The 57671-nt window shown below is 59.0% G+C and carries 51 protein-coding genes, 1 tRNA gene and 1 pseudogene (2 of these 53 cut by a window edge); 32 read left to right on the plus strand and 21 right to left on the minus strand.

The window, feature by feature from the left end; translation table 11 throughout:
• The 3 genes from CLU91_RS11750 to CLU91_RS11760 form a co-directional block, all read right to left on the minus strand.
• Positions 1-309, minus strand: partial view of a methylglyoxal synthase gene (locus CLU91_RS11750; RefSeq protein WP_035821766.1) — the 5' portion only. It extends 81 nt beyond the left edge of the window; only the first 309 of its 390 coding nucleotides appear in the window; its start codon is at positions 307-309; the stop codon falls past the left edge of the window.
• A gap of 28 nt (positions 310-337) precedes the next feature.
• Positions 338-1258: a DMT family transporter gene (locus tag CLU91_RS11755; protein ID WP_100874302.1), complete on the minus strand. Its 921-nt coding sequence runs from the start codon at positions 1256-1258 to the stop codon at positions 338-340.
• A 73-nt stretch (positions 1259-1331) separates the two neighbouring features.
• A complete protein-coding gene (locus CLU91_RS11760) occupies positions 1332-3815 on the minus strand; it encodes an alkaline phosphatase D family protein (RefSeq protein ID WP_232730714.1) in 2484 nt (827 codons plus the stop codon).
• A 143-nt stretch (positions 3816-3958) separates the two neighbouring features.
• Between CLU91_RS11760 and CLU91_RS11765 the strand changes: the two genes are divergently transcribed.
• The 11 genes from CLU91_RS11765 (at position 3959) to CLU91_RS11815 (ending at position 13405) form a co-directional block, all read left to right on the plus strand.
• Positions 3959-4684, plus strand: a complete 726-nt coding sequence (locus CLU91_RS11765; RefSeq protein ID WP_034747129.1) for a YebC/PmpR family DNA-binding transcriptional regulator — start codon at positions 3959-3961, stop codon at positions 4682-4684.
• A gap of 60 nt (positions 4685-4744) precedes the next feature.
• Positions 4745-6013, plus strand: a complete 1269-nt coding sequence (gene purD / locus CLU91_RS11770) for a phosphoribosylamine--glycine ligase (RefSeq protein ID WP_100874304.1) — start codon at positions 4745-4747, stop codon at positions 6011-6013.
• Positions 6014-6146: 133 nt separating this feature from the next.
• Complete coding sequence (locus tag CLU91_RS11775; RefSeq protein WP_100874305.1) at positions 6147-6941, plus strand: hypothetical protein; 795 nt, start codon at positions 6147-6149, stop codon at positions 6939-6941.
• Between the two features lie 103 nt (positions 6942-7044).
• Complete coding sequence (hemF, locus tag CLU91_RS11780) at positions 7045-7959, plus strand: oxygen-dependent coproporphyrinogen oxidase (protein WP_100874306.1); 915 nt, start codon at positions 7045-7047, stop codon at positions 7957-7959.
• Positions 7956-8627: a nicotinate-nucleotide adenylyltransferase gene (locus CLU91_RS11785; protein ID WP_269800634.1), complete on the plus strand. Its 672-nt coding sequence runs from the start codon at positions 7956-7958 to the stop codon at positions 8625-8627. Before hemF ends, CLU91_RS11785 begins: the two co-directional genes overlap by 4 nt.
• On the plus strand, positions 8628-9314 hold the full coding sequence (rsfS, locus tag CLU91_RS11790; RefSeq protein WP_100874308.1) for a ribosome silencing factor: 687 nt from the start codon (positions 8628-8630) through the stop codon (positions 9312-9314).
• 6 nt (positions 9315-9320) lie between these two features.
• The gene (gene rlmH / locus CLU91_RS11795; RefSeq protein ID WP_034747108.1) at positions 9321-9791 is read left to right on the plus strand and encodes a 23S rRNA (pseudouridine(1915)-N(3))-methyltransferase RlmH; all 471 of its coding nucleotides are present in this window, start codon (positions 9321-9323) and stop codon (positions 9789-9791) included.
• Positions 9792-9799: 8 nt separating this feature from the next.
• Entirely contained in the window at positions 9800-10420 is a 621-nt protein-coding gene (locus tag CLU91_RS11800; RefSeq protein ID WP_100874309.1) for a Maf family protein, read from the plus strand.
• A gap of 41 nt (positions 10421-10461) precedes the next feature.
• Positions 10462-11925: a ribonuclease G gene (rng, locus tag CLU91_RS11805; RefSeq protein WP_034747098.1), complete on the plus strand. Its 1464-nt coding sequence runs from the start codon at positions 10462-10464 to the stop codon at positions 11923-11925.
• Between the two features lie 2 nt (positions 11926-11927).
• The gene (locus tag CLU91_RS11810; RefSeq protein ID WP_100874310.1) at positions 11928-12704 is read left to right on the plus strand and encodes an AraC family transcriptional regulator; all 777 of its coding nucleotides are present in this window, start codon (positions 11928-11930) and stop codon (positions 12702-12704) included.
• Between the two features lie 74 nt (positions 12705-12778).
• A complete protein-coding gene (locus CLU91_RS11815; protein ID WP_100874311.1) occupies positions 12779-13405 on the plus strand; it encodes a LysE family translocator in 627 nt (208 codons plus the stop codon).
• On the opposite strand, the gene CLU91_RS11820 is transcribed toward CLU91_RS11815, so the two are convergent.
• A complete protein-coding gene (locus CLU91_RS11820; RefSeq protein WP_232730715.1) occupies positions 13381-13944 on the minus strand; it encodes a hypothetical protein in 564 nt (187 codons plus the stop codon). The genes CLU91_RS11815 and CLU91_RS11820 overlap by 25 nt on opposite strands.
• 405 nt (positions 13945-14349) lie before the next feature.
• The gene (locus tag CLU91_RS11825; RefSeq protein ID WP_100874312.1) at positions 14350-15375 is read right to left on the minus strand and encodes a LacI family DNA-binding transcriptional regulator; all 1026 of its coding nucleotides are present in this window, start codon (positions 15373-15375) and stop codon (positions 14350-14352) included.
• 206 nt (positions 15376-15581) lie between these two features.
• Between CLU91_RS11825 and CLU91_RS11830 the strand changes: the two are divergent.
• Positions 15582-16820, plus strand: a pseudogene (locus tag CLU91_RS11830) (malic enzyme-like NAD(P)-binding protein); the annotation flags it as partial.
• 95 nt (positions 16821-16915) lie between these two features.
• Here the strand turns inward: CLU91_RS11830 and CLU91_RS11835 are convergent.
• The 3 genes from CLU91_RS11835 to CLU91_RS11845 all read right to left on the minus strand — a co-directional run bounded on the left by CLU91_RS11835 (position 16916) and on the right by CLU91_RS11845 (position 20317).
• Complete coding sequence (locus tag CLU91_RS11835) at positions 16916-18130, minus strand: O-antigen ligase family protein (protein WP_100874314.1); 1215 nt, start codon at positions 18128-18130, stop codon at positions 16916-16918.
• A 103-nt stretch (positions 18131-18233) separates the two neighbouring features.
• Entirely contained in the window at positions 18234-19634 is a 1401-nt protein-coding gene (locus CLU91_RS11840) for a sensor histidine kinase (protein WP_100874315.1), read from the minus strand.
• Entirely contained in the window at positions 19631-20317 is a 687-nt protein-coding gene (locus CLU91_RS11845; RefSeq protein WP_100874316.1) for a response regulator, read from the minus strand. Before CLU91_RS11845 ends, CLU91_RS11840 begins: the two co-directional genes overlap by 4 nt.
• A 158-nt stretch (positions 20318-20475) precedes the next feature.
• Between CLU91_RS11845 and CLU91_RS11850 the strand changes: the two genes are divergently transcribed.
• Together CLU91_RS11850 and CLU91_RS11855 are read left to right on the plus strand one after the other, a co-directional pair.
• On the plus strand, positions 20476-21294 hold the full coding sequence (locus CLU91_RS11850) for a MipA/OmpV family protein (protein WP_100874317.1): 819 nt from the start codon (positions 20476-20478) through the stop codon (positions 21292-21294).
• 148 nt (positions 21295-21442) lie between these two features.
• On the plus strand, positions 21443-21673 hold the full coding sequence (locus CLU91_RS11855; RefSeq protein WP_100874318.1) for a DUF6139 family protein: 231 nt from the start codon (positions 21443-21445) through the stop codon (positions 21671-21673).
• A gap of 64 nt (positions 21674-21737) precedes the next feature.
• On the opposite strand, the gene dnaE is transcribed toward CLU91_RS11855, so the two are convergent.
• Positions 21738-25277: a DNA polymerase III subunit alpha gene (gene dnaE, locus CLU91_RS11860; RefSeq protein WP_232730716.1), complete on the minus strand. Its 3540-nt coding sequence runs from the start codon at positions 25275-25277 to the stop codon at positions 21738-21740.
• 137 nt (positions 25278-25414) lie between these two features.
• Between dnaE and CLU91_RS11865 the strand changes: the two genes are divergently transcribed.
• Positions 25415-26311, plus strand: a complete 897-nt coding sequence (locus CLU91_RS11865) for a sulfurtransferase (RefSeq protein ID WP_232730717.1) — start codon at positions 25415-25417, stop codon at positions 26309-26311.
• Between the two features lie 121 nt (positions 26312-26432).
• Here the strand turns inward: CLU91_RS11865 and CLU91_RS11870 are convergent, their stop codons facing one another.
• Positions 26433-27428: an acyltransferase gene (locus tag CLU91_RS11870; RefSeq protein ID WP_157814682.1), complete on the minus strand. Its 996-nt coding sequence runs from the start codon at positions 27426-27428 to the stop codon at positions 26433-26435.
• Between the two features lie 351 nt (positions 27429-27779).
• Here CLU91_RS11870 and CLU91_RS11875 point away from each other — a divergent pair, with 351 nt between their 5' ends.
• The 12 genes from CLU91_RS11875 to CLU91_RS11930 all read left to right on the plus strand — a co-directional run bounded on the left by CLU91_RS11875 (position 27780) and on the right by CLU91_RS11930 (position 42010).
• Entirely contained in the window at positions 27780-29291 is a 1512-nt protein-coding gene (locus tag CLU91_RS11875) for a flippase (protein ID WP_100874321.1), read from the plus strand.
• A complete protein-coding gene (locus CLU91_RS11880; protein WP_100874322.1) occupies positions 29281-30225 on the plus strand; it encodes a glycosyltransferase family 2 protein in 945 nt (314 codons plus the stop codon). Before CLU91_RS11875 ends, CLU91_RS11880 begins: the two co-directional genes overlap by 11 nt.
• 2 nt (positions 30226-30227) lie before the next feature.
• Complete coding sequence (locus CLU91_RS11885) at positions 30228-31601, plus strand: hypothetical protein (RefSeq protein ID WP_100874323.1); 1374 nt, start codon at positions 30228-30230, stop codon at positions 31599-31601.
• A 15-nt stretch (positions 31602-31616) separates the two neighbouring features.
• Positions 31617-32777: a glycosyltransferase family 4 protein gene (locus CLU91_RS11890; protein ID WP_100874324.1), complete on the plus strand. Its 1161-nt coding sequence runs from the start codon at positions 31617-31619 to the stop codon at positions 32775-32777.
• Between the two features lie 28 nt (positions 32778-32805).
• On the plus strand, positions 32806-34041 hold the full coding sequence (locus CLU91_RS11895; RefSeq protein ID WP_100874325.1) for a glycosyltransferase family 4 protein: 1236 nt from the start codon (positions 32806-32808) through the stop codon (positions 34039-34041).
• Positions 34042-34093: 52 nt separating this feature from the next.
• Complete coding sequence (locus tag CLU91_RS11900; protein ID WP_100874326.1) at positions 34094-34948, plus strand: dTDP-4-dehydrorhamnose reductase family protein; 855 nt, start codon at positions 34094-34096, stop codon at positions 34946-34948.
• A gap of 13 nt (positions 34949-34961) precedes the next feature.
• Positions 34962-35972, plus strand: a complete 1011-nt coding sequence (locus CLU91_RS11905) for a polysaccharide biosynthesis protein (protein WP_100874327.1) — start codon at positions 34962-34964, stop codon at positions 35970-35972.
• Positions 35965-37089, plus strand: coding sequence for a non-hydrolyzing UDP-N-acetylglucosamine 2-epimerase (gene wecB / locus CLU91_RS11910; RefSeq protein WP_100874328.1), 1125 nt, complete (start codon positions 35965-35967; stop codon positions 37087-37089). Before CLU91_RS11905 ends, wecB begins: the two co-directional genes overlap by 8 nt.
• Before the next feature lie 49 nt (positions 37090-37138).
• Positions 37139-38074, plus strand: a complete 936-nt coding sequence (locus CLU91_RS11915; RefSeq protein ID WP_100874329.1) for a UDP-glucose 4-epimerase family protein — start codon at positions 37139-37141, stop codon at positions 38072-38074.
• Positions 38075-38103: 29 nt separating this feature from the next.
• The gene (locus CLU91_RS11920) at positions 38104-38664 is read left to right on the plus strand and encodes a sugar transferase (protein WP_100874330.1); all 561 of its coding nucleotides are present in this window, start codon (positions 38104-38106) and stop codon (positions 38662-38664) included.
• 94 nt (positions 38665-38758) lie between these two features.
• Positions 38759-40666 (plus strand): polysaccharide biosynthesis protein, encoded by a 1908-nt coding sequence (locus CLU91_RS11925; RefSeq protein WP_100874331.1) that lies wholly within the window; start codon positions 38759-38761, stop codon positions 40664-40666.
• Between the two features lie 102 nt (positions 40667-40768).
• On the plus strand, positions 40769-42010 hold the full coding sequence (locus tag CLU91_RS11930) for a lipopolysaccharide biosynthesis protein (RefSeq protein WP_100874332.1): 1242 nt from the start codon (positions 40769-40771) through the stop codon (positions 42008-42010).
• 238 nt (positions 42011-42248) lie between these two features.
• Here the strand turns inward: CLU91_RS11930 and CLU91_RS11935 are convergent, their stop codons facing one another.
• On the minus strand, positions 42249-43802 hold the full coding sequence (locus CLU91_RS11935; protein WP_100874333.1) for a DEAD/DEAH box helicase: 1554 nt from the start codon (positions 43800-43802) through the stop codon (positions 42249-42251).
• Positions 43803-44154: 352 nt separating this feature from the next.
• Between CLU91_RS11935 and CLU91_RS11940 the strand changes: the two genes are divergently transcribed.
• Entirely contained in the window at positions 44155-44373 is a 219-nt protein-coding gene (locus CLU91_RS11940; RefSeq protein WP_100874334.1) for an oxidoreductase-like domain-containing protein, read from the plus strand.
• A gap of 8 nt (positions 44374-44381) precedes the next feature.
• Here CLU91_RS11940 and CLU91_RS11945 read toward each other — a convergent pair whose 3' ends face one another.
• Positions 44382-46061 (minus strand): methyl-accepting chemotaxis protein, encoded by a 1680-nt coding sequence (locus tag CLU91_RS11945; protein WP_100874335.1) that lies wholly within the window; start codon positions 46059-46061, stop codon positions 44382-44384.
• A gap of 544 nt (positions 46062-46605) precedes the next feature.
• Here CLU91_RS11945 and CLU91_RS11950 point away from each other — a divergent pair.
• Complete coding sequence (locus tag CLU91_RS11950) at positions 46606-47325, plus strand: Crp/Fnr family transcriptional regulator (protein ID WP_100876700.1); 720 nt, start codon at positions 46606-46608, stop codon at positions 47323-47325.
• A 260-nt stretch (positions 47326-47585) separates the two neighbouring features.
• Positions 47586-48089 (plus strand): DUF4265 domain-containing protein, encoded by a 504-nt coding sequence (locus CLU91_RS11955; protein WP_232730718.1) that lies wholly within the window; start codon positions 47586-47588, stop codon positions 48087-48089.
• Between the two features lie 235 nt (positions 48090-48324).
• On the opposite strand, the gene CLU91_RS11960 is transcribed toward CLU91_RS11955, so the two are convergent.
• On the minus strand, positions 48325-49050 hold the full coding sequence (locus tag CLU91_RS11960; RefSeq protein ID WP_100874337.1) for a pyridoxine 5'-phosphate synthase: 726 nt from the start codon (positions 49048-49050) through the stop codon (positions 48325-48327).
• Positions 49051-49175: 125 nt separating this feature from the next.
• Between CLU91_RS11960 and CLU91_RS11965 the strand changes: the two genes are divergently transcribed.
• On the plus strand, positions 49176-49889 hold the full coding sequence (locus CLU91_RS11965) for a YjjG family noncanonical pyrimidine nucleotidase (RefSeq protein ID WP_100874338.1): 714 nt from the start codon (positions 49176-49178) through the stop codon (positions 49887-49889).
• Positions 49890-49985: 96 nt separating this feature from the next.
• Positions 49986-50462 (plus strand): DUF2726 domain-containing protein, encoded by a 477-nt coding sequence (locus CLU91_RS11970; protein ID WP_100874339.1) that lies wholly within the window; start codon positions 49986-49988, stop codon positions 50460-50462.
• A gap of 16 nt (positions 50463-50478) precedes the next feature.
• Here CLU91_RS11970 and CLU91_RS11975 read toward each other — a convergent pair whose 3' ends face one another.
• The 8 genes from CLU91_RS11975 to CLU91_RS12010 form a co-directional block, all read right to left on the minus strand.
• The gene (locus CLU91_RS11975) at positions 50479-50814 is read right to left on the minus strand and encodes an FKBP-type peptidyl-prolyl cis-trans isomerase (protein ID WP_100874340.1); all 336 of its coding nucleotides are present in this window, start codon (positions 50812-50814) and stop codon (positions 50479-50481) included.
• 101 nt (positions 50815-50915) lie between these two features.
• Positions 50916-50994, minus strand: a tRNA-Ile gene (locus CLU91_RS11980).
• 109 nt (positions 50995-51103) lie between these two features.
• Positions 51104-53344: an RNA polymerase sigma factor RpoD gene (gene rpoD / locus CLU91_RS11985; protein WP_099666644.1), complete on the minus strand. Its 2241-nt coding sequence runs from the start codon at positions 53342-53344 to the stop codon at positions 51104-51106.
• A gap of 464 nt (positions 53345-53808) precedes the next feature.
• On the minus strand, positions 53809-55605 hold the full coding sequence (gene dnaG / locus CLU91_RS11990) for a DNA primase (protein WP_100874341.1): 1797 nt from the start codon (positions 55603-55605) through the stop codon (positions 53809-53811).
• 129 nt (positions 55606-55734) lie between these two features.
• Positions 55735-56187: a GatB/YqeY domain-containing protein gene (locus tag CLU91_RS11995; protein ID WP_058049818.1), complete on the minus strand. Its 453-nt coding sequence runs from the start codon at positions 56185-56187 to the stop codon at positions 55735-55737.
• 201 nt (positions 56188-56388) lie between these two features.
• Positions 56389-56601 (minus strand): 30S ribosomal protein S21, encoded by a 213-nt coding sequence (rpsU, locus tag CLU91_RS12000; RefSeq protein WP_008451879.1) that lies wholly within the window; start codon positions 56599-56601, stop codon positions 56389-56391.
• A 155-nt stretch (positions 56602-56756) separates the two neighbouring features.
• Complete coding sequence (locus CLU91_RS12005; protein WP_100874342.1) at positions 56757-57362, minus strand: FxDxF family PEP-CTERM protein; 606 nt, start codon at positions 57360-57362, stop codon at positions 56757-56759.
• Positions 57363-57512: 150 nt separating this feature from the next.
• Positions 57513-57671, minus strand: the 3' end of a protein-coding gene (locus CLU91_RS12010; protein WP_100874343.1) for an NAD(P)/FAD-dependent oxidoreductase. It continues 1056 nt past the right edge of the window; 159 of the gene's 1215 nt are visible here — the last part of the coding sequence; its start codon lies beyond the right edge, outside the window; the stop codon is at positions 57513-57515.

Here is a 57671-nt window from a genome sequence, read left to right on the forward strand (position 1 = left end):
GTGCACGTCGCAGGCGCGCACCAGGGCATTGATGTCCGGCTCATGCGGCTGCGGCGTCATCGGGTCGCGCAGGAAGATCACGCAATCGATCAAGCCTTCCACCAGCAGCGAACCGATCTGCAAGTCGCCGCCGAACGGACCGGAATGCTTGCGTTCCACCTGCAAGCCCAGCTCATTGATCAGGCGGCCGCCCGTGGTGCCCGTAGCCGACAGTTCGCAACCCTTCAAAAAGTCCAGGTATTCGCCCGCCAGGGTAATCATGTCATCTTTTTTCTTGTCGTGGGCAATCAGGGCGATGCGTGTTTTCATGGTGAGGACTTTTCAGTGGGTGGAGGAATTATTTCTTTTTCGACAGCAAGTAAATCCCGGCGAGCACAAGGCTGGTGCCAGCCAGTTGCCAGTTGGTGATCGGTTCATCGAGGATCATGGCACCCAGGAACAGGGTCGATACGGGGCCGATCATACCCGCCTGCGAGGCGACGGGCGCGCCGATGCGCTCGACGGCGATCATCGTCATGAAGACGGGCATGACCGTGCAAAAGATGCCATTCAGCAATGACAAGCCATACACGGGCATGGGCTGGATCAGCAGCTCGACGGGGCGCAGGATGAAGAATTGGGCGATGCAGGCAAAGCTGGCCACGCACATCGCGTAGCTGACCAGGCGCATGGAGCCGATGCGTTTTACCAATTCACCCGAGCCCAGCAGATACACGGCATACGCGCAGGCCGAACCCAGCACCAGGGTCGACCCCAGCGCCACATTGCTGGCGCCGCCCTGCAAGTCGTGCACGAACACCAGCACGATGCCGCAATACGAGGTAAATAGGGCCAGCCACTGCAGGCGGCTGATGGTCTGCTTGAAGTACACGGTGGTAATCAAGAGCACAAACGTGGGCGTGAGGAACAGGATCAGCCGCTCCAGCCCCACGGAAATATATTGCAGGCCCAGGAAATCCAGATAGCTGGACAGGTAGTAGCCGACGAGGCCCAGCCCGACCAGGCGCAGGCGGTCGCGGTTCGACAGCGGCGGCTCCGTGCGCATCTTCCACCAGGCGATGACGGCGAACACGGGCAGCGAAAAAATCATCCTGAAAGCGATCAGGGTGACGGCGTCGATCTGGTAGCGGTACAGCAGCTTGGCGACGATGGCCTTGGTGGAAAACAGCACCGCCCCGCCCACGGCGATGGCCAGGCCACCGAGGTAGACGGAACGGGGAATGGATGGAGGGCTTGCTTGCGGGGAACTGGAGCTCATGCCCAGATTGTAAGGCAAAAGTTGGGGTCAGACCCGGCGTCCCCGTCTGACCCCACATAAAACCGACGGCGGATTACGAGACCACCACCGCCGCCGCCCACGCCGTGACCGTCGCCGTCGTCACGCGTGCAATCACGTTCGCGGGTGCCGCCGTGCCGATCAGTTTATTCACCTGCTTGAACTGCGCCACCAGCTTGCCTGGGGTCAAGGTGACCACCGTGTAGCCCTGCGCATCCGTATTCAAATGTTTGATCCACGGATTGTTGCCCAGGCCGGACAATTGCTGCGCCAGGCCCAGCAGGGTCACGCTGAAGTCAGTGCTCGCTTTCAAGCCCGCCTGCACGGCTGCGACCGTCGCATCGAGTTGCGCTTCCGGCACGCCCTTGGCGGCCAGCGCGCCGCGCAGCTGCACGCGCAATTGCTCCAGCAGGCTGTCGACGGTGGGTGCCGCCTTGCCCATGGTGTAGTCGAGCAGATTGACGTCGAGATTGACCGTGCCCAGGCCCGTGACGGGGATGGCCAGCGGATAGCTGACGAGGGTGCCGATATTGCCCAAGCTGCCGGCCGCCGACTTCAGGTAGCTGAAGAAGGAGTCCGAGCTGACGCCGGCCGACACCAGGTCCACCATGACGGGCGTGCCGCCGCCAGCGGCGTCGAAATCATCGCTGACGGTACCGGCAAAGAACGAGTGGATATCGCCGGTCAGCGCCACCACGTTGCCGATGGCATTGTTTTTCAGGTGCGCCATCAGATGCTTGCGCTCGCTGTTGTAGCCATCCCACTGGTCGCAATTGAGCAGGAAGCGCGTGAAGAATGGCGCCAGCGCCGCTTGCTGGCCCGATGCGGCCACAAAGCTCGATGCCGCGCCCTTGGCTTGCACGTCGGGCTTGATCCAGCCGAAGGCGATCACTTGCGCGGCGGCGGCCGGCGAGCCGCTGTTGTAGGCCGCTACAGTGATGCCGGCCTGGGCCGCGCTCAAGCCGGCGCCCACGGCGGCGGCACCCTGCGCGCCGGCATTGGCTGCCGCGCCGGCGATCGCCATGGCCGCCGCTTGCGCCACGGTCGTCGAGGCGCCCGCCGTCGAAGCGGCCACGATGGCGGACGCCAGCGGCACGCTGCCGCCCACCAGTGGCAGGGTGCTGGCGATGGCCTGCCCCACGTTGGTCATGGCGCTCAGGGCCAGCAAGGTGGCAATCGCATCCGTGCCATTCAGGCCCATGCGCAGCAAGGACACTTCATTGCCCCACAGCTTCCAGGTCGAGGTCGCTGCCTTCATCTTGCCTTTCCACCAGTCGCGCTGGGTCGTGCCCAGCATGCCGACGGCGGCCAGCGGGTCCGTGCCGGCTTTCGTGGCGGCCGCCATCTTCTGCCCTTCCACGCTGTCGAACAGCGCTTGCGGCACCAGGTAGCGGCTGCCGACGCTGCCCAGCGGCTTGCCCGTGGCCGGGTTGATCGTCGACTCGGCAATCGCATGGTCGGCGCGGTACAGGCGCTCATCCGTCATCACCAGCTGCATCAGTTTGCCGAACTGGAAATCGCGGTAAATCTGGATGTTCTGGAACGTTGTCGCGGCGCTATCGAACGTGACGTCGGCCGGCATGTATTCGAACCACGCCTGGTTGGCGCTGCGGCGGCGCGCCGGCTGGTGCAGATCGCTGCCGTCCGTCGCCACGATGCCTTCATAGGTGGAGGCATCCTGCCAGGCATCGTCCGTGAACTCGTGGTCATCCCAGACGGCGATGAAGGCGAAGCGCTCGTGCACGGCCTGCAGACGCGTATCGGTGCGGTATTTCTTGTACAGGTAGCGGTAATCGGCCACGGTGGTCGCGTACTTGGCGCCCGCGCTGCCGCTCTTGAACGTGCCATCGGGCAATTTCAGCTGGTCGTGACGGCTTTCCACGGCGCCGCTCTGGAAGGCCTCGCCCACCGTTTCATAGATGTAATCGCCCAGGTGGACGATGAAGTCCAGGCTTTCATTGGCGGCAATGTGCGACAGCGCGCCCCAGTGGTTGATGCTCCAATCCTGGCACGTCAGGTAGGCGAACTGCAGCTGCGATACATCGGCCGTGGCGGCGGGCGCCGTCTTGAAGCGGCCCACGTTCGAGCGCACGTCGCCGGCGATGAACTGGTAAAAATACACCTGGCCCGGCTGCAAGCCCGTCACCTTGTGGCGCAGGGTGTTGTCGAAATCGGCTTTCAGGGGCAATTTCGCATCGACGATGGGCGTGCCGGCCAGGGCCGTATTGCCGCCCAGGGCGGCCGTATTATCGGTGGCGCTGACGATCAGGCGCACGGCCACGTCCGACTTGCCGGCCACGGCGGGCGCGACGGCGTCGAAACTGGCGGGCACGACGCGCGTCCACAGCATGGCGCTGTCGGCGCGCGGATCGCCCGAGGCCACGCTTTGCGGGAATTTCCAGTCACTGCCCGAGGCCAGCGGCACGCCGGGATCGCTGTAATCGGTGCTGCCGCAGGCGGCGAGGCCAACGGTGGCCACGGAGACCGTGATAAAGCCGCCCAATTTCAGAAATTGCCGCCTGTCCATTTGACTTGCCATGATGTCGCGCCCTCGATATGGTGAAAGCGCGTCACTTTAGCAACAGATTGTGTCATCCTGATGACGGGGCCATGCCGCTTCGCAGGGGGCCGATATGCTAAAATGTCGGCCACAATTGAACACCCGTCTAAGGAAGATTCGACATGGCAGGACATAGCAAATGGGCCAATATCAAGCATAAAAAGGCTGCCACCGATGCCAAGCGCGGCAAAATCTGGACGCGCCTGATCAAGGAAATCACGGTCGCGGCCCGCATGGGCGGCGCCGACGCCATTACCAATCCACGCCTGCGCCTGGCGGTCGACAAGGCGGCTGACGCCAATATGCCAAAAGACAACGTCCAGCGCGCGATCAACCGCGGCAGCGGCGGCGTCGATGGCGCGAACTACGAAGAAGTGCGCTACGAAGGCTACGGCGTGGGCGGCGCGGCCGTCATCGTCGAATGCATGACGGACAACAAGGTGCGCACGGTGGCCGAAGTGCGCAACGCCTTCAACAAGAATGGCGGCAACATGGGCAACGAAGGCTCCGTCGCCTTCATGTTCCAGCATTGCGGCCAGTTGCTGTTCGCGCCGGGCACCGACGAAGACAAGCTGATGGAAGCGGCCCTGGAAGCGGGCGCCGACGACGTCATCGCCGATGAAGAAGGCGGCTTCGAAGTCGTCACTCCCGTGCACGATTTCGCCACCGTCAAGGAAGCGCTGGAAGCGGCCGGCTTCAAGGCCGAAGTAGCCGAAGTCATCATGAAGCCGGCGACGGAAACCGTGTACTCGGGCGACGACGCCATCAAGATGCAAAAGCTGATCGATGCGCTGGAACTGCTGGACGACGTGCAGGAAGTGTTTACCAACGCGCTGATAGAGAATTAATCACTCTGTACTCAAGGGCGGCACCGCCGCCCTGCAACCCACATTGAACGAACGGTCCCTATGAAAATTCTGGTAGTCGGCTCTGGCGGCCGCGAACACGCCCTGGCCTGGAAACTGGCCCAGTCCGAACGCATACAGATGGTGTATGTCGCGCCGGGCAACGGCGGCACCGGGCGCGATGCGCGCCTGGTCAATCTCGACATCAGCGACCCGCAATTGCTGGCCGACTTCGTTCAGCAGGAACACATCGGCCTGACCGTCGTCGGTCCGGAAGTGCCGCTGGCGGCGGGCATCGTCAACCTGTTCCGCTCGCGCGGCCTGAAAATCTTCGGCCCGACGAAAGAAGCGGCGCAGCTGGAATCGTCGAAAGACTTCGCCAAGGCCTTCATGCAGCGCCACGGCATCCCGACGGCCGCCTACCAGACGTTTTCCGACGTCGCGCCCGCGCATGCCTACATCGACGCCATGGGCGCGCCCATCGTCATCAAGGCTGACGGCCTGGCCGCCGGCAAGGGCGTGGTCGTTGCCATGACCCTGGAAGAAGCGCATCAGGCGGTCGACATGATGCTGTCCGATAACCAGTTCGGCGACGCCGGCGCGCGCATCGTCATCGAGGAATTCCTCGCCGGCGAAGAAGCGAGCTTCATCGTCATGTGCGACGGCAAGAACATCCTGCCGCTGGCCACCAGTCAGGACCATAAACGCCTGAAGGACCACGACCAGGGCCCGAACACGGGCGGCATGGGCGCGTATTCGCCGGCACCGATCGTCACGCCGGCCATGCATGCGCGCGTCATGCGCGAGATCATCGTGCCGACCATCCAGGGCATGGCCAAGGATGGCATCACGTTCACAGGCTTCCTGTACGCGGGCCTGATGATCGACGACAAGGGCACGCCGAAGACGCTGGAATTCAACTGCCGCATGGGCGACCCGGAAACGCAGCCGATCATGGCGCGCCTGAAGACCGACCTGGTGACCGTCATGGAGCACGCCGTCAATGGCACGCTCGACGCCGTGGAACTGGAATGGGACCGCCGCACCGCTGTCGGCGTCGTGATGGCTGCCGCCGGCTACCCGGACGATCCCGTCAAGGGTACGCCAATCGGCGACATCCCGGCCGAAACGCCTGACTCCGTCACCTTCCATGCGGGCACCCGCATCGAGGGCGAACGCCTGGTCACCAACGGCGGGCGCGTACTGTGCGTGGTCGGCCTGGGCGACAGCATCAAGATGGCGCAAAAGCAGGCATATGAAACGGTGGAAAAAATCCATTTCGACGGCGCGCAATACCGCCGCGACATCGGCTGGCGCGGCCTGAAGCACTAAGGTTGTTGGCACGCCGCTTGCGGCAAACGGCGGGGCCGGCGCGGAATGCATCCGCCCCGGCCCCGTTTGCATAGGCGCGCCAGGAAAACGGGCCTTGCGCTAAGATTTTGCCTTTCAGACAAAGCTGCAGCCCATGACCAGCCACCGCCACCCCGCCCTCGTCCAGGTGCGCCAACTGCGCCTGATCACGGACAATGAACTCGACGACGCCATCGACGAACTGGCGCTCCTCGCTCTGGACGAGGAGGACGACATCGACATGCCACGGCTGGCCGCCGGCGCGACTGCCGCCGAGGCCCTGGCATGGCTGCTGCGCACCGACCTGCTGCCGCAGGACGACTTCCTGCGGCGCGTACAGGAGCTGCCGCGCCGGCATGGCGGCGCGGCCCTGCTCGAACGCCAGCAACTGGCCGCCGACGCGCTCAAGCTGGTCAACGGCCAGGCCATCGACGCCCTGTACCACGAAGACCTGATCAGCCAGTGGCAGCGCGACGCCGCCCACGCCAGCCTGCCTGCGGACCGCCTGCTCGCCTCGCCGATTGACGCCCTGCGCGACATGCTGCGGCAAGGCACCTTGACGGCGCAGCAATTCGAGTTACTGCGCACGCGCCAGCACGGCTCGGAGCTGGGCCGCATCATCGTCGATGGCGCCGCGCGCCAGGCGCGCCGCGAGCGCCCCGCCTATGCGCGCCCGGCAACCTGGGTGATGGCCGCGCTGCTGGTGCTGCTGCTGGCCTTTGCCGGCCGCGCCATCGTGGCCAGGCAGGCGCCCGCCCCCGCCGCCGCCCCTGCCACCGGGCAGGGCGTCGAACGGCCCGACTTGCAGCAGCGCGCCGCGCAGGCAGTCGAGAGTGCGCGCGTGCCCGGCGCCGGGACGGACCTGTCCATCACGGTGGTGCAGGACGGCGCCACGGCGCTTGCGCGCTGAAGCACAACACAAACGCACGGCGCCAGCGCCGCGCTATCACAAAAACGCGTAACAGGGTACAATCCGTCCTTACTTTTTTATTTCGGCCTCGTCGGCCCACGCGATGTCGTCAACTCCCTCTCCTTCGGCCGTCAAGGCCTATTTGCTCGATTTGCAAAGCCGTATCGTGCAGGCGCTCGAAGCGCAGGACGGCAAGCCTTTCCTGACCGATGCCTGGCAGCGCCCCGAGGGCGGCGGCGGCATTTCGCGGCTGATCGAGGAAGGCAATGTGTTCGAGCGTGGCGGCGTGAATTTTTCGCACGTCACCGGCGCCGCACTGCCGCCATCGGCAGCGGCCGCGCGCCCTGAACTCGGTGGCAAGGCGTGGGAAGCGATGGGCGTGTCGCTGGTGCTGCATCCGCGTAATCCGTATGCGCCGACGGTGCACATGAACGTGCGCTTTTTCACCACCGTGAATGCCGATGGCGCCCCCGTATGGTGGTTCGGCGGCGGCATGGACCTGACGCCGTATTATGGCGACGCGGGCGACGTGAAGCACTTTCACCAGGTATGCCATGATGCGCTGGCGCCGTTTGGCGCGCAGCTGCATCCGAAGTTCAAGCAGTGGTGCGACGACTATTTCTACCTGAAGCACCGGCGCGAAGCGCGCGGCGCCGGCGGCATCTTCTTCGACGACTTCAATGCCCTGGGCTTTGACGACAGTTTCGCCATGATGCGCAGCGCCGGCGACGCCTTCATCGACGCGTATGTGCCGATCCTGGCGCGCCGCAAGGATACGCCCTACGGCGAACGCGAACGCGATTTCCAGTGCTACCGGCGCGGACGTTATGTCGAGTTCAACCTCGTGTTCGACCGCGGCACCCTGTTCGGCCTGCAGTCGGGCGGACGCACCGAGGCGATCCTGATGTCGATGCCGCCCGTGGTCAAGTGGCGCTACGACTGGCACCCGGAAGCGGGCAGTCCCGAAGCGGCGTTGTATACTGACTTCCTCGTGCATCGCGACTGGCTGCAGGCGTGAAGGAAGGCAGTACGGCATGCGTGGCGCTACTCGGTGGCAGCTACGATCCGGTGCACATGGGCCATGTCGCGCTGGGCACGCATTTTTCCAGCCTGCTGCACGCCGATGAGCTGCGCGTGATTCCGGCGGGCGCGCCATGGCAAAAGAGCAAGCTGGGCGCCACCGGCCAGCAGCGCGCCGAGATGGCCAGCCTGGCGTTTGCCGGCTTGCCGCTGCCGGTGGTGATCGACCACCAGGAAATCGAGCGCAGCGAACATGGCCAGGCCAGCTACACCATCGATACCTTGCGCCAGGTACGCGCCGAGCTGGGAGCGCGCGCTTCCATCGTTTTTTTGATGGGCGCCGACCAGCTGCAGCGGCTCGCGACATGGCGCGAATGGCAGCAATTATTTGAATACGCGCATATCTGCGTCGCGGCCCGCCCAGGCTTCGCGCTGAATGACACAGCAGTACCGCAAGTGGTCGCCGACGAATTTTCGCGCCGCCTGGGGTCGCTGGACAGCATCCGCAACACGCCGCACGGTCTGACTTATCTGGCACAGGACTTCGCGGTGGATATCTCCGCCACCGAAATACGTGCGGCATTACAACGGGGGAATCGGGCAAACTCGCTTGTTTCCCCGCTAGTGCTAGACTATATTGAACAACATAATTTATACAAAAGCTAAATGGACATCAAAAAACTGCAAACCCTCGTCGTTGACGCCCTTGAAGACGTCAAAGGCCAAGACATCGCCGTCTTCGAAACGAGTCACCTGACCAGCCTGTTCGATCGCATCGCGATCGTCTCCGGTACCTCGAACCGTCAAACCAAGGCGCTGGCCGCCTCGGTGCGCGACAAGGTCAAGGACGCCGGCGGCCAGATCATCGGCATGGAAGGCGAGGAAACGGGTGAATGGGTGCTGGTCGATCTGGGCGACATGATCGTCCACATCATGCAAGCACCTATCCGCGCCTACTACCGCCTGGAAGAAATCTGGGGCGACACCCCGATCAAGCTCGGTGCCGCCAAGCGCGCGCCGAAAAAAGCCAGCGACGACGAGCCGAAGAAAATCAGCGGCCATCTGGCAGCGAGCAAGGCCAAGGTCGAAGTTTCGCCCGTGATCGAAAAGAAAGCACCAGCGAAGAAAGCCACGGCAGCCACCGCCGCGAAAAAAGCCCCGGCGAAAAAAGCCGCCTCGAAAGCTGTCGGCAAGACCGTGAAAATCGCGCCGACCAAGACCGAAGCGGCTGCCGTGAAAGCATTGAAAGCGCTGCCAGAGAAAAAAGTGCGCACCCCGCGCGCGGCCAAACCGGCAGCCGATGCTGCACCGGCAAAAACCGTGATCAAGCGTATCAAAAAAGTCGAAGCGTAAGCCTCGATGCAGCTCATCATCGCTGCGGTCGGCCATAAAATGCCGGCCTGGATAGAGACGGGCTTCGCGGAATACGCGAAGCGCATGCCGCCGGAATTGCGCATCGTGCTGAAAGAAATCAAGCCGGTGGAGCGTTCCGGCAGCAAGACCGCCGCTACGGCGATGGCGCTGGAACGTGAACGTATCGAAGCCGTCCTGCCCAAGGGCGTGCGCATCATCGCCCTCGACGAACGCGGCAAGGACCTGACCAGCGTCGGCCTGTCGCAGCAGTTGATGGCGTGGCAGCAGGATGGCCGCGACACCGCCTTTTTGATCGGCGGCGCCGACGGCCTCGATCCGCAGCTCAAGGCGCGTGCCGAAGGCATGCTGCGCATTTCCAGCATGACCCTGCCGCACGGCGTGGTGCGCGTGATCCTCGCCGAGCAGCTGTATCGTGCCTGGTCGATCACGCAAAACCACCCCTATCACCGCGTCTGAACTCCCCCATGAAAACGGCTGATCACAAGATCTACCTCGCTTCCAAAAGCCCGCGCCGGCGCGAACTGCTGCGCCAGATCGGCATCGATTTCGAATTGCTGCTGCTGCGCAGCGACGGCCCGCGCGGCGCCGACGTCACCGAGGAAGTCCTTCCCGGTGAATCGGCGCTCGACTATGTCGCCCGCGTGTCGAATGAAAAAGCCGCCTTCGCATGGGACCTGGTGCGCCGCCGCCACCTGACAGCGCGCCCCGTGCTGGCGGCCGACACCACCGTCACCATCGACGGCGTCATCCTCGGCAAGCCGGCCGACCGGGCGGAAGCTGTGGCGATGCTGCAGCAACTGTCGGGCCGCACGCATCAGGTACTCACCTCGATCGCCGTGCACTACAAGGACTTCGCCGAGCAGCGCACGCAGGTGTCGCAAGTGCGCTTCGGCGTGCTCTCGCCCGCCTCGATCGCCGCCTACTGCGCCACGCCCGAGCCCTACGACAAGGCCGGCGGCTACGGCATCCAGGGCAGCGCCGCGCTGTTCGTCGAGCATATCGAAGGCAGCCATTCCGGCATCATGGGCCTGCCCCTGTACGAAACTGCACAGTTGCTAAGACTGGCAGGTTTGCCCCTGCCCTGATCGGGTATGATGTCATTCGTTGCCTCCACTTCCCCGCCTCCATGAACGAAGACATCCTGATCAATATCACGCCGCAAGAAACGCGCGTCGCCCTCATCCTGCAGGGCGCCGTGCAGGAATTGCACATCGAGCGCACGCTCACGCGCGGCCTGGCCGGCAATGTGTATTCCGGCAAAGTGGTGCGGGTGTTGCCGGGCATGCAATCGGCCTTCATCGACATCGGCCTGGAGCGCGCCGCGTTTTTGCACGTGGCCGACATCTGGGAAGCGCGCGGCCACGATGGCCAGAACGCCACGCCCGCTCCCATCGAAAAAATCCTCTTTGACGGCCAGGTGCTGACGGTGCAGGTGATCAAGGACCCGATCGGCACCAAGGGTGCGCGCCTGTCGACGCAGATTTCCATCGCCGGGCGCATGCTGGTGTACCTGCCGCAAGACAAGCACATCGGTATCTCGCAGAAAATCGAGAAAGAAGCGGAACGCGAGCAATTGCGCGTGCGCCTGCAAAGCCTGCTGCCACCCGATGAAAAAGGCGGCTACATCGTGCGCACCATGGCCGAGGACGCGTCCGACGCGGACCTGAAGGCGGACGTCGACTACCTGAGAAAAACCTGGAGCACCATCACGCACGGCGCGCGCACGCGTCCCGCCACCAGCCTGCTGCACCAGGACTTGAGCCTGGCGCAGCGCGTGCTGCGCGACTTCGTCGGCGATGAAACGGCCACCATCCAGGTCGACTCGCGCGAAAACTATGTGAAACTGCGCGAATTCGCGGAAATCTACACGCCCAGCGAACTGACGCGCCTGCAGCACTACACGGGCGAGCGCCCATTGTTCGACCTGTATGGCGTGGAAGAAGAAATCTTGCGCGCGCTGGGCCGCCGGGTCGATCTGAAATCGGGCGGCTACCTGATCGTCGACCAGACGGAAGCGATGACCACCATCGACGTCAATACGGGCGGTTTTGTGGGCGGGCGCAATTTCGCCGACACGATTTTCAAGACCAACCTGGAAGCGGCGCACGCCATCGCGCGCCAGCTGCGCCTGCGCAACCTGGGCGGCATCATCATCCTCGACTTCATCGACATGGACAATGCCGAGCATCGCAACGCCGTGCTGGCCGAGCTGAAACGCACCTTGTCGCGCGACCGCACCAAGGTCTCGGTGAGCAATTTCTCGCCGCTGGGCCTGGTGGAAATGACGCGCAAGCGCACGCGCGAATCGCTGGCCCACATCCTGTGCGAACCGTGCCCCGCCTGCGCCGGCAAGGGACAAGTCAAGACTTCGCGCACGATCTGCTATGAAATCCTGCGCGAACTGCTGCGCGAAGCGAAACAGTTCAACCCGCGCGAGTTCCGCATCCTCGCCTCGCAGGAAGTCGTCGATTTGTTCCTGGAAGAAGAATCGCAGCACCTGGCCATGCTCGGTGACTTCATCGGCAAGAAAATCTCGCTGCAGGTGGAGAATGCCTACCACCAGGAGCAGTACGACGTCATCCTGATGTAGCCATGCCGGGCACCACCGCCTTCTGGCGCGACCCGCTTCTCCCCCACGTGGAGAGCCGGCGCGCCTGCCACAGCCGGGCGTGCTACAAGCCGCACAGCCATCCCACGTTTTCGATTGGCGCCGTCGACGCTGGCGGCAGCATCTTCACGGGCAGCAAAGACGGCAAGGTCGCCCTCGGCATTGGCAGCCTGGTGCTGGTGCCGGCCGGCTGCGTGCACGCCTGCAATCCCCTGCCTGACGCCCTGTGGAGCTACCAGATGCTGCATCTCGATGCGCGGTGGCTGCAGGCACACGCGCCGGCGCTCGATGGCGACACGGCGCGCGTGCTGCATTGCCCTGTGCTGTACGCGCAGTTTTGCGTCATGCATGCGCTGCTGTTTTCAAGCGCCGGCGCAGCAGAAAAGGATGCGGCGCTGCTGGCCTTCCTGGGCGCTTGCGCCGATACCCGTGCAGACCTGCTGCCTTCGGAACGCAAGCCCGTGCCGCTGCACCTGGCGCCCGTGCTCGAAGCGCTGCAGACGCAGCCCTCGGCCAGCCTGCGGCAACTGGCGCAAGCGGCGGGCCTGAGCCCGTATCAATTGATCCGTGCTTTTCGCGCCGCCACGGGCATGACGCCGCACGCCTACCAGTTGAATGCCCACGTCAACCGCGCGCGCAGCCGCTTGCAGGCTGGGACGGCGCTGGCGCAGCTGGCGCATGAGCTGGGTTTTGCCGACCAGAGTCATCTGCAGCGCGTCTTCAAGGCGCATGCGGGCATCACGCCGGGACGCTATCGCTAGGTCTGCAATTTTCTTCAATACGCGCCAGCGGCAGCATTGCATACTCGCCTCCTTATCGTTCAGGAGCGCAAGCCATGCAGGACTTTTTATTGATCGCCGCCGCCCACTTTCTGTCCCTGCTGTCACCCGGTCCCGATTTTTTCCTGATCGCGCGCACCTCGCTGGCCCACGGCTGGCGCGGCGCCGCCGGCACGTGCGTGGGCATTACCGTGGCCAATGCGGTGTTTATCGTGGCGGCGTTTGCGGGACTATCGGTGCTCAAGGCGGGCAGTACGGCATTCATGCTGGTGCGGCTGGCCGGATGCGCGTATCTGCTGTACCTGGGCTGGCTGTTCCTGCGCCATGCGGGCAAGAGCAACCTGGAAGCCGCGCCCGCCACCGGCAAGGCGCGCTGGCGCGGCGGTGTCGCGATGGGGTTTGTCTCCGCCATCCTGAACCCGAAAAATGCGCTGTTCTACGTCAGCCTGGCCACCGTGCTGGCCGCCAGGCAGACGAGTCCCGTTGCGATGGCAGCGTATGGCGCGTGGATGGTCGTTGCCGTGCTGGCGTGGGATATGGCGGTGGCGCTGGCCATCGGCAGCAGCGCCCTGCGCCAGCGCTTTGCGCGCGCGCTGCCGCTGCTGGAACGGCTGTCGGGCGTGATGCTGATCGTGCTGGCGGTGGTGCTGTTGGCGGATCAGGCCGGCAATGGATCCAGGTAAAACACGGCATACACTTTCAAGGGCGTCGTTTCCGTCGCCTTTTCCGAGCGCACGACGGAGCAGTCGTCGGCGGCCAGGCTGCGCCAGTTCTGGATGCCCGCCTTGGCGAACATCGCGTGCGCCGGGGCATTTGCGGCCAGGTCCAGCACCAGGCAGGCGTTGCGCGGGCCGGCGCCGTAGTTGACGGCGCGGATCTCGATGCCGAAGGTCGTCATCCACGGTTCCCACAGGCCTTTTTCCTTGCCAGCGGCCATGCGCTCCAGCATTTCGCCAAAGCTCAAGCCTTTCTTGACGGTATCGCGCAGTGCTTGCAACGACGGCGCCAGGCGGGGATCGGGCTGCTTGTTGCCAGCGCGAATTTCGGCGATCGCCTTCAATTCCTTGATGATGGCCGCATCGCGCTCCGTGTAGTCGCGCATGCGCGCGTAAAACTCGGCGTCGAGAAAGGGATTGACGGTCAGCTTGGCGACGCCCTCTTCGCGGCGTTTCGGGGAAGGCGTGGTGGTTTTTGTCATGGCGATGGAGGGCAAGGGAAACATGGAGGGCCGCCAGTTTAACACCATGCGGCAGCAGCGGCATACCTTGCGGCCGCTTTCATGCCATGCCGGGCGGGAGCCGGACGGTGCAACGCCTTTGGTGCGCGTGCCAGGCGCCGATGGCTCAGTTTCTAAAGATCGGCCAAGTGCAGCCTGACAGCATCAGCAAGTTGGCGACGCTGAACACGAAGAGCGCCATGCGGATCTTACGGGGAGAAGGTGTTTTCAATGTATTTCCTTAGTCAAGTGAGATTGAGCACGGATGACCATCGTTGAACCGGCCAACACGGCCGGCAATGCCAGGCCAGCGATAGCGTCTGGCACTTCACTATAGCAGATGGTGCAGGACAATCCCGCATGTCGGCATATGTTCGCCAGTGGAGTGGCAAACAGGGGAACAGATGCGGTTCAAGCGCGCGGCGGCGCCGTCGATTCGCGCACCACCAGTTCGGGTTTCAGGCGCACGTCGAGCACGGGAGAATCGGGCGAGTCGATGGTTTGCAGGATCAGCCGCGCCGCTTCCGTGCCGATGCCGTGGTGGCGGATGCGGATGGTGGTAAGCGGCGGACGGATCATGTCCATGTACGGCATGTCGTTGTGGCCCACCACGGAAATATCGTCCGGGCAGCTCAAGCCCAGTTCGCGGATGGCATCGTAGCAGCCGAGGGCCACCAGGTCGCTGCCCGTCACCACGGCCGTCGTTTGCGGCGACTGGCGCAGCAGTTCCAGCAGGGCTGCCTTGCCGCATTCGCGCGAATAGCCGCTGCTTTCAAACACGAACGCTTGCGAGGGATCGAGTTCGCTGGCCTGGATGGCGGCCAGGAAACCGAGGCGGCGTACATGCCCCGTGGACAGGTTTTCCGGGCCGGCAATGTGCGCGATATGGCGGTGGCCCAGCGCCAGCAAGTGCTCGACGGCCAGGCGCATGCCGACCACGTCGTCGCTGACGACGCAGGAAGCGACGCCCGTCTCGTCGCTGCGGTTGACGGTGACGACCGGCACGTTCTGGTCGATGCACATCTTGATGACGGGATCGTCGCGCCGTGCGGTAGCCAAAATCAGGCCGTCGACCTGCTGCCCCAGCAGGCGGTTGATGACGAACAGCTGCTCTTCCTCGTCGGCACCCACGTTGGCGACGATGGCCAGGTAGCCATGCTTGCGCAAGCCTTCCTCGATGCCCAGCAGGATAGGCGGGAACACGGCGTTGGTTATGTCGGGCAAGACCACACCGATGATGCGCGACTTGCGCGTGACCAGGGTAGAGGCGGCGCGGTTGGGCCGGTAGCCGAGCCGGCCCGCTTCGGCCAGCACGCGCGCGGCCACCTCGGCGCTGACCATTTGCCGCGTTGCCGGGTTCATCACGCGCGAGACGGTGGAAAAGTGCACGCCGCTGGCCCGCGCGACGTCGCTTAAGGTGGGGTTCTTGTTTGTCATGGGCTTCCCGGATCGCAATAGCGTGATTTTATCGCAAAAAATCCTCTTTCCGTCAAAAACCGAGCAAACGCTTGCATTGAAATAATGCCGTTTCCCAAAGCGGTTTTGGTAGACTTAAGTACAATCCAGCCTTGACAGCGTGCAAACGCTTGCATAACATGGCCCGGATTGACCACTCGGGCCTGGTTGCCCTTCCCAGAATTCTTATGTCTACTTCGCACAGCAAGCACGCCGAACAGAACGGCGAAACCTTCAACCTGAAAGAAGCCGCCCTCGCCTATCACGCGGAACCCCGCGCAGGCAAGATTTCCGTGACGCCAACCAAACCGCTGGGCGACGCCCGCGCCCTGACTCTGGCGTACTCGCCGGGCGTGGCCTTTGCCTGCGAAGCGATCGTGGAAGATCCGCGCACGGCCGGCATCTACACGTCGCGCAGCAACCTGGTGGCTGTGATCACGAATGGCACGGCCGTGCTGGGCCTGGGCGATATCGGTCCGCTGGCCAGCAAACCGGTGATGGAAGGCAAGGCTTGCCTGTTCAAGCAATTTGCCGACGTCGACGTGTTCGACATCGAACTGGCCGAGAACGATCCCGACCTGTTCATCGACACCGTGGTGCGCATGGAGCCGACCTTCGGCGGCATCAACCTGGAAGACATCAAGGCGCCCGATTGCTTCTATATCGAGCAGCAATTGCGCAAGCGCATGAACATTCCCGTCTTCCACGACGACCAGCACGGCACGGCCATCATCGTCGCGGCCGGCATCCTGAACGGCCTGGAACTGGTGGGCAAGGATATCGGCAACGTCAAGGTGGCCGTCTCGGGCGCTGGCGCCGCCTCGATCGCCTGCCTGGACCTGCTCGTCTCGCTGGGCCTGAACAAATCCTTGCTGAAAGTGTGCGACAGCCAGGGCGTGATCTACCCGGGCCGCGATGCCAGCATGGAAGAGAACAAGGCGCGCTACGCGAACGACACGAGCGACCGCGACCTGGCCGATGCCATGGTCGGCGCCGACATCTTCATCGGCGTCTCGAAGGGTGGCGTGGTCAGCGCGCAGATGGTCGAATCGATGGCCGCCAAGCCATTGATCTTCGCCCTGGCCAATCCGCATCCGGAAATCGCCCCGGAAAAAGTGCACGCCGTGCGCGACGACGCCATCGTGGCCACGGGCCGCTCGGATTACCCGAACCAGATCAACAACGTGCTGTGCTTCCCGTACATCTTCCGCGGCGCGCTCGACGTGGGCGCCACCACCATCAATGAAGAGATGAAGCTGGCCTGCGTGCGCGCCATCGCCGCGCTGGCAAAAGAACCATTGCCGGGTCACGAAAGCAGCGCCTTGAGCCCGCTGCAGCTGATCCCGTCGCCGTTCGACGAGCGCCTGCGCAGCTGGGTCGCGCCTGCCGTGTCGCAAGCGGCCATCGCCACCGGCGTGGCCACGCGCGTGCCGGCCAGCGCCAAGTAAAGCAATTGATGTAAAGCAGTTGAGGTAAAGCAGGACCGCGCCGCCCGCACATGGGGGCGGCGCGGATTACCGGATCAGTCCGGTATGCGAGGCAACTGCCCCGCCCGCGCCGGCAAGGCGCCCGCGAGCGGAATCGCCAGCAAGATCATGAAGGCCATGCCGAAGACGCCATCGCGTATCATCGCGTTGAACATGGCGCCCAGTATCAGCGATAAGGTCAGCATCCCCAGCCACATGCCACGCTCGCCTCCCGTACGCCAGGCATGCACGAGCAATCTCACCAGTACCCACAGCAGTGCCAGCAGGCCGAACAGGCCGATTTCCGCCATGTACAGCATGTAGTCATTGTGCGGCGTCAAATGAATACTGATCGGATTGCCCACTGTCCTGGCCCGGTATTCCTGCAGCCAGGTGCCCACGCCATGCCCCTGCAGCGGTTTCTCGGCAATGATTTGCAAGGTGACGCCATACATCGCCAGGCGAATGCCTTGCTCGCTGGTTTCCTTGCCTTCGGAAAAGGCGCCGATATCGGCCATCGTGTTGTCGACGCGCTGGCGCAGGCCCGACGCTTGCGCCAGCATCAGAATCAGCAGCACACCCACGGCCAGCACGCCCAGCACATTGCGCCACGACAGATGCAAGTGACGCGCACCGATGAGCATGCACAGCATGACAAAGATCAGGCTGCCCGTGCGTGTCTTGCCCAGCAACAGACCGGCCACAGCCACATACAGGAATTGCAGCAGGCGTGGCCAGTTGACGGGCCGCGCCGGCTGCTCACTCAACTGGAACAGCATCCAGGCGGAAGCAATGCCCAGCAACACTCCCAGCAAGATCGACTTGTTGCCGGAATAAAACACATAACTGCGGAAAAAGCCCACGTTCGGTAACACACCCAGGTAATTGAGATAAAACAGGGTGGCGGCCACCGTGGCGCCGGCAAAGAAGGTCTTGACGGCGCGGTGCTGCCACGCGCCAGGGCCTATGCTGGCAAAAAATAACAAGAAGACAAAAATCTGGTAATGCACGAGATCGGTCCAGAATTCGCTGGGCGGACGCTCGAGGAAGATGCCGGCGCCCACGGAGACGACGCTCAGCGCCAGCACCGGCCAGCGCAGTGGGCTTTCCTTGACGTGACGCCAGCGGCTGGCGAAGTCGCCGGCCAGCAGGTAGGCGATGATGAAAGCCACGACGCCGGCGTACATGAAGCCGATTGGAAAGAACAGGGTGAACGGCAAGACGGCAAGGATGGCTTGAGGCCATTGTGAACGGCGGGCAAAGAAATTCATGGAGGGAGGGGCTCGGTATCTAGTGAAAAACGGTGGCGCTGCAGCGCGACACACGGTGGCACGCCGGAGCAGGAAAGCAGTATCGCCTATGCATCATGGCAAGTCAAACCACTGCCCGGCCGGACGGCGCCAGCGGCAGGCGTACCTCAACCAGCAAGCCCTGGCCGCCGCTGGCGCGGTGCAGCTGGATGGTGCCGCCATGCTGCTGCACCACGGAAGCGACGATGGCCAGGCCCAGGCCGCTGCCAGGCTGGGCCTGCTGCGGCGCACGGAAGAAGCGGTCAAACACGCGTTCATACAGGGCCGGCGCAATGCCCGGCCCCTGATCCGCCACGTGCAGCACCGCCTGGCCCCGCTCGGCATGCAGCGACACCGTCACGCTGCCGCCATGCGGGCTGTACTTGATGGCGTTTTCCACCAGGTTGTCGATCAGCGATACCAGGCTCTCGCGCTGGCCCGGCACCTGCAGCGACACGCTCGCTTGCAGCTCCAGCTCGATGCCGCCCACCTGCGCCAGGCCGGACAGGGCGGCCAAGCGGTCTTGCAGCAGGATATCGAGCGCCTGTGGCGGCCGTTCGCCCGCCTGCGCCTGCACTTCGCTGCGCGTCAGCTGCAGCAGCTGCCCCACCAGGCGCGCGGCGCGGTTGCCGCTGTTCAAAATGCCATCAAGCAATTCTTGCTGGCGCGGGTCGCTGGCCTGGGCCTGCAAGGCTTCGACATTCACACGCATGGCCGCCAGCGGCGTGCGCAGCTCATGCGTGGCGTCGGCGATGAAGCTGCGTTCGCGCGCGGCGCTGGCGCCCACGCGCTGCAGCAGCGCATTGATATTGTCGACCAGCGCCGCCAGTTCGCCATGCGGTGGCTTGAAGGCCAGCGGGCGCAAATCCTGCGGCCCGCGCGCCGCCACCTCTTGCGCCACGCGGCGCCACGGCCGCATGGCCAGGCGGATCGACAGCCAGGCCGGCAGCAGCAGGAAAGGCAGGCTGATCAACAATGGCAGCAGGTAATAGCCGTGTGAATTGATCGTAATGAAAAACTGCCATGGGCCGCCCACCTCCAGCACCGTCACGCGCGTGCCGCCCTCGGTCAGGCTGCGGCTGCGCCAGGCCTGGCCCTTGATGTACACCATTTCCATCTGCTCGGGGCCGGCGCTGCGGATGCCGCTGGGCGCCTCGGGCGACTTGTAGACCAGCTCGCCGCCGCGCCACACCAGGATACGCGGCGCCAATTCCGGCACTTGCCCCGTTTCAAACTCCTCGCGCAGGGCTTCATCGATCATGCGCAAGCTGTGCTGCTGGCGCGCGGGTTGGTCGGCCAGGTTATCGGCCACGCTGATAATGGCGCGCAATACCCCGCGGCCCACATTGCTCGCTTCGCCCGTCCCCTCGAACAGCACATAGGCCACGGCCAGGCTCCACAGCACCGTCAGCGTCAGCATCTGCGCCATCATCAGGCGGCGCACCAGCGTGGGCCGGCGCAGCATGGCCCAGACGCGGCCGATCATGCCGACGCGCCCGGCGGCGCCGGGGAATCGCCTTGCTGGTCGATGACATAGCCGACGCCGCGCAAGGTGCGGATATAGCCCTCGCCTATCTTGCGGCGCAAGTTACCCATATGCACATCCAAAGTATTGCTGGCGTTGGCCAGGCCACCGGGCAGGATATGCTCTTCCAGCACGCGGCGCGTAATGACTCTGTTGGCGCGCATCAGCAGGGTTTTCAGCAGCGCATATTCGCTGGCCGTCAGTTCCACCGGCCGCCCCTGCACGCTGACCCGGCGCGTGGGCACCTGCAGCAGCAAGCCGCGCAGTTCGATGGTGTCGCCATCGAAGCCATAGCTGCGGCGGGCCAGTGCGCGCACGCGCGACAGCAGCTCGGCCAGCACGAAGGGCTTGACCAGGTAATCATCGGCGCCGCCATCGAGGCCGCGCAAGCGCTGCTCCAGCGTATCGCGGGCGCTCAGGATGAGCACCGGCAGGCGCGCGGCGCGCAGCCGGGCCAGCAAGTCGAGGCCATCGCCGTCCGGCAAGCCCAGGTCCAGCAGCACCAGTTCGCAACTGTCGTGCTCGATGCTGCGCGCCGCGTCTTCCAGGCTGCGCACCCACACCACTTGCAGGCCCTGGTCGCGCAGGGCGATGCGCACGCCGTTGCCCAGGTCCATGTCGTCTTCAATCAGCAATATCTTCATGGTGAGTATTAAACCACCGCAAGCTGAAGAATGGGTAAAGAAGCGCTCTTCATGCAATCTTAATAAAAGGCTCATTTCTCCTTCATGGCACAGGCCGATACTAGCCGCAGTCAATCGAGCCATTCCGGACTCGGTTCTCCACCTGACGGAAACATCTTATGCAAGCAACTACTACCCTGTCCTCGACCCTGACACTGGCCAGCCTGCTTTTCATGCCTTTGTCCGCCCTGGCGGCCGAGCCAGCCTCCGGCAATGTCTTCACCATCGGTGGCGGCGTCGGCGCCGCCACCAGCTACTCGGGCGGCGACAAGATCCAGGCCTTGCCAGTCGTCATCCTCGATTACGCCATGAGCAATGGTTTCTTCGCCAGTACCACGCGCGGCCTCGGCTATGGCGGCCAGGCCGGCCCCTTCAGCTACAGCGCCGCGCTCGGCTATCGTGGCGAGCGCGCCGACCACAAGCGCACGGGCGTCAATGGCATGGGCGGCAGCAATTACCTGAAGGGCATGGGTGCCGTCAAAGGCAACGCCAGCGCCCTGCTGGAGATGGGCTACTCGCCGCTGCCAGGCCTGCAGCTGAGCGTTTCGAGCGACATTCCCCTGACACAGCGCGACAATGGCGCCAATCTGCACCTGGGCGCCAGCGGCCAGATCTATGGCCGCAGCGACAGCAAGGGCCAGCAGCAAGACACCGTCAGCCTGAGCCTGCAAGCGGGCTGGGGCGAGAAAAAATATGTGCAGACCATGTACGGCGTGACGGCCGTCCAGGCCGCCAACACGGCGTTCAAGCGCTACACGCCCAAGGGCGGCTTTTATGAAGCGCAGGCCAGCGCCAGCTGGGAACACAGGATCGACGCGCGCTGGAGCGTCAACACCCTGGTCGGCGTGACGACCCTGCTGGGCGACGCTGGCAAGAGCCCCATCGTGCAGCGCAAGACCACGCCGATCGGCGCCGTCTACGCCACCTACCGTTATTGACCTCAGGCAAGGAAACGGCAGGCCACGCCTGCCGCCGCGCACGACAAAAACCATGCCGGCCGCAATCCTGTTACGCTAGCCAAATCGGTTGGCGCCTTGTTCACGCCTGGCGCTCACCGGTTCCCCCAACGCTTACTAGGAGGCATTCATGCGCGTAGACATCTACCGCCGGGCCGAGCACGACGGCATTTTTTCCTACCTCGCCGTACCGGAAGGAAAGCTCATTCCGGAAGAAGTGACCAATACCGACTGGCAACTCGAAGTACGCGCCAGCGAAGTGGCCGACGATGCCGAGATCTTGCCCGACTACCATATCGAACAGCCGCACCAGCAGATCGCCGCCAAGGGCTATGCGATCACGGGCCTGAAATACATGTAAACCAACAAAGCCAAACCAGCACGTCTGCGGTTTGGCTTTGTTTTACGATCTGAGCACTTACAGGTCAGTATTCGACCGCCACCTCTTGCGCGCCCAGCATTTGCTCGAGCGCCATCTGCAATTCATCCGATGGCGCCACTTTCCACTCGTCCCCGAACTGCAGCACGCAACTGACGCCTTGCGGGCTGACCCGCGCAGCGATCGGCAAGCCCGTCTCGGCCCGGTGCGGCAGGATCACGTCACGGATGCGCTTGGCGTCCAGCGTGGCGGGCAAGGTCAGGCCCAGCTGGCGGCCATACTGCACGCGCGCCGCGATGATGTCGAAAGCGCTCTCGGCCGTGATGCGCAAGCCGCCCGAGAAACGGTCTTCCGACACCTTGCCGACGACGGCGAGAAATTCATCTTCCTTGAAAATTTTCCTGTTGGAATCGAACAATTCGCCATACACGGTCACTTCCACCGTACCGCTCTTGTCATCCAGGGTGACGATGAGAATCTTGCCGCGCTGCGTCATCTGCGTGCGTAAACCCGTGATGACGCCAGCCATCATGCGCGGTTCGCGCGACGGCGACAGTTCCGACAATTTCGTGCGCGCAAAACGGCGCGCCTCGGGCGCATATGAGTCGAACAGATGGCCGGACAGATAGAAGCCCAGGGCGATCTTTTCTTCCGTCAATCGCTGTTTGTCACTCCACACGGGCACCTTGACGTACTCGGGCGGCGCCACCATGTCGCTGTCGTCGCCGCCGAACAGGCTCACCTGATTGGCCGCCTTGGCCGCCTGGTCGGCGCATTCCATGGCGAACGCCACGGATGCGAGCAGGATGGCGCGGTCGACCTTCAGGCAGTCGAAGGCGCCGCTGCGTATCAGCGACTCGATGGTGCGGCGGTTGATCTGCTTTTTATCCACGCGCTTGCAGAAATCGAACAGGCTCGTGAAGGGACCGCCGGCCTCGCGCGCGGCGATGATCGCTTCGATGGCGTTCTGGCCCGAGCCTTTCACGGCGCCCAGGCCATAGCGGATCTGCGTGACTTTCTTGCCGCTCACGGACGGCGGCGCACCGCTCGGCGTGAAGCGGTAGTCCGATTCGTTGATATCCGGCGGCAACAAGGTCAGCTTGCAGATTTCCAGCGAGTCTTCCACCAGGATCTTGATCTTGTCCGTGTCGTCCATGGCCAGCGACAAGTTGGCGGCCATGAAGGCGGCCGTGTGGTGCGCCTTCAAATACGCCGTGTGGTACGACAGCAAGGCATAGGCGGCGGCGTGCGATTTGTTAAAACCGTAGCCGGCGAACTTTTCCATCAAGTCGAAGATCTCGTCGGCCTTTTCCGCCGTCAAGCCATCTTTCGCCGCACCGGCGCGGAAGATCTCGCGGTGCTCGGCCATCTCTTCGGCCTTCTTTTTACCCATGGCGCGGCGCAGCATGTCGGCGCCGCCCAGCGAGTAGCCGCCGACGATCTGCGCCATCTGCATCACCTGCTCCTGATACACCATGATGCCGTAGGTTTCGGACAGAATCGATTCCGTGCGCGGATCGGGATAATCGAAGCGTTCACCGTGCTTGCGCTTGCAAAAATCGGGAATCAGGTCCATCGGGCCCGGACGGTACAACGCCACGAGCGCGATAATGTCTTCAAAACGGTCGGGACGCGCATCTTTCAGCATGCCCTGCATGCCGCGCGACTCGAGCTGGAACACGGCCACGGTCTTGGCCTTGGTCAGCAAGTCATACGACGGCTTGTCATTCAGCGGCAAGGTGGCCAGGTCGAAGTTCGCCTGCGCGGGATCGAGCTGCTTGATGTAGCGCACGGCGCGGTCGAGAATCGTGAGGGTCGTCAGACCCAAAAAGTCGAACTTCACGAGGCCGACGGCCTCCACGTCATCCTTGTCGTACTGCGACACGACGCCCGAGTCGCCGCCCTGCGTGTACAGCGGGCAGAAATCCGTCAGCTTGCCCGGAGCGATCAGCACGCCACCCGCGTGCATGCCGATATTGCGCGTGATGCCTTCGACTTGCTGCGCCAGGTCCAGCAACTGCTTGACCTCTTCCTCGTTTTCCTGGCGCTCCTTGAGCAACGGCTCTTCCTCGATGGCGTCGGCGATCGACACGGGTTTGCCCGGCTTGAACGGGATCAGCTTCGAGATGCCGTCGCAGAAGTTGTAGCCGAAGTCCATCACCCGGCCCACGTCGCGGATCGCGCCCTTGGCCGCCATGGTACCGAAGGTGGCGATCTGCGAGACGGCCTCCTTGCCATACAAATCCTTGACGTGCTGGATGACGCGGTCGCGCCCTTCCTGGCAAAAGTCGATATCGAAGTCGGGCATCGAGACGCGTTCGGGATTGAGAAAACGCTCGAACAGCAGGTTGTATTGCAATGGATCCAGATCGGTAATGAGCAGCGAATACGCCACCAGCGAACCGGCACCCGAACCGCGGCCCGGGCCGACGGGTACGCCGTTTTCCTTGGCCCACTGGATAAACTCGGCCACGATGAGGAAGTAGCCGGGGAATTTCATGTTGCAAATCGTGTCCGTCTCGAATTTCAAGCGCGACTCGTAGCGCGGGCGCTCCTTTTCACGGCGCTCGGGATCGGGATACAGCTGCAATAGCCGTTTTTCCAGGCCCGCCTGCGATTCGGCAACGAGGAACTCGTCGATCGTCATGCCGGGCGGCGTGGGGAAGTTCGGCAACTGTGGCTTGCCCAGGGTCAAGGTCAGGTTGCAGCGCTTGGCGATTTCCACGGAATTGGCCAATGCGACAGGCAAGTCGGCGAACAGTTCCGCCATGTCCGCCTGCGACAGGAAGCGCTGGCTGTCGTTGAAGCGCTTCACGCGCTTGGCGTTGGCCAGCATTTCGCCTTCGGCGATACAGGTGCGGGCTTCGTGGGCAATAAATTCCTCTGGGGAAATAAATTGCACGGGATGCGTGGCCACCACGGGTAAACCGAGCTTGGCCGCCAGCGCCACCGCATGGCGCACCTGCGCTTCCTGGTTGGCCTGGCCGCCGCGCTGGATCTCGACATAGAAGTGGCCGGGAAAAATCTCGGCCCAGCGCTGGGCGTTGCGTTCGGCCAGGGCCAAGTTGCCATTCTCGATAGCAATGCCAACATCGCCGAAATGCGCGCCGGACAGGGCGATCAAGCCATTTGCCGCGCTTTCGCCCGGGTACAGGTCGTAGGTATTCGTCGCCAGTGCCTGCAGCCACTCGATGCGCAGCTCCGCGCGTCCCTTGTACTGGTTGGTCAGCCAGGCCATCGACAGCAGTTCGCACAGTTGCAGATAGCCCATGCGATTCTTCGCCAGCAACAGCAAACGCGACGGTTTTTCGCGGTTGTCGTCATTCGTGATCCACACGTCGACGCCGACGATGGGCTTGATGCCCTTGCCGCGCGCTTCCTTGTAAAACTTGACCATGCCAAACAGGTTCGACAAGTCGGTGACGGCCAGCGCCACCTGCTTGTCCTTCGCCGCTGCCTTGACCACGTCGTCGATGCGCACCAGGCCATCGACGATCGAGTACTCCGAGTGCACGCGCAAGTGGACGAAGGCGGGACCGGGCTGCACCGCTTGCTGTGAACCTGCCGGAGCGCCGGCCTCTTGCATTACCATTTCCATCCTGTGTACCGTTTCGTGCAAAATTCAATGGGGTGTATTCTACCGCGTCGCGCGTGCGGACCGGGTATCCGGCCTGGCCCGTCGGGCTTATAATATCGGCTGTTCAGTCTAAGCCGATCGCCATCATGCAAGCCATCACCCCAGCAACACCCGCCGTTTCCGCCGCCGTCAACCCGCTGGCCGTCACGTTTGTCAATATCGCCGCGTATAAATTCATCACGCTCGACGATACGGAAGCCATGCGTCCCCTGTATCAGGAGCAATGCCTGGCGCTGGAACTGAAGGGCACCATCCTGCTGACACCGGAAGGCATCAATATGTTCCTGTCCGGCACGCGTGAGCATATCGACAGCTTCCTCGCCTGGGTCCGCAGCGACGAGCGTCTGGCCGATCTGGAATGGAAGGAAAGCTTGTCGAACGAGCAATCGCACAAGCGCATGCTGGTCAAGCTGAAAAAAGAAATCATCACCATGCGCATGCCGCTGATCAAGCCGGAACTGGGCCGCGCCCCGTCCGTCGATGCGCACACGCTCAAGCGCTGGCTCGACGCCGGCGTCGACGACGCGGGCAAACCCGTGGTGATGATGGAAACGCGCAATGCCTTCGAAGTGGACGTGGGTACGTTCAACAACACGCTCGATTACCGTATCGACAAGTTTACGGAATTCCCGGCCGTTGCCGCAGCGCACAAGGAAGAACTGGAAGGCAAGACCGTCGTCACCTTCTGCACGGGCGGCATCCGCTGCGAAAAGGCCGCCATCCACATGAAGGAAATCGGCTACGACAGCGTGTACCAGCTCGACGGCGGCATCCTGAAGTATTTCGAGGAAGTGGGCGGCGAGCACTACACGGGCGACTGTTTCGTGTTCGACTACCGCACGGCCCTGAACCCGAAACTGGAACCGACGGAAACCGTGCAATGTTTCGTCTGCCGCGCCGTCGTCACGCCGCGCCAGCAGCTGGCGCCGGAATACGTGTATGAGGTGTCTTGCCCGCATTGCTACGGCAAGCATAGACTCTAATACCGGGCGCAGAAGGTAGGACAGCACTTGCCTGGTACCGCAGACCGTTTCTTAAAAACCAGACTCGATCCATTCTTGCGTTTTTCAGGCGAAACTCCTACCTACCAAGCGATCAATTCTTTTACGTAATATATCGTAAAGGTTTAATCAGTCGCAGTATATAAATAAGCACGAACGACGCGGCGAACACGCAAATAGAAGTAGTCAGAGAAGTGACCCATGGATTCCCTATCGTCGCTGAAATAGCGCGCGCCTTGAAAATGGGGTCAATCATAAAGATGTGTATACAATAAATTCCCAAGGTACAGTCGGATATGGCCATTACCCAGCGCGACGGCACGCCTGGTTTCATCCCCATAAAGGCAGTGTATAAGCCATAGGCGGCCCCTACGACCAGGGGCGACAGGTAAATATAGAAAAATTCACAAGGCCCACCCAGGTGTTGTGACCACAAATAAGTAACGGCCATAGTGGCGGCTGAGCAACTGGCAAAAATGGTCAACCCTGCCATGAGGCTACCGCGGCTATCGGCGATATAAGCACCAAGCAACAAATAGCCAATATATCCGCCAAAGTATGTCAAATGATACTGTGTAGCAAGCAACCCCAACTGTAAGCTTCCGCATTGCGTATCATTCATCAGCGCCATGATGGTTGGGTAGATCGAAGCGACCGCGAACCAGAGCAAGATGAACGCCAGATGCTCTTGCCTGCTGCTATGCTGGTAAAACTTGCGTAATACTGGCACTACGGCGTACAGACCAACGAGGGCATACAAGTACCACAGGTGAAACATTGTCTGGCCACTCATAATTTTCACCACCCACGCATCCCAGTTACCAATAATTACACCGTTATACGCTAGCCACCATAGGAAAAAACATGACCAAAATATTAATGGTGGGATAATTTTTAAGAAGCGCTTACGAAAAAAAGTGCCAAGGGCCTCATCCTTCGATAATAGATTGGCGCCGCTAATCATAAAAAATATCGGTACGCATGCACGCGTCAGTGAGTCATAGAAATTGGCTGCCCACCACTTTTCTCCGAAAGCATGAAAATTCTCTGCTGAAACATGCAATAAAATCACCATAAAACACGCAACGATACGCAACAAGCTAACTCTTCGGTCCATTCTTATCCCATTCTTCAAGAAAACTGCTATTGCAGAATATCAATATCATGCAAAACTGACAAAAGTACTTTACCGATACCGATAGTCATTCGCGCGTCAGCTCTTACTTGGACGATCGCGTTCAAACCCGCTATACTAAGGGGTTACCTTAAAGGCATTAGATTTTGATAGTGATTTTACGTTAATTAATTGCATTTAAGAAAACATCACTCTCCCAGTCCTTTCGCCATACTTGGCTAGGCCAAGGGTTCACTACGCCAGAGTAGCTGCGCTAGTTGGCTTGAACCAAAACATTTTCCGCTGGTATGGTATGTCATCTGAGACGCCCCCGCCATGCATCTCAACCTAAAGATTCATTACATGCTTATCCGCAACACTTTGTACAACTTGCTCGGACTTGGCTTACCGATGCTGGTCGCTATCGGATCGATGCCAGCCCTGATCCATCTGCTCGGCGACGAACGTTTTGGCATGTTGACGCTCATCTGGGCTGTGGTCAGCTATTTCGGATTATTCGACTTGGGCTTGGGACGCGCACTGACATTGCAAATATCGCAACTAATAGCAGACAAGCGCGACGCGGATCTTCCCTCGCTGATTTATACCAGCCTGCTGATCATGTCCGCGCTGGGCTCGTTTGCCGGCATGCTCATGTGGCTCGGAGCTGACTGGGGTGCAGCCCATATGGCTGGCGGCGTAAATACCAAGGAAATTTCTGGTTCCGTCAAGGTCATGGCAATGGCGATGCCATTTATTGTATTGACCTCCGGTTTGCGCGGTATTTTGGAAGCGAGAGGGGCGTTCGGCATCATTAACATGATACGTTTACCTATGGGAATGTTCACCTTTCTCGGCCCGCTGGCGGTGGTGCTATGGTACAAAAATGACCTGATCGCGGTTACCGTTGCGCTTACCGTCGGACGTATCGTCGCGTGTCTGGCCCATGTCTACTATGCCACACGCTCACTGCCCGGCATGCTCAATGACCGGCGCTATCGCAGGGAGTTGATCAGAGGCTTGATCAGCTCAGGCGGATGGATGACCGTCAGCAATGTCATCAGCCCATTGATGGGCTACATGGACCGCTTCCTCATTGGGGCAACCATTTCCGCCGCTGCTGTGGCCTACTATGTCACGCCATTCGAAGTCATCTCCAAATTATGGATCATTCCTGGGGCGTTGACGGCAGTACTCTTCCCTCGCTTTACAGGCGAATTATTTGCGCACGGCAAGGAATCCCCTACGCTTTTCAGAAAAGCGCTACTGATGTTATTTTTGGCTATCTATCCGTCAACGTTGTTTTTTGGCATTTTTGCCCAAGATTTCTTGCGGCTGTGGATCAATCCCGAGTTTGCTGAAAAAAGCTACTTTTTACTGCAAGTTTTCTCGCTGGGCATCATGATCAACTGCATGGCGCACATCCCCTTCACTTTGATCCAAGGTGCAGGGAAAGTCAGGGTCACTGCCATGATCCATCTGGTGCAGTTCCCATTTTTCATTCTCATCCTGTGGTTGGCCACCTCGCGTTACGGCTTGGTGGGGGCGGTGGGAGCATGGCTGGCACGGATGCTGATCGATGCTTTCATCATGTTTTTTCAAGCCGCGAACATCATCAACATGCGCGAGGTCATTGATCACCCACTACGGCTCTGCGGCGTGGGCATCCTCATACTTTTATCGTACTTGCCAGTGCTTGTCGACGGCCTCCTGACACGAACATTGCTATATGCATGCTGCATATCTGTAATGTTTGCTTACATATGGCTTTGTATAGCAACAAAAAACGAACGACAATACGTCCTTGGCAAAATTTCTTCTGATTTCGGTGGCAAGCATGATCTTTAAAGACAATCCATTGGTTACTATCGTGACTCCCGCCTACAATCAGGCTGAGTTTCTTGAGGAAACTATTGCAAGCGTGCTGGCACAAGACTATCCGCATATCGAATATATCGTGCTGGACGACGGTTCGACGGATAACACCAAGGAAATATTGCAAAAACACCAAGGTGAATTTTATATTGAAAGTCAGCAGAACATGGGGCAAGCCAGTACCTTGAATAAGGGATGGGATATGGCCCGAGGAGAAATTTTCGGTTACCTGAGCGCTGATGATATTTTGTATCCTGGGGCAATTACCAAGCTGGTAGCTGCATTACAAGCTGATGCCAGCATTGCCGTGGTCTATCCAGATTGCCACCTGATTGATCCGGCATCGATTATCATAAAAAAGAATGTATGCCGTCAGTTCGATCATGAAAATCTCGTTGTTGAGCAAGAATGCTTTATTGGTCCCGGCGCATTGTTTCGTAAAGCTTCCTACCTGAAAGCGGGTGGCTGGCGGCCTGATCTGAAACTGGCACCTGATCGCGAGTTCTGGATGCGGGTGGGCCTCAATGGCGGCTTCAAAATGCTCGAAGAACCACTGGCGGGCTATCGCATGCATCCGAAATCCATTTCTTTCTATGAAAAGCGGCCGGAGATCGCAATGGAATATCTGCGAGTAATGGACGATTTCTATGCGCGCAAGGACTTAGCACAGTGCCTCATTACTCGCAAAGATGAAGCATATTCGCATGCCTTGCTGGTCATCGCCCGTTCGCACCTGCGCAGCGGCGATGTGACTGGCGGCTACAAAAAGTACCGCGAAGCCATCGCCCGCTATCCCCGTCACCATTCTTTGCGCACGATACTCAGCCTGTTGCGAACCAGCATCAGTAAACCGCTGCGCCGGCTAATCTGGGGTCTGCAATCCTTGTTGCCAAAGACAAAGATTTAAATATGGGCGCTAACAGACCTGCAAACCAAAAGCCCCGGGGCCTTTGGTTGCCTATTATATTCTTTCAGATCTATCTGAATATCTCGGTATTTTTATTTGCTTTTGGACCGTGGCCGTGGCCGATCAGCAATCCTGTTGAACTATACAGCTTTCTGACTGCCTCTCACATTTTGCTCGCTTTGGGATATTACTCCGGCCACAAAAAGGCTTTGCGTTCCCGACTAGTGACCAGCAAGTCAAAAATCGATTGGTTGAGGATTTCATTAATCCTGAATCTGGTCATGTTGCTGCCGAGTTCATTTTCGCGCACAGGTACCTTTTTGCCCAATATCATGTTCGGTTTGGCAGCCCCTGGCGAAGCATATCAAAATGCAGTGGAAAGAAGCTTCTCCGGCGGCCCATGGGTGATCATCGAGTATATCCGAATTATATTGGCACCCTTACTGGCATTAAGCTTTCCCTTTGTAGTGGCAACTTGGCAAAAACGCACCACAAACGAAAAACTGTGCTGCGCCTTCATCATTTTATTTAATATTTCCATGTATATTTCCATGGGAACCAACAAAACCATCGTCGATACGGTGCTGTTGGTTCCCTGGCTTATGGCACTGGCTATCGCCTCCAGGCATTTAATACTGAACAAGAAACAAAAAACAATACTGGCGTTGGCTAGCCTAACGGCGATGTTTGGTGCCTTTATCTTCTTCGGCTATGGGCAAACCCAGCGCTCTGGCGGTGTCGCAAGCGGTAGAACGTTTGGTCCACCGATCTTCATAGAGCCCGATCCCGATAATTGGATGACATACGCAATGCCGGAGCAATATCAAATCTATGTAGAGTCACTTTTGCGCTATTTGTGCCAGGGCTACTATGCACTGTCACGTGCCATGCTGCTCGATTTTGAAAGCACCTTCGGTGTCGGCAATTCGATATTTCTCTCAAGAGCAGCGACTTCGCTAACTGGCATGGTGGAATTAGGAACACATACCTATCCGGCCAGGCTGGAAGCGGCAGAAGGGTGGGGTGAACTGACACTGTGGCATTCGATCTATACGTGGATCGCGTCGGATGTAGGTTTCGCTGGCACTTTGTTGATCGTGTTCTTTATTGGCCGCTATCTTGCCATGTCATGGATATATGCAATCTTATACACCGATAAACTCTCCATCCTGCTATTTACTTATTTGACCATCATGTTGCTATATTTCCCAGCAAATAATCAACTGATGCAGAATGGTGAATCCTGCATGGGATTTCTATTGACTTTATTTTTATGGCTCCTATTCACCGGACCATTGATGAAGGAAATAAAAAAAATACGAAAAATGCAAATCCTCAAGCGGCAGAAAAAAATACCCAGATTGCCCAAGATTTGAACGAAAAGATTACAAGTGAAAAAGAAAATATTAATACTGGTCGATTGGTACTTGCCTGGCTATAAGGGTGGGGGACAGATCAAGGCTGTCGAATACATAGTCGAGAATCTGAAGGAATACTTCGATTTTTATATCTTGTGTCGCGACCATGATGCAGATGGAACAAGCTATCCAGGCATCGCCACGAACACCTGGATTATGCGTGATGGCATCTGGATAAAATACATGTCTGCCACCCAGCGACCTTACCGTGCCAGTATCACGGCTGAAGTAGCGCTACCACAGTGGGATGCCATTTACGCCAATAGTTTTTTCAGCACCTATTTTTCGATCATCCCTTTGCTGGCACGGCGTTTCTCGGCAAGTTCTAAACGGCCATTTATTCTGGCACCTCGAGGTGAATTCTCACCTGGCGCCTTCAATCTGAAACGCTGGAAAAAAAGGGCATTTGTCGGCCTGGCGAAACTGCTGGGCCTGCACCGGGATGTGTTGTGGCATGCGTCGACAGAGTTGGAACAGGCGGACATCCTGAAACAATTTGCGCAAGCGAGCGTACACATCGCCCGCGAATTGCTGCCCCCTGCGGTACAGTCTCAAATTACCCCGTTGGAAAAAGAACCAGGCCAGTTACGACTTATCTTCTTATCGCGTATTTCCAGCAAGAAGGGACTCGATATTGCGCTGCGGACGCTGTCCAACCTCGACAATGGGCAAGTCAGGATGGATATATATGGCCCCATCGAAGATGTACGCCATTGGAACGAGTGCTGCGCCTTGATTGCCAGCATGCCTTCCAATGTCACCGTCAAGTACTGCGGTGAACTTCCGCATGCACGCATCAAGGAGGTCATTCCCGAGTATCATTTTCTGTTTTTTCCCACGCTGGGAGAAAATTTTGGCTATGTCATCATAGAAAGTCTCTTGGCAGGGCGGCCTGTATTGATCAGTGACCAGACCCCATGGCGCCAACTGCAGCAAAAACAGATCGGGTTCGACATTCCACTTGCGCGGCCAGACTTGTTCGTGCAAACCCTGCAAACTCTGATTGGACTGAACCAGGCCGGTTTTGACACTTACCAGGCAAGTGTCAGCGCCTATGCCAGCGCCTACGTCGCATCGCAAAGCACGCTGGTTAACGACAGCTTTGCGCTATTTTCTCGGGCCCAGTCAGCCTGAGTGAAGAGTCAATAATGAAAGCAACAATTTGAATATCCTAATCGTCAGCCAGTATTTCTGGCCCGAGAATTTCCGCATCAATGATCTGGTGCGCGCCTTGATCGGCCATAGGCAGAAAGTCGATGTGTTGACCGGGCAGCCTAACTATCCTACGGGCAAGACTTTTGATGGCTACCGTGCCAATGGATTCTCCGTGCAGAATTGGGAGGGCGCCACCATACACCGGGTGCCATTGGCTCCGCGTGGTGTCGGATCGGCATTGCGCCTGGTATGGAATTATGTATCATTCGTCCTGAGTGGCTCGGCGCTCGGTCCTTTCGCGCTGCGCGGCAGGCATGTAGATGTGATCGTGGTGTATGCCGTATCGCCCATTTTGCAGGCCCTCCCCGCTATTTTTCTGAAATGGATAAAGGGTGCCAAACTGGTTATCCTGGTACAGGATCTCTGGCCAGAAAGCCTCGAAGCTACAGGTTTTATACGTAACCGTACCGTGCTGGCGTTGGTAAGGTTAATGGTACGTTGGATTTATGCACGCGCAGATCTGTTGTTGGTTCAGTCAGAAGCATTTATCGAGCCGGTTGCGGCCTTAGCCGATCGCGGGAAAATTGCCTACCACCCGAATACTGCAGACGATGTATTTGTCGCTCCACAGCAGGAAACATCGGCTCATTGCCCCATTCCGGGCCTTGAGGAAGGCTTTAGCGTGGTTTTCGCAGGCAATCTGGGCACGGCCCAGTCGGTAGAAACCATCGTCGAGGCAGCTGCCTTACTAAAAGATATGCCGGAAATCCGTTTTGTGCTAGTCGGCGACGGTAGTCGGGTTAGCTGGATCGAGCAGAAAATTGCCGAGTTAGGCCTGGAAAATGTGCAATTAACTGGCCGTTATCCCCTTGCATCAATGCCGTCAATCTTAAAGCATGCCGGAGCGCTGCTGGTAACATTGAAGGATGAACCAATTTTTGCGCAAACTATCCCAAGCAAAGTCCAGGTATACCTGGCCATGGCGCGCCCGGTCGTCGCTTGCTTGAACGGAGAAGGTGCGCGGATCGTGCAACAGGCCAACGCTGGCGTCAGCTGCAAAGCCGAGGATGCTCATGCACTGGCCATGGCCATCCGCCAACTTGCGGCCTTATCTGTCGAGCAGCGCAATGCACTGGGACAAAATGGCTTGCGTTATTTCCGCAGCCATTTTGACCGGGATATGCTGACAAAAACTTTGATTGATCATTTTCAACAGCTAATGGATCCAACAAGTACTACATAGTACGAGACAATAGTTTTTTCAAATAAACAAATTGAGAGTAAAGGGATAACTTATGAAAGTTTTGGTGCTTGGAGTGTCAGGAATGCTGGGCAATACCGTATTGCGCTATTTTTCCGACGACAGCCGTTACCAGGTTTTTGGCTCGGCACGTAGCGCTTCCGTACGGAATGCCTTCCCGCCGGCTCTGGCTGAACGTATTGTAGTTGGCACGGATGTGGACAACGCCGACTCACTGGCCTTGTTGTTTGCCAAGGTGCAGCCCGATGTCGTGATCAATTGCATCGGTTTGGTCAAACAATTGGCCGAATCCAACGATCCGTTGCAGGCCATCCCCATCAATTCCCTGTTGCCACACCGCCTCGCCCGCCTGTGCGCCATTGCCGGTGCGCGCTTGGTGCATGTCAGTACTGATTGCGTCTTCGCCGGTACGCGTGGCGGTTACACCGAGACCGACGCTTCAGATGCAACCGATCTGTATGGACGCTCCAAGTATCTCGGCGAGGTCAATTACGAACACTGCATCACGCTGCGCACCTCGATCATTGGCCACGAATTAAACAGCGCCAATGGATTGGTCGGCTGGTTCCTGACTCAACAAGGATCGGTCAAAGGCTACACGCAAGCGATTTTCTCAGGCTTGCCCACCGTCGAACTGGCCCATGTCATCCGCGATATCGTGTTGCCGCAACCACAGTTACATGGTTTGTATCACGTTGCTTCGCAGCCGATTAATAAATTCGATCTGCTCACACTGGTCAAGAAAAAGTATAAAAAAGATATTGCAATCGTTGCCGACGAAAAGCTGAAGATCGATCGGTCGCTGAATGCAGATCGCTTCTGTAAGGCAACAGGTTATATTGCTCCGGCATGGCCTGAGCTGGTTGAAAAAATGGCTAATTTTAAGTAAGAAGGAAAACAAAATGTTTGCAAATAAAGTCTTGATGATCACCGGCGGCACTGGCTCGTTCGGCAACGCAGTCCTGAAACGCTTTCTGTCGACCGACGTGTCTGAGATCCGTATTTTCAGCCGCGATGAAAAAAAACAAGAAGACATGCGCATCGCGCTAAACAATCCGAAACTGAAGTTTTACATTGGCGATGTGCGCAATCCCGAAAGCTTGAATGAGGCAATGAAAGGCGTCGATTACCTGTTTCACGCGGCAGCGCTAAAACAGGTTCCATCGTGCGAGTTCTACCCGATGGAAGCGGTGCGCACAAATGTATTGGGTACCGAGAATGTGCTCAATTCAGCAGTCGCCAACAATGTATCGCGCGTAGTCGTGCTGAGTACCGACAAGGCCGTGTATCCGATAAATGCCATGGGGATTTCCAAGGCACTGATGGAAAAATTGATGGTTGCCAAGGCACGCGTGCGCAGTGTTGGCGAGACGGTCATCTGCGCCACCCGTTACGGTAACGTGATGGCTTCGCGCGGTTCGGTCATTCCACTGTTTATCAATCAATTGAAAGACGGCAAAGCGATCACGATCACCGACCCCAACATGACGCGTTTCCTGATGTCGCTTGATGATTCGGTCGATCTCGTTTTGCATGCCTTCGAACACGGAGAACAAGGCGATATTTTCATTCAGAAAGCCCCCGCATCGACGGTAGGCGACCTGGCGATCGCGCTGAAGGAACTGTTTACAAAGGATAATGAAATTCGCGTAATTGGTACCCGCCATGGCGAAAAATTGTACGAGTCTCTGGTTTCGCGCGAAGAAATGGCAAAAGCCGAAGATATGGGCCGATACTATCGCGTCCCTGCAGATAATCGTGACTTGAACTATGACAAATATTTTGTCGAAGGTGAAACCAAGATCTCGGAAATCGACGACTATACCTCGCACAATACCGAACGCCTGACGGTTGCACAAGTAAAAGAGATTCTGCTGACGCTGGACTTTGTGAAAGAACAACTCGATGCGTAAAATTATGACGATCGTAGGCACGCGGCCGGAATTAATCAAAATGAGCCGCGTGATTGCTGAACTGGAAAAACATACCCAGCATATTCTTGTGCATACCGGCCAGAATTATGACTACGAATTGAACCAAGTTTTTTTTGATGACTTGGAAATCCGCAAGCCGGATTACTTCCTTGACGCTGCGGGTAGCACCGCAGCCGAAACCATTGCCCAGGTACTGGTAAAGGCCGATGCCGTGTTTGAAAAGGAAAAGCCGGATGCCCTGATGCTGTATGGCGATACTAATTCATGCCTGGCGATCATTGCCGCCAAACGTCGGAAAATTCCGGTCTTTCATATGGAAGCCGGGAATCGCTGTTTTGACCAGCGCGTCCCTGAAGAATTGAATCGTAAAGTATTAGATCATTTGTCCGACATTAACATGGTATTGACGGAGCATGCGCGCCGTTATCTGGTCGCGGAAGGCATTCGTCCAGAAACCATTATCAAGACAGGTTCGCATATGCGTGAAGTGCTTGATTTTTACATGCCAAAGATTGAACGCTCGGATGTCCTGACGCGTCAAAATCTGCAGGAAGGTAAATTCTTCCTGATCAGCGCGCATCGTGAAGAAAATGTCGACTCGCCGGAAGCGCTGCGTGATCTGCTGGCCACACTTGAGGCATTGGCTGAAAAATATGATTACCCGGTACTGTTCTCAACCCATCCTCGCACCATGAAGCGCTTGCAAGAGATTGGCATCGATAACCTGGATAAACGTATTATTTTCTCCAAACCTTTCGGTTTTGTCGACTATATTAAATTGCAAATGGCAGCTTTTTGCGTATTGTCCGATAGTGGAACGATTACGGAAGAAACCTCGCTACTGAATTTGTCGGCAATTACAATCCGCAATACGCATGAACGACCAGAAGGAATGGATGTCGGCACCTTGATTATGTCTGGATTAAAATCCGAACGTGTACTTGAAGCCGTCGAAATTATTACCAGTCAATACAACCGCAATACCCCGGCCGTATTGCCAGTAGCTGATTATGAAAATCCGTTCGTCTCGAAGCAAGTTTTGCGTGTAGTCAGCAGTTATATTGACTATATTAATACCAACGTCTGGTCGAAATAATTTCAACCAACGAAATGACTGGCACCAGCAATGAAAAATCGTTTTTAAGATGACAAAGATTCTCGTAACTGGAGCGAATGGTTTTGTCGGCAGCGCGCTATGTGCCACGCTGGCAGAGCGCGGTATCGCCTACACGGCAACGGTGCGCAAGGATGCCCGCGCTATTCAGGCCATTGCCGTAGGCGAGTTGGACGCGAGCACCGACTGGTCGGCTGCGCTGGCTGGCTGCACTTGCGTGGTACATCTCGCCGCCCGCGTCCATATCATGCATGACGTTTCCAGCGATCCCTTGGCGGAATTTCGACGAGTTAATGTCGATGCCACCATAAACCTGGCCAGACAGGCATTGAATGCCGGGGTCAAGCGGTTCGTCTTCGTTAGCAGTGTAAAAGTCAATGGTGAAGAAACCACTGACAAGCCTTTCACCGCCTTCGATTCCCCAGCACCTTGCGACCCATATGGCCACTCCAAGCTGGAAGCGGAAGTGGCTCTGCAGGCATTGGCTCGGGAGTCCGGGCTGGAATTGGTGATTGTGCGCCCCCCCCTTGTCTACGGACCAGGCGTCCGCGCGAATTTTCACAGCCTGATGAAACTGGTCAGACTGGGATTGCCTTTACCTCTGGGAGCCATAAACAATCGACGCAGTATGGTCGCGCTAGATAATCTAGTCGATTTACTGATTCTATGTTGCAGCCACTCTGCCGCTTCCGGGCAGGTATTTATGGTTTCAGACAATGAAGATGTAGGCATTACGGAGTTGCTGCGCAGGCTTGCCTGCGCCATGCGACAGCGCAGCTTGCTGTTGCCTATGCCAGCGGCATGGTTGGCCGCAGGCGCTCGCCTGATAGGGAAATCGGCTGCCGCCGACAGGCTGCTGGGCTCTCTTCAGGTCGACGTCAGACATACCATGCAGACACTTTCCTGGAAGCCGGTGTCAACCATGCAGGCAGCGCTCGAAAAAACTGTTGCGCCATTTCGCCGTTAATGTATCAATGAATTTTTAATCGACATTGAATGAAAAAAATATTTGATTTTTTATTGGCGCTTCTTGCCCTTTGTATTTTGCTGGTACCAATCACCATTGTCGCCTTGCTGGTCAAGATGACATCAACCGGGCCAATAGTTTACTGGTCGGATCGCGTCGGTCGCAACAATCGCATCTTTCGCATGCCTAAGTTTCGCACCATGTTGGTTGGCACACCTGCCGTAGCGACACATTTATTGTCAGATCCAAGGCGTTACCTGACGCCGATCGGTTCATTTTTGCGCAAATCGAGTCTTGATGAGTTACCACAATTGTGGAGCATCCTGTGCGGCGACATGAGTTTTGTCGGTCCGCGACCGGCGCTCTTTAATCAACAGGATCTGATCGCGTTACGCACACAATATGGAGTCGATCAGATCTTGCCGGGACTGACCGGATGGGCTCAAATCAACGGCCGGGATGAACTGCCGATTCCGGAGAAGGTCAAGCTTGACGTGGAATATCTTCAGCGGAGCTCCTTGGCATTCGATATTGAAATTATAATATTAACTTTTATTAAAGTCATTCGCAAAGATAATGTAACACATTGATTCTAAAAAACTCTTGCCTACCTACGGAGAGTAATATGGCAAATTTTAATTCCGTATCGCGTTGCTAGGGATGACAATTATATGAAGCATACAAATGAAATCCTTTCTTGATCTTTCGCGTTTCCATAAGCAAATCATAGCGGCATCAGCAGATTTTTTGATGTTGCCGCTAATTTTTTCTACCGCTATCCTCCTTCGTTACGATGTCGTGGATATGGTGATATTAAAGCAATATTATTGGCTAATTCTATTGGTACCGGTCGTTTCCTTGCCCGTGTTCGTGCGACTAGGCTTATATCGCGCCGTCATCCGCTTCATCGATCAAAAGATTGTCTACGTGGTAATCCTCGGCGTGTCGATCTCCGTTGCACTACTCGTGGCTTCCGCTGCCATCCTCACACATATGAGCGGCCTCTCACGAGGCGTCTTTGGCATCTACTGGGTCAGTGCCATCATGTATATGGTGGCAAGTCGCTTCGTCGCGCGCGGCTTCTTGTTGCATGCCAATGCAGAACGGGCCCCGGTACGCGTGGCCATCTATGGCGGAGGCAAGGCTGGTACCCAGCTGGCCACCGCATTACGGGCAGGCCACGACTATCTGCCTGTGGCTTTTATCGACGACAAAAAAGAGATGGAAGGTGCGACCATCGCGGGTATCAAAGTCTATCCAGCCAGCGAACTGGATGCCTTGATCGCCAAAATGGATTTCTCAGAGGTGTTGCTGGCCATGCCTTCGCTTGCCAAAGGCCAGCAAAAACTCATCTTGGAAAAATTGGCCGTCCATAAAGTCAAAATCAAGGTGACACCGCCAATCGGCAGCCTCGTGAGTGGCGAATTGCGCGCACAGGACGTGCGCGACATCGAAATCGAGGATTTGCTAGGACGCGATCAGGTAACGCCAAACCGCCACCTTCTGGCCAGCTGTATTACTGGCAAATCGGTCATGGTCACGGGGGCCGGCGGCTCCATCGGTTCGGAACTATGCCGCCAGATCATCCGCCTGCAGCCGAGTCACTTAATCCTGCTGGACATGACAGAATTTGCCTTGTATTCGATCAAGCAAGAGCTGCGATCACTCATGTCAGCGCACGATCTGCACATTGAATTGATGCCCTTTCTCGGCTCCGTGCTCGATACAGAGAAATGCACCCGCGTCATGCGTACGTTTGCCGTCGAAACGGTCTACCACGCCGCAGCCTATAAGCATGTGCCACTGGTTGAACATAACCCCATTGAAGGCGTCAATAACAATGTCTTTGGTACGTTAAGCCTTGCCAAGGCAGCGATGGCAGCCGGCGTCGGTTGCTTTGTTCTCATTTCAACGGACAAGGCCGTGCGTCCCACCAATGTCATGGGCGCAACCAAACGCCTGGCGGAATTGATTTTGCAAGGTTTTGCGCGCAAACAAACGAAAACCCGCTTTTGCATGGTGCGCTTTGGCAACGTACTGGGCTCATCCGGCTCGGTCGTGCCACTCTTCCGCAAACAAATCATGGCGGGTGGCCCCATTACCCTGACGCATCCCGAAATCACACGTTATTTCATGACCATTCCTGAGGCGGCGCAATTGGTGCTACAGGCTGGCGCAATGGGGGAAGGTGGAGACGTCTTCGTACTTGACATGGGTGAGCCCGTGAAGATTCTGGATCTGGCCGAACGCATGGTGCATCTGAGCGGCCTGGAAGTAAAGAGCAAGTCGGCCCCGGACGGCATCGAAATCGTCCATGTCGGCCTGCGGCCCGGCGAGAAGCTATACGAAGAACTACTCATCGGCGACAATGTCGAAGGCACCGAGCACCCGCTGATCATGCGCGCACAGGAATCTGAAATACCGCACGCCGAATTGCAGCTACTGCTACGCGAACTCGACGATGCTTGCCAGCGTTTCTCATATGAAGATGTGCGCATGGTACTACTGAAGGCGGTGAAGGAATATGCGCCACAATGCGGCATTGAAGATTTGATCTGGTCCGAAAGGAACAAGGCGCTGGTACAGCCCTGAGGACGCAGGAAGCCCGGACGAGATGCTCGACTGCCAGCCAAAAAGTGGCGGCATCCTCTCCTCTTTGCATATTATTCATCCACACATAATTTGAGAAATCACATGAAAAAGCAGGAAGACCTTCCCCAGCAAGACACAGAGCAAAACGAAAATCTGGGTTCCTTGACCGATCTTATGAGCATACTGTGGCACACGCGCCGCATGATCATTGGAATCACCGTGACCTGTATCGCACTGGGGTTGGGTAGCACACTGTATTTAGCCAAGTACAAGAGTGAGGGGTTTCTGCAATTTGGTGGCGCCATTCCCTTGCCGGCAGAAAAAACAGCGAAAACAAAAGACCTTAAAGAACCCCCTGCCGGCATTCAGCTCAGTGACTACAAGCGCTACTCAGCAGCATTTGGCAGTCGCGGCCGCTTCGATGACTTTGTGCATGCAGCCAAACTCGACAATACTCCCGGCATCGCTGGTCTGCGCAAGAACATCACCAGCGAAAAAAACTTGAATGCCATCGTCGTGCCAATTTTCCCGTTCACCAAACTCGATGCCAAGGACTTGATGGAGCAACCCAAGGAAAGCAGCAATAATGTGATCGGTTTGCGCATCAACTACGAGGCCCAGACCCCGGAAGAGGCGCAACGCATCGTCGCCCTGCTGGGCCGTTACACCATGGACACGATTGTTTACCTGATCTATACGGATTCGCTGCGCTTCAAGCATCTGGAAATTACCGCAAAAATCACCAAACTTGATAATGACATCATTGGCAGCAAGCAAAAACTGGCGGAATATAGCAGGCGCATCAACGATCTCAAACAGATCGTCGCCCGCTACCCGAAGACCGACGTGCAAAACACATCGCAAGTCGTCACCGTGACGGATGAAAACTCGCGCTACCTATCGCCAGTGACGCAACTGATGACTGCCGAGGTCGAAGCCAGTACGGCGCAAGAAGTCATCTACCAAGCGAAGCGGGAACAGCAACAATATCTGTTGTTACGTGATTACTACGATATCGCCAAAGCGACACTCGACGCCAACAAGTCAGGCGAGGCGGTGCTACGCGCACTGGAAGCCAGCAAGGAACATGCATTCAAAACCAAAGACTTGAATGACGAACTGGTCAAAGAGGTGTACAACAAAGTTACAGTCGACAATCAAAACTCTATCAATCTGTATCTGGAACAAAGCCGCTTCATCGCCGGCCCGAGTTTGCCCGAAAATCGTACCACCCGCCTATCCACAGCCCTCATGGCGAGCGCCTTGCTTGGACTCTTCCTCGGCTGCATGATTGCACTGGGGCGGCAATGGTGGTTGGCGAACCGCGAGCAGTTGGCTGACTAGGAATGTAATATCGGCAGCATGGTATTCATCTGCCGCTAAATTTCCCAGTCCTGCCTGCCGGACTGGCAAACAGGTACCATCGATCACTGCTTGATGTTGAAAGCCGATGGTGCAATGCTCCCTCCCGCCAATCTGCACCATTCGGTGCGCGCCAAAATGTAAAACGCGCCATCGCATCGGCATGAAAATGCCTGGTGCGATGGCGCGCGAGAGCAGACGTTGGATTAGACAGTAACTCTTATTGCTTCAACAACCCACCCAACAACGCCGCCACCTTCTGCTTCGGCTTGGCCGCGACTGGCGCCATGCTGGCGGCAGCGGGAGCGGCTGCCTTGGCCGGTTCATACGGCTTCAGGAACCAGGGATCGGCCTTTTCGCGGCGGGCGCCGGGACCAAAGGCAGGACGCGCACCGCGCTCGGCGGAGCGACTGTCGCGGCTGCTGTCGCCAGCATGGCGGCTCTCGGGCGCGGGTGCGCGCGCGGGGCGCGCCTCGCTACCTTCGGTGCGGCGCGGCGGACGGCGCTCGCTGTCGCTGCTGCTGCGGGCAGGAGCCGGATTGAAACCCGTCAATTCACCGCGCTTGATGCTTTGCTTGATGAGTTTTTCGATGTCCGTCAGCAGGCGCTCATCCTTGTCCGAATAGATCGAAATGGCGTCGCCCGATGCGCCGGCGCGGCCAGTACGGCCGATGCGGTGCACATAGTCTTCCGCGTTGTACGGCAAATCGAAGTTGATCACGCAAGGCAAGTCGGAAATATCCAGGCCGCGCGCCGCCACGTCGGTCGCGACCAGCACGTCGATCTCGCCCTTCTTGAACGCTTCCAGCGCCGCCATGCGCTCTTGCTGGCTCTTGTCGCCATGAATCGCCGTGGCGCTCATGCCTTCCTGCTCCAGCACGCGGGCCAGGCGCGAGGCGCCGATCTTGGTGTTCGAGAAGACGATGACCTGTTTCAGGTCGCGCTGGCGCAGCAGATGGGCGACCAGGGCATGCTTCTGGTCTTCCGTCACCTTGTAGACCACTTGCGTGACCTTGTCGGCCGTCTGATTGCTGCGCGCCACTTCGATCGTCAGCGGATCGTTGAGGAAGGTGGCGGCCAGCTTCTTGATTTCTGGCGAGAACGTGGCCGAGAACATCAGGTTCTGGCGCTGCTTCGGCAGCAAGTTGATGATGCGCTGCAAGTCCGGCAGGAAGCCCATGTCCAGCATGCGGTCGGCTTCATCCATGACCAGCATCTGCACCTGGCTCAGGCTGATGTTCTTTTGCTCGATATGGTCGAGCAAACGGCCCGGCGTGGCGATGACAATTTCCACGCCGCCGCGCAAGATGACCGTTTGCGGCTTCATGTCCATGCCGCCGAAAACGACCGTCGAACGCAGCGGCGTGTGCTTGGCGTAGGCCTTGACGTTTTCTGCCACCTGCACCGCCAGTTCGCGGGTCGGGGTGAGGATCAGCGCGCGTACCGGGTGGCGCGCGGGCGACATGCTGCTGCTGGCATGCGCCATCAGCAACTGGATGATCGGCAAGGAAAAACCGGCGGTCTTGCCGGTGCCCGTTTGCGCGGCGCCCATCACATCGCGCCCTTGCAGCACCACGGGAATGGCTTGCTCCTGGATCGGTGTCGGACGGGTGTAACCCTGATCGGTCAGTGCGCGCTGGATTTCAGGCGCGAGGCCAAAGTCGGCGAAAGTCAGGGTGGGGGCAGCGGATGCTGCAGGTGCAGGTGCAGCGGCGGGCGCCGCTTCAGGGGCAATCGCCGGGCTGGGCGTAGGAGTCGATTCGGTTTCAGACATAAATTTTCTGGTGTGCCTCCGCACTGCGGAAGCCATGCTTTCTCAATAAACAACATTTCTGGGCACAGGCAGCTCCGTCTTGCAAGCCATGGATCATCGTTCTTGCGGCACCTCCGTGCTCCGGGACATGCTGTATGGCGTATGCGGGAGCGTCGAAGAGATGTGCTGCGATGGCGGCGGAGATCGCGCCGGCGGAACATCGCGCGCAGAAGATACAATATCAGTGCTGTAAACGATACCCTAATTCACCGCAACTGTACACGGAAACCGTGATTTTTGAGCAAAAAGCGTTCCAGCAATGGCACGCCGGAATGCCGTATGATGCCAACTCCGCCGTCGCCCTGCCCTCACCATGCCCACCCCGCCTTTCCTCCACGATCCGCAACCGCAAGCGCCCAGCAAGCCGGGCAATGACGAGTGTTGCCACAGCGGTTGCACCTTTTGCGTGCTGGAAATGTACCAGGAAGACCTGGCCGCCTACGAAGAGGCCCTGAGGGCGTGGCAGCAGCGCCAGCAAGCCGCTGCCGCCCCCGCCACCCCAGGCATCAAGAAACCGCGCAAGCGCGCTTAATTTCTTAATTAAAAGCTTTCCCACTCATCCACTGGCGCCGTGCGACGCGCCGTGCTGGCCAACTGACGCGACACCGGTGCGGGCGCGACGACTGCCTGCGCCTTGGCTGGCGCGCGCGGCCGGCTCACGGCGGTGCTGGCCACATCGAGCTTGAAGATGCTGACCACTTCGCTCAGGCTGGCGGCCTGCTCCTGCATCGATTCAGCCGCCGCGGCCGCCTCTTCCACCAGGGCCGCATTTTGCTGCGTCACCTGGTCCATCTGGGCGATCGCCTGGTTGACTTGCTCGATACCGGCGCTCTGCTCGCTGCTGGCAGCCGTGATCTCGCTCATGATGTCCGTCACGCGGGTGATGCTGGCAACGATGTCATCCATCGTGCGGCCCGCCTGATCCACGAGTTTCGATCCCGCCTCGACTTTCTCGACCGAATCGCCGATCAGGACCTTGATATCCTTGGCCGCCGCAGCCGAGCGTTGCGCCAGGTTGCGCACTTCCGTGGCCACGACGGCAAAGCCGCGCCCCTGTTCGCCTGCACGCGCCGCCTCGACGGCCGCATTCAGGGCCAGGATATTGGTCTGGAAGGCAATGCCGTCGATGACGGCGATGATGTCGACGATCTTGCGCGACGAGGCATTGATCGACGCCATCGTGCCCACCACTTCGCCGACCACCTTGCCGCCCTCGATGGCGATGCTCGACGAGGTCAGCGCCATGGTGTTGGCCTGGCGCGCATTGTCCGCATTCTGCTTCACAGTCGACGTCAGCTCTTCCATTGACGAGGCCGTTTCTTCCAGCGAACTGGCCTGCTCTTCCGTGCGCGACGACAAATCCTGGTTGCCGGCCGCGATCTGGCTCGACGCCGTGGCGATGGTATCGGTGCCGCTGCGCACCTGGCCCACCAGCGTCTGCAGGCTGGCGTTCATGTCTTTCAGGGCCTGCATCAATTGCCCCGTTTCGTCTTGCGATTGCACAACAATATGCGCCGTCAAGTCGCCAGCCGCCACCTGGCGCGCCACGCCGACGGCCGCGATCAGCGGACGCGCCACGCTGCGCGCCACCCACAGCGCCAGCAGCATGCCGATGACGACGATGCCCACCACCAGGCCGATCAGGCTGGCGCGCGAGGCCGCATACGTTGCGTCGGCGCTGGCGCTCGAACGCACGCCGCCATCCGTATTAATCGACACCAGTTTATCCAAGGCCGCCATCATCTCCGTCATGACCTTGGCCGACGGCCCCACGGCCAGCGCGCGTGCCTCTTCCTTTTTCATCTCGCGCGACAAGCTCAGCATGGTTGCATGCAGGCGCATGAATTCATCGTTGAGCGCCAGGAAGCGCTCGAACACTTCCTTCTCGCCCGCCGCGGAAATCAGGCTGCGGTACTTGTCGGCATCGGCCTTCAACTTGGCCTGGGTTTCCGTCATGCGCGTTTCGTTCTGCGCCATATCGGCATCCTGCGCGGCCAGCATGTGCGCCAGCTCCCAGCGGCGGAAATCGCTGACATCGCTGCGTATGTTCATGGCCGTCAGCACGCTGGGCATCCAGTTCTCAGACAGGTCGGTCGACGCGGCATTGATGCGCGCCATGGAAAAGATCGCCGACACGCCCAGCGCGGCCGTCAACAGCAGCACGGCGCCAAACGACAAGATCAGCTTGGTGGCAATTTTCAGATCAAAAAACCATTTCATGCGTTGCGTTCCTTCATTAGACGGGTAAACAGGACAAGACAGCCGCGCGCTGGCAAATGCACGGCGCGGGCAGTGAGGGCAGGTTGCAGCGGAAGTGAGCAGTGATGGAGAGCAAGAGTAGCGGCTCATCCCGACACACAAATCAAATTTCCGCAGTGCAACATTTTATCACCGTCGTACGCCATCGCAGAGTGGATTGATCATGGCATGCAGCAAAAGTTCACGGGGAGTTGGCAGAGGAGTCTATTTTTTGCCGTTTGTTTCCAGAGGGAAAAAATGCAGGATCAGGCGTAGGAGTCGGATGACACGAGGCAATGTTCCTAGCCTACATAAGCACGTCGGCTCATCCGATGCCCGTCCGCTGCCCCTGGTCCTATAGTGGATACAAGATTCAGCACAACGCTAGCAAGCCATAAAAGCAGCGCCATCCAACAAAATCAGAACACGAGGCCCTACCATGTACAAAGCTTATAGCAACCTGACCCCAGCCACACATACCCACGCCGCCGCCCAGCACAACTGGCAAGGCGCGCCGGCAACGCCCATGATCAGCATCACGGGCGCGCAACAGAACGAATTGCTGCGCGCCTTGTCGCGCGCCGATCTGGAGCGCCTGTTTTGCCAACTGGAACTGGTCGCTTTGCCTGCCGGCAAGCACCTGTTCGATTGCGGCGGCAAGATTGAATACACGTACTTCCCCACCAACGCCATCGTTTCCCTGCTGTATGTGATGGAAGACGGCGCCACCACCGAGATCGCCGTCATCGGCCGCGAAGGCGTGGCCGGCGTGGTGCTGTACGAAGCCGAGCGCGCCACCTGCACGGCCATCGTGCAAACGGCCGGCTACGGCTATCGCCTGAAAACAGCCTTCCTGCGCGAAGTGTTCAATGAAGGCGGCGCGCTGGCGCAATTGCTGATGCGCTACACCAGCGCCATGTTTGCGCAAATGGCACAGAACGTGGTGGGCGGCCGCCATTGCAGCATCGAACAAAAGCTGTGCCGCTGGCTGCTCGACCGCCTCGACCGTTCGCTGTCGAACGAGCTGAAGGTGACGCAAGACACCATGGCCAACATGCTGGGCGTGCGCCGCGAAAGCGTCACCGTCACGGCCCGCAAGTTGCAGGACGAAGGCTTGATTCAATACCGCCGCGGCACCGTCGAAGTGCTCGACCGCGAAGGCCTGGAAGCAGCTGCCGGCAATTGCTACCAGGCAGCGCGCGCCGGTTTCGAACAGTTCCGCAGCGGCATCAGCGCACACAATTAAGTAATCAGCGGCAAGTCATCCGCGCAAGCACGCTTCGGCGTGCTTTTTTCATTGCGGAGTATTGGCTCCCCTTCCAACCCACTTGTTCGCCCGTCACTTCGCAGCGCACGACGCCACATCAGCAGCCACCTGTCCGCGCCGCATTCTCCATTGCCGCTCCTCGTTTGCACCGTTGCCTAAGCCGCCAGCCGGTACGCACCCGGTACAATATTGCAATAAACCACAAGCTGGCACGCCCCGCAGCGCGGCGCGCAGGCACTATGAAAGAATCAATGGAAGACATCAATTGCGAAGGCTTGCCGCATATCCGCGTACTGGCAGGCGAAAACACCGACGGCCCCGTGTATGAAACCCTGCCCGCGCGCCAGATCGACGAGCACGTCTACGAACTGCTGGCCTCGCCCGGCCTGACCCTGAACCTGGCGCGCGGCGACATCGTCAACATCGCCGACCCGCTGGCCCCCGCCGAAGTCCTAAAGCGCGGCGGCAACTTCTGCATCCAGATCTATGCCGACGACGTGCCGCAAGCAGCAGTGGACCAGCTCGAACGCGACGTGCAAGAACAGCTGGGCGGCACCATGGACGGCCAGTACAAGGGCAACCTCACCTTCAGCGTGCCGGGTCACCACGGCATCTACAGCGTGAATGGCCCTTTCGACGCCTTCCGCGAAGCGACGGGCGTGGAATGGTACTTCGCCAACATCTACGCCAACCTCGATGACGACGATGACGAAACCTTGCTCAACTGGTGGGTGGATATGTAAAGTTCCTCGTGCGCCAGGCAGGATCATGACGCGCGTCAATGCGTCGTATTGCCCTGGCGCACATCAAGATACCTGCCCGCATCTTGCGTACGCTCTCTCTACCGTCAGCCACCGAGAGAAACGCCATGCCCTACATCGCGAGTGCCGCCGGGAGTCAAACAGTGCACCGCGGCTATTCAGCAGCGAACGAAAATGGTCAGCTTTCAGTGTAAATAGTGCGCTCGGCACAAGTCCCCTACGCTTGACATATCTCAAGGTAGTGGCCCAACACCTTATCCATGCCCATTTCCAGGCACTCGACCACCAGCGCATGGCCGATCGACACTTCCAGGATGCCGGGAATGTCCAGGAAGCGCGCCAGGTTGTGCAAATCAAGGTCGTGCCCCGCATTCACGCCCAAGCCCAGCGCCTGCGCCCGCCGCGCCGCCTGCAGATAGGTATCAAATACGGCATCGCCTTGCTCACTGCCATGGCTTTCCGCAAACCTTTCCGTGTACAGCTCGACCCGCGCCGCTCCCACCTCGCGCGCCCATTCCAGCGCCGGGTAATCGGCATCGACAAACAGGCTGACGCGGATGCCCAGGTCATTCAATTGCGCAATGACGGGACGCAACAGCGTTGCGTGCTGTTCAATGTCCCAGCCGTGATCGGACGTCAATTGCCCCGGCATGTCGGGCACCAGCGTGCATTGCGCGGGGCGCGCGCTTTTTACGACTTGCAGAAATTCCGCCGCCGGATAGCCCTCGACATTCAGCTCGCGCCCCCGCTCCGCGCACAGGCGCTGCAACGGGGCAACATCATCGTAGCGCGCATGGCGCTGATCCGGACGCGGGTGCAAGGTGATGCCGGCGGCGCCCAGGTCGAGAAAGCGCGCGGAAAACGCCAGCAGGTCGGGGAAGTTGCGGCCGCGCGAATTGCGCAGCAGGGCGATTTTATTGACGTTGACGGAGAGCTGGGTCATGAGCAGGAGTGAAGTAAGGGTGACAGGTCTGGCAGCGATTGTAGCGGATCGCCCGCGCAGGGCACCGCCAACCGAACTCATCGCTACGTGCTACGATGCAAGACAAGTTCCTTTCAATACATACCATGACCTACCAGCTATTCCTGTTTGACCTGGACGATACCCTGCTCGACTTCCGGGCGTCCGAAAAACGCTCCTTCCTGCACACCATGCACGAACTGGGCTTGCGCGACAGCATCGACGCGCTGTTCACCCAATACCAGGCGATCAACGTCGACCTGTGGAGACGTTTCGAAACGGGTGACGTCACCAAGGATTTCCTGAAAGTGGAACGCTTCCGCAAGACGTTTGCGCTGAACGGCATCGCCATCGACTCGGAACTGGCCAGCCGTTTATATCTGGACTCACTGCCGGACACGGTCGTGCTCATCGATGGCGCCAAACAAGTGTGCGAAACGCTGTCGCGCATCGGCGAAGTGGGCATCATCACCAATGGCGTCGAGTCCATCCAGAACCGCCGCATCGCCGCATCGGGCCTAAGCGACTACATCTCCTTCGTCGCCACCTCGGAAGCGTGCGGCCACGCCAAGCCGGACGTGCGCTTCTTCGAATACGCCGCCAACATGGCGCGCGCATTCAGCAAATATACAAGCATCATCATCGGCGACCGCCTGGACGCCGACATCCTCGGCGCCAACCGCTACGGCATAGCCAGCTGCTGGTTCAACCCGGACAGCATGGCCAATACCTCGGCCGCCATCCCCACCTGTGAAGTGGCCAGTCTGCATGACATCGTGCCAGCGCTGGGCATGATGCCGGTCAACTTGAAACAGGCTTGATCGCCAACAAGCACACCACCTGAAATACGCTGGCAGCGGCACGAAACATGCCGCCGTTCGCGTACCATCAGGATTCGTCCATCCTGGTGCCAGCCCATGCCTTCCTTCACAGTCCTGCTCGCCATCGCGGCCTTGATCCTGTTCTTTGCCATGCTGGCCACTCGCCAGGCGGCCAAGTCGCGCAAGCCGCTGAGGCTGCACAGAAAACCCGTGATGACGGCGCGCGAGCAGCAGATGTACCATCTGCTGCAGACGGCATTGCCGGAATGCACGGTGCTGGCGCAAGTGGCGTTTTCCGCGCTGGTGACGGCGAAAGGATGGGCCAACAGAAACCGTTTCGACCGCAAGGTGGCCGATTTTGTTCTGTGCAGCCAGCAACTGCACGTCATCGCCGTCGTCGAACTCGACGACGGCAGCCACGCCGGCCGCAAACGCCAGGACAAGGAGCGCGACGCCATGCTCAGGCTGGCCGGCTACGTGACCTTGCGTTATGCCAACTTCCCCACGCAGCAGACGCTGCGCGCCGATGTCGAACAACTGCTACTGAAAAAAGCCGGCGTCGTATCTGCCTGATGTGACCATCCAGGCATCAATCGCGCGTCAGCACTTCCAGCAACTCAATCTCGAAGATCAAATTGGAATGCGGCGGAATCAACCCCACCTGCCGCTCGCCATACGCCAGCGCCGCCGGCACCCACAGCTTGCGCGTGCCACCGACCTGCATGCCGTGCAAACCCAAAATCCAGCCCTGGATGACCTTGTTATTGCTCAACACGCAGCGAAAAGGCTCGCCCCGCTTGTGCGACGAATCAAACTCCGTCCCATCTTCCAGCCAGCCCCGGTAATGCGCCGTGATCAGCGCGCCGCGCGCCGCCGCCTTGCCATCACCGACCACGATATCTTCGATCTTCACTTCAGCCGTCATCTCGTTCCATCCCTCATCAATCGCAATGCCGCAATTGTACGGCAGCATGCAAAAAGCCCCGGCAGTCACCCGCCGGGGCTTGTTCTATTATTGCTCAATTCTGGTGGGCCTCCCGTGAGTCGAACACGGCACCAACGGATTATGAGTCCGCTGCTCTAACCAAGCATGAGCTAGAGGCCCGGGGGACTGCGGCGTGGCGGCGCTGTTGATGCCCGCCTCGCGCGGCCGTTTTGGAAACGGACACGCGAGGATAGGGGTATCAGGGGCGTACGTCAAGCCCTATTGGCTTCTAGTTGCCTTCCAAGAAGCTTTTCAGCTTGTCGGAGCGCGATGGGTGGCGCAGCTTGCGCAGCGCCTTGGCTTCGATCTGGCGGATGCGCTCGCGCGTCACGTCAAATTGCTTGCCCACTTCTTCCAGCGTGTGGTCGGTGGACATTTCGATGCCGAAACGCATGCGCAGCACTTTCGCTTCGCGTGGCGTCAGGGAATCGAGCACGTCCTTGACCACGCCCCGCATGGACGCATGCAGCGCTGCGTCGGCCGGCGCCAGGGTGTTGTTGTCCTCGATGAAGTCGCCCAGGTGGGAGTCGTCGTCGTCGCCGATCGGCGTTTCCATCGAGATCGGTTCCTTGGCGATTTTCATGATCTTGCGGATCTTGTCCTCGGGCATCTCCATCTTGATCGCCAGGGTGGCCGGATCGGGTTCCGCGCCCGTTTCCTGCAGGATCTGGCGCGAGATGCGGTTCATCTTGTTGATCGTCTCGATCATGTGCACGGGAATGCGGATCGTGCGCGCCTGGTCGGCGATCGAGCGCGTGATGGCCTGGCGGATCCACCAGGTGGCATACGTCGAGAACTTGTAGCCGCGGCGGTACTCGAACTTGTCGACGGCCTTCATCAGGCCGATGTTGCCTTCCTGGATCAGATCGAGGAATTGCAGGCCGCGGTTCGTGTATTTCTTGGCGATCGAAATAACCAGGCGCAAGTTGGCCTCCGTCATTTCGCGCTTGGCCTTGCGCGCCTTCATTTCACCGGCCGCCATCTGACGGTTGATGTTGCGCAAGTCTGGCAGCGGCAGCACAACCCGCGCCTGCAGGTCGATCAGGCGTTGCTGCAGTTCCTTGACGGTCGGAATGTTGCGGCCCAGGATGGCGCTGTACGCGTGTCCTGCGTTGACTTCGCCATCGACCCAGTCGAGGTTGGTTTCATTGCCCGGGAAGACCTTGATGAAGTGGGCGCGCGGCATGCCGCAGCGGTTCACTGCCACGTCGAGGATCTGCTTCTCGATGTGGCGCACCTCGTCGACCTGGCCGCGCAGGGTGTCGCACAGCTTTTCCACGACCTTGGCCGTGAAGCGGATGCCCAGCAATTCTTGCGAAATGGCTTCTTGCGCCTTGGCGTAGGGCTTGGAGTTGTAGCCTTCTTTTTCGAAAGCGCGGCGCATCTTGTCGAACTGCTGCGAAATGACGGCGAATTTTTCCAGCGCCGTGCGTTTCAGGGTTTCCAGCTGCTCGGCGGAGAAGCCGGCCGCGCCCGAAGCGCTCGCTTCTTCTTCCTCTTCTTCTTCCTCTTCTTCCGCTTCGCCTTCTTCCTCGTCTTCTTCGACGGGGGCGGCGACGACAGGCGCGGCGGCGACCGGCTCATTTTCATCGACGAGGCCGTCGACGATTTCGTCGATCTTGATCTCTTCGTTGGCGATGCGGTCGGCGGCGGCGATGATCTCGGCGATCGTCACAGGACAGGCGGAAATGGCCTGGATCATGTCTTTCAAGCCATCTTCGATGCGCTTGGCAATTTCGATCTCGCCTTCGCGCGTCAGCAGCTCGACCGAGCCCATTTCACGCATGTACATGCGCACGGGATCGGTGGTGCGGCCGAAATCGGAATCGACGGTCGACAATGCGGCCTCGGCCGCCGCTTCCGCCTCGTCGTCGCTGGTGACGACGGCAACGTTATCGGACAGCAACAACGTTTCCGCATCGGGCGCGTGTTCGTAGACGGCGATGCCCATGTCATTGAAGGTACCGATGATGCCTTCGATGGCTTCCGGATCGACGATGTTTTCAGGCAAGTGATCGTTGATTTCCGCGTAGGTCAGGAAACCGCGTTCCTTGCCGAACTTGATCAGGGTCTTGAGTTTCTGGCGCCGGCGCTCGAGTTCTTCCTCGCTCGCTTCCGTGTCGGACGAGAAGGCGTCTTTCAGCAGCGCGCGCTCTTTTGCCTTGCGGTCCTTGGCCTTGGCCTTGTCGACGGCCTTCAGTTCGGCCCGCTCGACGGCGTTCAGGGCGGCGACTTCATCATTTTCTGGCTGAAATTCTTTTGGCTTGCGGCCGCGGCGGCCTGGCACTTTTACCGAAGGCAAGACATAACCGGACGTATCGATCGCGGCCAGGGTGGCGGCGTCGGTGGTCTGGCTGACCACGGGCGCGCTGGTCACGCGCGCTTCTGGCCGGTCGAGCGCCTTTTCGGCTTTCGTGGTAACTTTAGTGGGCTTTGCAGCCGCTTTGGATTCGGGTTTCTTGATTGGCACAGGCGCTTTCGATTACACAACGACTTGCTTTACGGTGGATTAGGATAAAGTTTGCTGCCAGTTCCCTGTCTACCTGCGGGAACCACCATCTTCGAACCTGCCGACTACGCAAATCCGACACTGTTACGTTACTTACACCTCATCGGCCACGATCCGCGGGAAGCGCAGCAATTCCTGTCCACCGGCTGTTGCCAGCCGCCTCGGCAAAAATTCCTGCATCGACCGCGTTGGGAGCGAGAGCCTGGCGCGGCTTGCCAGCGTCTGCGAGCCTTGCCCGCAACGCCGAAAGCGCCTGTTGGCCCTGGCTGCCGACACGATCCACCGCGCCGATCAAGAGCCTAACTTACTGAAAACAAATACTATTTACGAAACAGAACTAGCTTGCCAAAGCACACAATACTTAGCATTTAATTATAGCACGCGAAAAATGTTTTTCCAGTGTGCGCCATACCCTCAGAGCAAGATTAGCGATTCACCAACTCGGCATCGCGCTCACGCTCCAACTCGCCTTGCTCCTGCGTGATTTCGCGGTAGCGTACACCAATTTTCTCCGATGGCAAACCCGACGCAAACAATTGCTGCAATTCCGCCTTCAAGGCATTCAATTTGATCTCGCGGATGGTGCTTACCAGCCACGACAATTCGCTGTCGTAATCGGATTCCGTGCCGGCCGCGATCTCGCCGATGATCTCGTCGTATTCGCTGCCCAGCTCCTTCAATTGCTGCGCCAGCGCGGCAAAACTGCCGTGCTCGCCCAGCGCCTGGCCCACGGCCACCAGCTGCCCCAGGCTGTGGGCCGCATCGGGCCCCAGGTGCTGGAAAGCGGTGAGAGCGGCTTCGTCGATGCGCAGGCTCAGGGGCGGATGCGCGACCAGCATGCGCATGATCTTCAATTCCAGCCCGACAGGCACGGGGCGGCCCGATTTCGGCGGCGCGCGGCGCGCCACGGCAACGGGTTTCGCCAGCTCGAACAGGGCTTCGATCTCGGCCGGCGTGGACTGCGTCAGCTGCGCCAGGCCGCGCACGATCTGCAGGCGCAGGGACGACGGTGCCATCAACTGCAGCAGGGGCTTGGCGTCGAACTGCACGCGGGCGCGCCCTTCCGGTTCCGACAAATCATGCTCGCCAGACACTTCTTTCAGCAAAAACTGTGACAGCGGCATGGCTTCATGCACTTGCTGTTCAAACCCCTCGGCGCCGAATTCGCGGATATAGCTGTCCGGATCGTGTTCCGATGGCAGGAACAGGAATTTGATGGTTTTATTGTCCGACACTTGGGCCAGGCTCGCTTCCAGCGCGCGGCGGGCGGCGCGGCGGCCGGCCTTGTCGCCATCGAAGCTGAAAATCACGTTATCGGTCTGGCGCAGCAGTTTTTGCACGTGGGTGGGCGTGCACGCCGTGCCCAGGGTGGCTACCGCTTGCGGGAAACCCATCTGCGCCAGCGCCACCACATCCATGTAACCCTCCGTCACCAGCACGTAGCCGGCGTCGCGGATGGCCTGGCGCGCCTCGAACAGCCCATATAGTTCGAATCCCTTGGAAAACAAGGGGGTTTCTGGCGAGTTCAGGTATTTCGGTTCGCCATGGTCGAGCACGCGGCCGCCAAAGGCGATCACTTGCCCTTTGGTATTGCGAATCGGGAACATGATGCGCTCGCGGAAACGGTCATAGCGCTTGCGGTTATTACCCTCTTCATCGACCTTGTCGATCACGAGACCGGCCTCGGCCAGGGCCGTCACGTCGTAATCGGGGAAGACGGAACGTAAATTATCCCATCCGCCGGGCGCAAAACCCATGCCGAAGCGAGCGGCCACTTCGCCCGTCAAGCCCCGGTTTTTGAGGTAGGCGATGGCTTCCGGCGCGTGGCGCAATTGGCCACGGTAGTAATCGCACGCCTGCGTCATGGCGTCGGACAGGGCCATGCTTTGCGCCTGGATCTGCGCGCGCTGGGCCGGCGGGATCTTGTCATCGGCTTCCGGCACGACCATGCCCACGTTCTGCGCCAGGTCCTTGACGGCGTCGACAAAGCCCATGCCCGAGTATTCGATCAGAAAGCCGATCGAGGTGCCATGCGCGCCACAGCCGAAGCAGTGATAGAACTGCTTGGTGGGGCTGACGGTAAAGCTGGGCGATTTTTCACTGTGGAACGGGCACAAGCCCATGAAATTGGCGCCACCTTTTTTCAGTTGCACATAGCGGCCCACGACATCGACGATATCGACGCGGTTGAGCAAATCGGAAATGAAGGATTGAGGTATCACTGGCTAGGGCGGGTGTTGTTATAGGTCAGACTATACTACCGCACGTGGCCTGAGGTTGAGCCAGGTCAACGTGTGGGCTATTAACAGGCTGCCAGCGCGACGGCTGGCAGCCCTTGCTACTATTGTTGCTTACGCTGCTGGCGTCAGGGCTTTCTTGACCAAGGCGGACACCACGGTCATGTCGGCGCGACCGGCCAGCTTCGGCTTGACGATGGCCATGACCTTGCCCATGTCTTGCGGACCGGCGGCGCCCGAGGCGGCCACGGCGGCAGCCACTTCGGCCGCCACTTCTTCATCCGACAGGCCGGCAGGCATGTAGCCCGCCAGGTGCACCAGTTCGGCTTTTTCAATGTCGGCCAGGTCGGCACGGCCACCGGCTTCGAACTGGGTGATCGAATCCTTGCGCTGCTTGATCATCTTTTCCACGATGGCCGTCACGTGGGCATCCGTCAATTCGATGCGCTCGTCGACTTCCTTGCGCTTGATTTCTGCCAGCAACAGGCGAATCGTGCCCAGCTTGCCCGCTTCCTTGGCGCGCATGGCGTTTTTCATGTCTTCGGTAATTTGTTCTTTCAAGCTCATGGCAATCCTCGTGTTGGTAAGTGGTAATGGGGCTCGATGCTCGTGCGCGCAGGCCAAGCAGGCAGCCACAAAAGCGAAAACCCGCTGCGGCGAACCGGAGCGGGTATGCGACTCATCTGAAGTATCACTCCAGGCGAATCAAAACAAAACCCGTGGCGAACAATGCGCCGAACTACCCGGGTTGGTTCTGACTGAACAGTCTTAGAATAATTTTTTCGGCAGTTGTTGGCTGCGGATGCGTTTGTAATGACGCTTGACAGCAGCTGCCAGCTTGCGCTTGCGCTCAGCTGTTGGCTTTTCGTAGAATTCGCGTGCGCGCAATTCGGTCAGCAGACCCGTTTTTTCGATGGTGCGTTTGAAGCGACGCATTGCGACTTCGAACGGCTCGTTTTCTTTAAGGCGAATAGTGGTCATGTAAAATTCAAACCGTTGAGGTGGTGTATAGGAAGAGATAGATAGTAGCAGCTTTTATGCGGAAAGGGAAGCCCCTCCCCCACTTGCGTGCGGCATGTCGCCTGAGATTGCCGCCCGGCTGTGGCGTAAACCACGCATCCGGACGGCAGGATCGCTTAAACGGCCATCTTGCGGCGGCGCGCCATGAAACCCAGCAGACCCAGGCCAGCCAGCAGCATGGCATACGTGCCGGGTTCCGGCACGGCGCTGACATTCATGCTGACGCCGTCCAGGAAAGCCGAGGTATCGCGGGCATTGCCCGGATTGGTGCCGGCAAAGCTCAAGGTATGGCTGCCTGCGCCGATATTGAGTGCGTTCACATTGAAGCTGGTCCAGCCCGTGCTGCTCACGCCATACTGGCCCAGCTGCGTGCCGTCCAGACTGACCGTCACGGACTGCCCCTGGTCGTAACCAGGGCGCAGCGCCAGGTTGAAGGCAAAGGTGTAATTGGCCGCGCCTGCGCTGACGAAGCTTTGCGAGACCGATGCCGTGTTTTGCAGGAAGGCAAAGGCATTTCCCTCTTGCGCCACGCCATTCCATGCCGTATAGCTGGCCGACACGCCGGCTCTGCCCGTGAAGCTCCAGCCCGGCGCCACGTCGCCATAGACATAGCCGCCACCGACGGTATTGTTTTCAAAACCGCCATTGCTCAGCACGGGCGTGCTGGCAAAGGCGCTGGTGCTGAGCAGGGCAACTGCAGCGGCGGCGATCAGGCGTTTCATGGTGACTCCAGGGTAATGTTTATTTAATTGCCATCAGACACAAAAAATATCTGGAAGTCAATTTACATGCCAAGTATTCAACACCGTTTCATTGAAGTCAAGAAAATTATCACCTGCGGTCACAAACTGCGGCCACGCAACAACCAAGTATTACTGCAAGGCAATTCCTGCCGCCACGCCCGAGGCCCAGGCCCACTGGAAGTTGTAGCCACCCAGCCAGCCCGTCACGTCGACCGCTTCGCCGATGAAGTACAGGCCCGGCACCTTGTTGGCCATCATGGTCTGCTGCGACAGTTCGCGCGTGTCGAT

The organism is Janthinobacterium sp. 64 (assembly GCF_002813325.1).
In the GTDB taxonomy this organism is placed as follows: Bacteria; Pseudomonadota; Gammaproteobacteria; order Burkholderiales; family Burkholderiaceae_D; genus Janthinobacterium.

Bases quoted from the DNA above. Each gene is read 5' to 3' on its own strand.
- CLU91_RS11945 (WP_100874335.1), bottom strand. From the start codon at position 46,061: ATGAAATGGTTTTTTGATCTGAAAATTGCCACCAAGCTGATCTTGTCG.
- CLU91_RS11800 (WP_100874309.1), top strand. From the start codon at position 9,800: ATGAAAACGGCTGATCACAAGATCTACCTCGCTTCCAAAAGCCCGCGC.
- CLU91_RS11850 (WP_100874317.1), top strand. From the start codon at position 20,476: ATGCAAGCAACTACTACCCTGTCCTCGACCCTGACACTGGCCAGCCTG.
- CLU91_RS11970 (WP_100874339.1), top strand. From the start codon at position 49,986: ATGCCTTCCTTCACAGTCCTGCTCGCCATCGCGGCCTTGATCCTGTTC.
- CLU91_RS11935 (WP_100874333.1), bottom strand. From the start codon at position 43,802: ATGTCTGAAACCGAATCGACTCCTACGCCCAGCCCGGCGATTGCCCCT.
- CLU91_RS11885 (WP_100874323.1), top strand. From the start codon at position 30,228: ATGGGCGCTAACAGACCTGCAAACCAAAAGCCCCGGGGCCTTTGGTTG.
- CLU91_RS11875 (WP_100874321.1), top strand. From the start codon at position 27,780: ATGCATCTCAACCTAAAGATTCATTACATGCTTATCCGCAACACTTTG.
- CLU91_RS11835 (WP_100874314.1), bottom strand. From the start codon at position 18,130: ATGAATTTCTTTGCCCGCCGTTCACAATGGCCTCAAGCCATCCTTGCC.
- rsfS (WP_100874308.1), top strand. From the start codon at position 8,628: ATGGACATCAAAAAACTGCAAACCCTCGTCGTTGACGCCCTTGAAGAC.
- CLU91_RS11820 (WP_232730715.1), bottom strand. From the start codon at position 13,944: ATGTTTCCCTTGCCCTCCATCGCCATGACAAAAACCACCACGCCTTCC.
- CLU91_RS11925 (WP_100874331.1), top strand. From the start codon at position 38,759: ATGAAATCCTTTCTTGATCTTTCGCGTTTCCATAAGCAAATCATAGCG.
- CLU91_RS11845 (WP_100874316.1), bottom strand. From the start codon at position 20,317: ATGAAGATATTGCTGATTGAAGACGACATGGACCTGGGCAACGGCGTG.
- CLU91_RS11995 (WP_058049818.1), bottom strand. From the start codon at position 56,187: ATGAGCTTGAAAGAACAAATTACCGAAGACATGAAAAACGCCATGCGC.
- CLU91_RS12005 (WP_100874342.1), bottom strand. From the start codon at position 57,362: ATGAAACGCCTGATCGCCGCCGCTGCAGTTGCCCTGCTCAGCACCAGC.
- rlmH (WP_034747108.1), top strand. From the start codon at position 9,321: ATGCAGCTCATCATCGCTGCGGTCGGCCATAAAATGCCGGCCTGGATA.
- CLU91_RS11810 (WP_100874310.1), top strand. From the start codon at position 11,928: ATGCCGGGCACCACCGCCTTCTGGCGCGACCCGCTTCTCCCCCACGTG.
- CLU91_RS11950 (WP_100876700.1), top strand. From the start codon at position 46,606: ATGATCAGCATCACGGGCGCGCAACAGAACGAATTGCTGCGCGCCTTG.
- CLU91_RS11775 (WP_100874305.1), top strand. From the start codon at position 6,147: ATGACCAGCCACCGCCACCCCGCCCTCGTCCAGGTGCGCCAACTGCGC.
- CLU91_RS11865 (WP_232730717.1), top strand. From the start codon at position 25,415: ATGCAAGCCATCACCCCAGCAACACCCGCCGTTTCCGCCGCCGTCAAC.
- CLU91_RS11840 (WP_100874315.1), bottom strand. From the start codon at position 19,634: ATGATCGGCCGCGTCTGGGCCATGCTGCGCCGGCCCACGCTGGTGCGC.
- CLU91_RS11930 (WP_100874332.1), top strand. From the start codon at position 40,769: ATGAAAAAGCAGGAAGACCTTCCCCAGCAAGACACAGAGCAAAACGAA.
- CLU91_RS11960 (WP_100874337.1), bottom strand. From the start codon at position 49,050: ATGACCCAGCTCTCCGTCAACGTCAATAAAATCGCCCTGCTGCGCAAT.
- CLU91_RS11940 (WP_100874334.1), top strand. From the start codon at position 44,155: ATGCCCACCCCGCCTTTCCTCCACGATCCGCAACCGCAAGCGCCCAGC.
- CLU91_RS11855 (WP_100874318.1), top strand. From the start codon at position 21,443: ATGCGCGTAGACATCTACCGCCGGGCCGAGCACGACGGCATTTTTTCC.
- rpsU (WP_008451879.1), bottom strand. From the start codon at position 56,601: ATGACCACTATTCGCCTTAAAGAAAACGAGCCGTTCGAAGTCGCAATG.
- CLU91_RS11965 (WP_100874338.1), top strand. From the start codon at position 49,176: ATGACCTACCAGCTATTCCTGTTTGACCTGGACGATACCCTGCTCGAC.
- wecB (WP_100874328.1), top strand. From the start codon at position 35,965: ATGCGTAAAATTATGACGATCGTAGGCACGCGGCCGGAATTAATCAAA.
- CLU91_RS11905 (WP_100874327.1), top strand. From the start codon at position 34,962: ATGTTTGCAAATAAAGTCTTGATGATCACCGGCGGCACTGGCTCGTTC.
- CLU91_RS11900 (WP_100874326.1), top strand. From the start codon at position 34,094: ATGAAAGTTTTGGTGCTTGGAGTGTCAGGAATGCTGGGCAATACCGTA.
- CLU91_RS11975 (WP_100874340.1), bottom strand. From the start codon at position 50,814: ATGACGGCTGAAGTGAAGATCGAAGATATCGTGGTCGGTGATGGCAAG.
- CLU91_RS11915 (WP_100874329.1), top strand. From the start codon at position 37,139: ATGACAAAGATTCTCGTAACTGGAGCGAATGGTTTTGTCGGCAGCGCG.
- dnaE (WP_232730716.1), bottom strand. From the start codon at position 25,277: ATGCAAGAGGCCGGCGCTCCGGCAGGTTCACAGCAAGCGGTGCAGCCC.
- CLU91_RS11880 (WP_100874322.1), top strand. From the start codon at position 29,281: ATGATCTTTAAAGACAATCCATTGGTTACTATCGTGACTCCCGCCTAC.
- CLU91_RS11815 (WP_100874311.1), top strand. From the start codon at position 12,779: ATGCAGGACTTTTTATTGATCGCCGCCGCCCACTTTCTGTCCCTGCTG.
- CLU91_RS11955 (WP_232730718.1), top strand. From the start codon at position 47,586: ATGAAAGAATCAATGGAAGACATCAATTGCGAAGGCTTGCCGCATATC.
- CLU91_RS11760 (WP_232730714.1), bottom strand. From the start codon at position 3,815: ATGGCAAGTCAAATGGACAGGCGGCAATTTCTGAAATTGGGCGGCTTT.
- rng (WP_034747098.1), top strand. From the start codon at position 10,462: ATGAACGAAGACATCCTGATCAATATCACGCCGCAAGAAACGCGCGTC.
- CLU91_RS11765 (WP_034747129.1), top strand. From the start codon at position 3,959: ATGGCAGGACATAGCAAATGGGCCAATATCAAGCATAAAAAGGCTGCC.
- hemF (WP_100874306.1), top strand. From the start codon at position 7,045: ATGTCGTCAACTCCCTCTCCTTCGGCCGTCAAGGCCTATTTGCTCGAT.
- CLU91_RS11920 (WP_100874330.1), top strand. From the start codon at position 38,104: ATGAAAAAAATATTTGATTTTTTATTGGCGCTTCTTGCCCTTTGTATT.
- CLU91_RS11825 (WP_100874312.1), bottom strand. From the start codon at position 15,375: ATGACAAACAAGAACCCCACCTTAAGCGACGTCGCGCGGGCCAGCGGC.
- CLU91_RS11755 (WP_100874302.1), bottom strand. From the start codon at position 1,258: ATGAGCTCCAGTTCCCCGCAAGCAAGCCCTCCATCCATTCCCCGTTCC.
- purD (WP_100874304.1), top strand. From the start codon at position 4,745: ATGAAAATTCTGGTAGTCGGCTCTGGCGGCCGCGAACACGCCCTGGCC.